Here is a 56,486-nt window from a genome sequence, read left to right on the forward strand (position 1 = left end):
CGTGCCCCGGGCCTCCCGTCTGTACGCTCGATCCCATGCCGTTCTCGGAGACCGCCGTCGCGCACCCGACCCCGTTCGTGGAGATCCCGCGTGACGAGTGGTCCCAGCTCGCCCCGAAGGAGCACCTGTCGCTCACCGAGACCGAGATCGTGCAGCTGCGCGGACTCGGCGACCGGCTGGACATGCAGGAGGTGCAGGAGGTCTACCTGCCCCTGTCCCGCCTGCTCACGCTCTACGCCGCCGGTGCGCGCAACCTGCACGCCGAGACGAGCCGGTTCCTCGGGGAGCGCGCCGGACGCACGCCCTTCGTCATCGGCGTCGCGGGCTCCGTCGCGGTCGGCAAGTCCACGGTCGCCCGTCTGCTGCGCGAGCTGACGAAGCGCTGGCCGGACACCCCTCGGGTCGAGCTCGTGACGACCGACGGCTTCCTGTACCCGAACGCCGAGCTGGAGCGACGCGGGATCATGGACCGGAAGGGCTTCCCGGAGTCGTACGACCGCCGCTCCCTGCTGCGCTTCGTGAGTCAGGTGAAGAGCGGGGCGACCGAGGTCCGCGCGCCGTACTACTCGCACCTGGTCTACGACATCGTGCCCGATGCCGAGATCGTCGTCCGGCAGCCCGACGTGCTCATCGTCGAGGGCCTCAACGTGCTGGCGCCCCCGGTGCACGGGCGGCTCGCGCTGTCCGACCTGTTCGACTTCACGATCTACGTGGACGCGAAGACGAAGGACATCGAGTCCTGGTACGTCGACCGGTTCCTCGCCCTGCAGGAAGAGGCGTTCTCGAGCCCCGACTCGTTCTTCCACCGGTTCGCCTCGCTCTCGCGTGAGGACGCGGTACGGACGGCGACCGAGGTCTGGCGGGCGATCAACGAGCCGAACCTGATCGAGAACGTGCTGCCCACGCGCTCCCGCGCCACCCTGGTGCTGAAGAAGGGCGCGAACCACAAGGTGAACTCGGTCCTGCTCCGCAAGATCTGAGCTGGGGGGGGAAACAGCAAAACACCGGTGTTCGCGAGCTGAACCGCGGTCTGCGCGTGTTCAACCGGCGAACACCGGTGTCTTGCGGAGGAAACCCCTACGCGGCGTCGAGCGCCAGGCGGTCCTGCACGACGGCGGCGAGCTCCTCGGCGATGCGCTGGGCATCGTCCTGCGAGGCAGCCTCGACCATGACGCGCACGACCGGCTCGGTGCCCGACGGACGGAGCAGCACACGGCCGCTGTCCCCGAGCGCCTCGCTGGCGGCGGCGATGGCGTCCTGCACGCCCTGGTCGGCGAGCCCGTGACGATCGACGCCCCGGACGTTGAGCAGCACCTGCGGGAACACGGTCATGCACGAGGCGAGCTCCTGCAGCGACTTCCCCGTCCGCGCCATCTCGGCCACCAGGTGCAGCCCGGTCAGGATGCCGTCGCCCGTGGTGGCGAACTCGTTGAAGATGATGTGGCCGGACTGCTCGCCACCGATGGAGTAGTCGCCCTCGGTCATCTTCTCGAGCACGTAGCGGTCGCCCACGCCGGCCTCGATCACGGTGATGCCCGCGTCGGCCATGGCGCGCTTCAGCCCGAGGTTCGACATGACCGTCGCGACGAGGGTGTCGTCCTTCAGGCGGCCGCGCTCCTGCAGGGACAGCGCGAGGATCGCCATGATCTGGTCACCGTCGATCGCGTTGCCCGCGGCGTCGACCGCCAGGCAACGGTCCGCGTCACCGTCGTGCGCGATGCCGACGTCGGCACCGTGCTCGAGCACCGCGCGGGCGAGGTTGTCGATGTGGGTCGAACCGACGCCGTCGTTGATGTTCCAGCCGTCGGGGTCGGCGCCGATGAGCGTCACGCGGGCCCCCGCGTTGACGAAGACCTCGGGCGAGACGCCGGCGGCGGCACCGTTGGCGCAGTCGAGCACCACGTGGATGCCGTCGAGCCGGTGCGGCAGCGTGCCGAGCAGGTGCACCACGTAGCGGTCCTCGGCGTCGGCGAACCGCGAGATGCGCCCGACGTCGATGCCGGTGGGGGTGGGTGCGGAGTGGTCGTGCATGGCCGCTTCGATGCGGTCCTCGACCTCGTCCGGCAGCTTGCGGCCACCCGTGGCGAAGAACTTGATCCCGTTGTCGGGAGCGGGGTTGTGCGATGCGGAGATCATCACGCCGAAGTCGGCGTCGATGTCCGCGACGAGGAACGCCGCGGCGGGGGTGGGGATGACCCCGGCGTCGAGCACGTCGACGCCGGCCGAGGCGAGCCCGGCCGCGACGGCGGCACCGAGGAACTCGCCGGAGACGCGCGGGTCACGCGCGAGGACCGCGCGCGGGCGCGGTCGACCCGACGCCCGGCGGGCGTCGGCATGGTGTCCGTGTGTGAGGACGGCCGCGCTCGCCTGGGCAAGACCCAGTGCGAGCGCGGCCGTCAGCTCGCCGTTGGCGAGACCACGAACCCCGTCGGTACCGAACAGACGCGGCATGGCGATCTTCAGCCGGTGACGACTAGCGCTTCGAGAACTGCGACGCCTTGCGGGCCTTCTTGAGACCGGCCTTCTTGCGCTCGATGACGCGGGCGTCACGGGTGAGGAAGCCGGCCTTCTTGAGGGTCGCGCGGTTGTTCTCGCGGTCGATCTCGTTCAGGGTGCGGGCGATGGCGAGGCGGAGCGCGCCGGCCTGACCCGAGGGGCCACCACCGGTGATGCGGGCGACGACGTCGTACGAGCCGAGGAGCTCGAGCACCTTGAAGGGGTCGTTGATGAGCTGCTGGTGCAGCTTGTTCGGGAAGTAGTCCTCGAGCGTGCGGCCGTTCACGACGAACGTGCCGGAGCCCGGGACGAGCCGGACGCGCGCGATGGCCTCCTTGCGGCGCCCGACGGCACCGCCGGAGACGTTGAGGATCTGACGGGGAGCAGCCTCGGCAGCGGCGGGTGCGCTCTCCGTGGTGAAGCTCTCCGGGGTCTGGTCGAGGGAATCAGCGATCTGAGCCATGAGTTTTCTGTGTCCTTGAAGTCGTCGTGGCCGGAACTACTGTGCGACCTGGTCGAAGATGTACGGCTTGGGCTGCTGCGCGGCGTGCGGGTGCTCCGCGCCGGCGTAGACCTTCAGCTTCTTGAGCTGCTCGCGGCCGAGGGTGTTCTTCGGCAGCATGCCGCGGATCGCCTTCTCGACGGCGCGGGTGGGGTGCTTCTCGAGCATCTCCGGGTAGGAGGTCGCCGTCAGGCCGCCCGGGTAGCCCGAGTGACGGTAGTAGACCTTCTTCGCGAGCTTCGAACCGGTCAGGGCGACCTTGTCGGCGTTCACGATGATGACGAAGTCACCCATGTCCATGTGCTGGGCGAAGGTGGCCTTGTGCTTGCCGCGCAGGAGCGCCGCGGCGTGGGTGGCGAGACGGCCGAGGACGACGTCGGTGGCGTCGATGACGATCCAGTCGTGCTGGACGTCTGCCGGCTTCGGTGAGAACGTGCGAGTCACAGGAGTGCTGCTTTCGTGTCGAGGTGAGGAGTCCGTGAATCCCACTCCGGTCGGGAGTTCCGCGAGCAGAAGCACGGGGAACACCTCGGTTGGAGGGCTCATCTGACTGTCCGCGCGCGGGGCGCACAGACCAAGGTGAGAGCCTAGCCGACGCGGGGTACGTCGGTCAAACGCGTCCCGCTACCGGCCTGGAGGCGCGGGGCGGCCCCGCACCGCGCCTCCCGTCCGTCGCACGGTCGCGCCCACCGCCCATCCTGCGCAGCAATGGTCGGGTCCCCACTGCGGACCCGACCATTCCTGCACACCATCCACCCCCGTGGGGCGCGGGGACTACTCCGCAGCCACCGTCCGACGTCGGCGACGCACGACCAGCACACCCGCACCCGCCGCGAGCAGCAGGAACGCCACCAACGCACCGGCACCGAGCCCTGCGGCACCCGTGAACGCGAGCTGCCCGTCCGTGGTGACCGTGATCGGGGTCCACCCGATCAGACTCCCGTCAGCAGCCGTCACCGCCAACCGGTGCACACCAGCCACCGTGTCAGATGGGATCGTCACCCGAACCGTCCCGTCAGCAGCCACCACCGCGGTCCCGATCAACGTCGGCTCCGAGAACAGCCACACGTTCACCGTGTCACCGGCCGACGCAGTGCCCACCGTCACCGTGATCGTCTCCCCCGCACGAGCCGACGCCGGAGCCGACACCCCACCACGGTTCGCCTCCGTCAACAGCGACCCCGACGGCGCCACCGGAGCAACCGGCGGGGTGATCCCGTCGACCGGCGGCACCGGGGTCGGGGTCGGGGTCGGCACCGGCGTCGGGGTCGGGGTCGGCACCGGCGTCGGGTCCGTGCCCGGGTCGGTGCCCGCGGCGTCGAGGTCGAAGCCGACCAGGATCGGGTCGTGGTCGCTCGCCCGGTACACGTCGTCGTCGTACAGGTTCGTGGCGTTGTAGTTGTAGCGGCTGTACTCCAGGCCCACCGACTCGACCGAGTTGATGTTCCAGATGTCCACGCCCGTGACCGTCTCGAGCGCGGCCTTCGACGCGAACACGTGGTCGAGCGAGCCGCTCAGGCCGGAGAACACGTACGAGTACTCGGTGCTGTCGAGCGCCGGGCCGAGGTCGGTGTAACCGGCCTCGTCGAGGACCACCACCGGGTCCTCCTTGCTGTAGGCGTTGAAGTCGCCGAGCATGAACACCTTGTCGGTGCCGTACTGCTCCTGCATGTCGGTGGAGAACGTCACCAGGGCCTTCGCCTGCTCGACGCGGTCGGCGTTCGACGCACCCTGCCCGTCGCCCTGGTCGGCGTTCTCGCCGGTGCCGGAGCCCTTGGACTTGAAGTGGTTCGCGATCACCAGGAAGTCGTCGTCCGCGGTGCCGCCGACCGGGCGGAACGCGTCCGCGACGGGCTGGCGGGCGTTCGTGAACGCGTCGTCGAGCAGGATCGTCGACTCGCCGACGGGCTCGACGCGGTCCTTCTTGTAGATCAGAGCGAGGCGGATGACGTCCTCGCTCGCGGGCACGACGGCCGGGGACTTCGCGTAGGCCCAGGTGTCCTGGCCGGTGGCGGCGTTGAGCGCGTCGACCAGGGTGGCCACGGCGGCGTCACGGTCCTGACCGAAGCGGACGGAGTTCTCGATCTCCTCGAGCGAGACGACGTCGGCGTCCAGGCCGTTGATCGCCTTGACGATCTTGACCTGCTGACGCAGGAAGTCCTCCTGCTCGGCGGCACCGCGGGCGTCGCAGCCCGAGTTGACCGTGACGGGGTCTCCGGCGCGGTCCGTGTAGTACTTGCAGCCGGTGAGCTCGTCGCCCGTGGTCGGGAAGTAGTTGAGGACGTTGAAGCCGGCGAGCTTCAGGTCACCACCGACGTCCTGCGGCGCCGGCTGGCGCACCTTCGAGAACGACGCCGGCAGTTCGGCGGCCGGGGTCGCACCCGTGATCGGCGCGGTCGGCTGGAACTTCCACCCGTTGTTGCGGTAGTCCAGGACGACCGGCTCGGTGAAGGTGGCGGCGGCCCCGACGGTGACCGGGCCCTGGGTGAGCCACGACACCGGGATGCCCTGGTTCGCCTGGGTCAGGAAGTTGGTGCTCGCACCGTCGTCGAGCGTGACCTTGCGCGCGGCGTTGTCGGCCTCGACGGCCTTCGCCGCGGCGCTGCCCGGGCGGCCGACCTCGGTCGGCTGGATCAGACGCTTCGTGCCGCTGGCGAGCACGACCTCGCCGTACTGGTTCGTCGTGTAGTTGTCGGCGACGGTGTACGCCCCCTGGGGAGCGACGAGCATGCTCTCGAGCGACTCGCGCTGGGCGTCGGACGACGGGAACGCGACCGCGGCCGGCTGCGGTGCCGCGACGTTGTCGTCCAGCTGCTGCAGCGACGAGGCCCCGGACACCGTGAGCTCGGTCAGGCCGAAGTACTCGGACACGGCGCCGGTGACCCGCACGTGGTCGCCCTCGTGCACCAGCCCGGCGGTGGCGGACGAGAAGACGAACACGGCGTCGGACGCGGTGTGGGCGCCTTGGTCGATCGCGCCGCCGGTGCCCGGGGTCTGGATCGTGTAGCCGTTGAAGCCGCCGGTGCCGTAGACCGCGGTGACGACGCCGTCGGTCGTGACGTTCTTGCCGGCGTACGGCGAGGTGTCCGTGGTGCCCTGCAGCTGGGCGATGGTCACCGTCTCGGCGGGGGTGCCGGGCGTGGGGGTCCCGCCGTCACCCGGGTCGGTCGGTTCCGTGGGCGCGGTCGGTGCCGTGGTCTCGCCCGCGGCGTTCCGCGGGGTGAGCGTCGTCGTCACCGTGAAGTCCACCCCGTTGACGTCGGTGTCCGTGGTGCCCTGGCGGACCAGGCCGTTCGGCACGGAGTTGTCCCCGGTCACGGTGCGCACGGCCGACTCGTACGTGTTCGAGGCGCCGTAGCCGAGCAGGTCGACCACGCCGTCGGTGCCGGTGGCGACGGGTCCGGCGGCGAGCGCCAGGGGTGCGGTGGCGTCGGACAGCACGAGCGTGCCGGTGGTGCCCGACGGGTTGAGCGTCGCGGTGTCGTCGGCTGCGGGCAGGTCCTCGCCAGCCGGGCTGGCCCCGCCGTTGCCCGCCATCGACACCAGGAAGGTGCCCTTCGCCGGCACGGTGCCCTGGAGCGCACTGGCCGAGAACGTGCCGGCGCCCGTCGCGGACCGGTACTGCAACGACCACCCGTCGAGCGACACGGCGGCGTCGGTCGGGTTGCCGATCTCGACGAACTTCTCGTTGTAGAACGCGCCCTTGCTCCCCGCCTTCAGGTAGGCCTCCTCGATGACGAGGCCGGTCCCCTCGGGGTTCGCGGTCGCTGCGGTGACGGTGACGAGTGGGGCCGCGAGGAGCGTCGCGGCCGCCGTGGCGCACAGCAGAGTGCGCCCGAGGGTGTTGGCCATGCCCGCACGCTACCGACCTGCGGGGACATTCAGGTTGCGTCGAGGTAAATGATTGCGTTCGGCAACATCAGCCGATCGCGCGGCATCAGCCGATCGGCATCCAGGTCCCGCCCACACGTCGGACGGCCGGTCCGTGTCCCGGCAGCACGAGGGCCGGGAACGGCAGCGCCCGTGCCGACTCGAGCGCGCGGTCCTGGTCGGCGGTGAAGAACGGTGTGATCATCCGCGGGCGCGGGGCCCACGACCCCGGCTGGGTGTCGTGTCGGCTGACGACCGCGTCGCCCGTGACGATCGCATCCGCCGCGGGCAGCAGGTACGCGGTCGAGCCGTCGGTGTGGCCGACGGCCGGGAACGGCGAGATCGCCCGACCTGCGAAGTCCGCACCGGTGAACGCGCGAGCGGACGGCACGGTGGTGGGTCGCAGGGCGTCGGATCGGATGGCCCGCGCCAGCCAGGCGAGCACGCGGGGGCTGGCGAGCCGGCCGCCGATCTCCGCCGGCGTGACCTGCTGCCGTTCCGGTCCGCGCACGTTGGCGAGCTCGTCGGCGTGGGCGAGCACCTCGACGTCGGGGTACCGCTCGAGGATCCCGGGGATGCCGCCGACGTGGTCGACGTGTCCGTGCGTCACGTAGACGCGACGCAGGTCTGCGGGGTCGTGTCCGGCGGCGCGCACGGTGTCGAGCACGAGTTCGGTGTCGGCCGGGTACCCGGCGTCGATCAGCGCGACGCCGTCCTCCTCCGCCAGCACCACCCAGTTGGACACCGGGCCCTCGACGAAGACGACTCCGGGGGCGACGGACACGACGGAACGGGGTTCGCGCGGGCTCATCCCTCGACGGTACCGTCCACCGACCGTCGGGCCCGGGTCTGCTCCGCCCGCTCCGCGAGCTCAGCGTCCGCCGGGTACCCCACCTCGGTCAGCGTCAGTCCCTTCGCCGGCGCCGTCTTGAAGGCGCTCGTGCGCTCCTCGGCGACGCGCAGTTCCTCGAGGCGGTCCGGGCCGAAACGGCCCTCGCCCACGGCGATGGTCGCGCCGACCATCGCCCGCACCATCGAGTGGCAGAAGGCGTCGGCCTGGAGGCGCGCCACCAGCACACCGTCCGGCTCGCGGTCCCAGCGGAACTGCTGCAACGTCCGGATGGTCGTCGCCCCCTCGCGCGGCTTGCAGAACGTCGCGAAGTCGTGCAGCCCGAGCAACGTCAGCGCACCGCGCTCCATCGCTGCCGGATCGAGCCGCGCCGCGTGCCAGACCGTGTGCCCACGACGACGTGGATCGCGCGGGGCGTCGGCGTCCGCGATCCGGTACTCGTACCGGCGCCAGAGCGGGGAGAACCGCGCGTCGAACCCGGCGGGCGCCACCGAGGCACCGGTGACGACGACGTCCCCCTCGGGTGCCGCGATGCCGTTGACCCGCTTGAGCAGCCCGTCGAGCGGTGAGCGGCCCGTCCCGCGCTTGGCGGTGAGCGCTGCCCACTGCTCCGCCGACAGGTCCAGGTGTGCGACCTGCCCCGTGGCGTGCACCCCGGCGTCGGTGCGTCCGGCGACGGTGAGCAGCGGCGGTTCGCCCCAGCGGGTGAAGACGGTGGCGAGTGCGGTCTCGAGCGCGCCCTGCACGGTCCGGAGCCCGGGCTGCCGGGCCCACCCGGAGAACGCCGCCCCGTCGTAGGCGATGTCCAACCGCAGCCGCACGTCGCCCGTGCTGTCGGGGTCCTGGAAGCCGACCGTCTCGTCCACGTGACCACCGTAGCGGGGGTGATCCGTGCCTCCCGGCCCGCGCTGGATCTGCCGGACGGCGACCGCCCGCGCCCGCTCAGCCCCGCGGACGACCGAACGCCGACGGACCCGTCCGGGTGTCGAGGTCGTCGGTGGCGCGTCGCTCGGACTCGACGATCCCGCGCAGGGCGACGAGCGCGGCCGAGGTGACCGCGACGTGGGAGGGGTTCTCACGCGAGGCGTCGAGCGCTGCCTCGAGTCGAGCGATGGCTTCTTCGGCCTGGTCCTCCGGGGAGTCCCCGCGGATCGTGCTGGCGATCTTCCGCAGGGCCTCGGCGATGGGGGTGGCGAACGCCGGGTCCGGACGCCCGACGCCCTCGGACACCGGGCCGGAGCGTGCCACGAGTTCGGTGAGGTCGGTCGTGTACCAGGCGACCCGCTCCAGGGCCCGGAAGCGTCCGCCGTCCTTCTGGAGCCGCGCTCGCGACCCGCGCAGTGCACCACGGGGGTTGAGCCGTCGGCTCTCGTGCGCGATCGCCACCCGCGACCGCACGTCCGCGATCGCGCGGTCCAGGCGGTCCTGCTGGTGGTCCCACACTTTCTCGTCGCGCTTGCCCTCCTCGAGCACGGCCGCCAGCCCGTCGAGGTGGTCCGCCAGCACACCGTTCACCGCGTCGATGCGGTGTTCGGCGTCCCAGAAGTGCAGCGGCGGGAACACCAGGAAGTTGACCAACAGTCCGATGACGACCCCCACGGCCATCTGCACGAGGTAGCCGAGCGAGTAACCCTCGGCGTTCGCGCCGCCGACGAGCAGCACGAAGAGCGCCGCGGTGGACACCCACGAGCTGCCCTCCCCCAGCACGCGGAACCCGCCGACCAGCACCCCGACACCGACCGCGAGCGCGATCGCGAGGAAGCCGGGGTCGCCGACCCACATCGTGAACGCGGCGATGAGGATGCCCAGGGCGATCCCGACCAGGGTCTGCACGCCACTCCGGATGCCCGCGAACACCGTGGTCTGCATCGCGACGACGGCGCCGAGCGGTGCGTAGTACGGGTACTCGGCCGCGACGCCCGGGATGTGCCGCGCCACGAACCACGCGATCACGGCGGCGGCGGCGGCCTTGCCGGCGTGCAGCAGGCGCGGCTGCGTGCCCGAGGTCCGGCTCCACCGCCAGACCCTCGTCCCCAGACCCGCAACGTGCTGGAACGCCATGACTTCCTTCCCTCGCACCCGGCCGGGGACGTTACGCCGAGCCGTCCGTGCCCGTGACCAGCCTCGGACGCGAGGAAGCCCCCGCGACCTGGGTCGCGGGGGCTTCCTCGTGGTGGTGCAGCGCCCCGGAGGGCACCGGACTACTTGGTGTCGGCGTCGTCCGACTTCTCGGCGGCGTCGGCCTCGACCTCGGCGGCAGCCTCGGTCTCGGACTCGGTCTCGACCGGAGCGGACTCCTCGGTGGTCTCGGTCTCCTCGACCGGGGCCTCCTCGGTGGTCTCGTCAGCGGCGGGCTCGTCGACCGGAGCGGCAGCAGCGGCCGGAGCCGAGTTGCGCTTGACCGGAGCGGGCGTGCTCGAGACGGGCTCGAGGACGAGCTCGATCGACGCCAGCGGGGCGTTGTCGCCCTTGCGGAAGCCGAGCTTCGTGATGCGGGTGTAACCGCCCTGGCGGTCCTCGACCTGGGGGGCGATCTCGGTGAACAGCGTGTGCACGACGGACTTGTCGCGCAGGATGCTGATCACACGACGACGCGCGTGCAGGTCGCCGCGCTTCGCGAACGTGATGAGACGCTCGGCGACCGGACGGAGGCGCTTGGCCTTCGTCTCGGTGGTCGTGATGCGACCGTGCGTGAAGAGGGCGTTGGCGAGGTTGCTCAGGAGCAGGCGCTCGTGGGCGGGACCGCCACCGAGGCGGGGGCCCTTGGTGGGCTTCGGCATGTCAGTTCTCCAGTGGTGAAAGTGGTGCGCGCGGTGTCAGCGCGCTTGCGCGTGAGCGCGAGGTCAGTTGTTGGACTCGTCCTCGTCGTACCCGCTGTAGAAGTGGGCGCCGTCGAATCCGGGGACGGTGTCCTTGAGGGACAGGCCGAGCTCGGTGAGCTTGTCCTTGACCTCGTCCACCGACTTCTGACCGAAGTTGCGGATGTTCATGAGCTGCGTCTCCGACAGGGCGACGAGCTCGGACACCGTGTTGATGCCCTCCCGCTTCAGGCAGTTGTAGCTGCGGACCGACAGGTCGAGGTCCTCGATCGGGGTCTGCAGTTCGTTCGAGAGCACGGCGTCGACCGGCGCGGGGCCGATCTCGATGCCCTCGGCCGCCGTGTTGAGCTCGCGAGCGAGCCCGAACAGCTCGACCAGCGTGCGACCGGCCGACGCGATGGCGTCGCGCGGCGTGATGGCCGGCTTCGCCTCGACGTCGACGACCAGGCGGTCGAAGTCCGTGCGCTCACCGGCACGCGTCGCCTCGACGCGGTAGGTGACCTTGAGGACCGGCGAGTAGATCGAGTCGATCGGGATCTGACCGGCTTCGCTGAACTCGGAACGGTTCTGCGTCGCCGAGACGTAGCCACGGCCACGCTCGATCGTGAGCTCGAGCTCGAAGCGCGCGGTGTCGTTCAGGGTCGCGATGACGAGTTCCGGGTTGTGGATCTCGACGCCGGCCGGAGCGGAGATGTCCGCTGCGGTGACCTGACCGGCACCCTGCTTGCGCAGGTACGCCGTGATGGGCTCGTCGTGCTCGCTGGAGACGACCAGGCTCTTGATGTTGAGGATGATCTCGGTGACGTCTTCCTTGACACCGGGAACGGTGCTGAACTCGTGGAGGACGCCGTCGATGCGGATGCTGGTGACAGCCGCGCCGGGGATCGAGGAGAGGAGCGTGCGGCGCAGCGAGTTGCCGAGGGTGTAACCGAAGCCCGGCTCGAGCGGCTCGATGACGAAGCGCGAGCGGTGCTCGGAGATCGGCTCCTCGGTCAGGGTGGGGCGCTGTGCAATGAGCACTGTGGGATTCCTTTCGGCGAAGTGTCCGCTATATGACACTTGGCGGTACGACGGGGCCGCATGGGCCCCGACGGGTCTGTTGAGTTGTGATCACGCGCACACACGTGCGCGATCGAACGACCAGGAATGGCCGCGGGCCCTGCCCGCCCTCGCCGGAACGGATCCGGTCAGGGGACGAGCAGGGCGCGGCCGGTTGCTCCTCGCGTCAGACGCGACGGCGCTTGGGCGGGCGGCACCCGTTGTGCGCCTGCGGCGTGACGTCGTTGATCGAGCCGACCTCGAGGCCAGCGGCCTGGAGGGAGCGGATCGCGGTCTCGCGACCCGAACCCGGGCCCTTCACGAAGACGTCGACCTTCTTGACGCCGTGCTCCTGCGCCTGACGCGCAGCGGACTCGGCGGCGAGCTGCGCCGCGAACGGCGTCGACTTGCGCGAACCCTTGAAGCCCACGGCACCCGAGGACGCCCAGCTGAGGACGGCACCCGACGGGTCGGTGATGCTGACGATCGTGTTGTTGAACGTGCTCTTGATGTGGGCCTGGCCCACAGCGACGTTCTTCTTCTCCTTGCGGCGCGGCTTGCGCGCGGCAGTCTTGGGGGTAGCCATCGGGGTCTCCTATCGAGCCTTCTTCTTGCCTGCCACGGTGCGCTTCGGGCCCTTGCGGGTACGAGCGTTGGTCTTGGTGCGCTGACCGCGCACCGGGAGACCACGACGGTGGCGGAGACCCTCGTAGCTGCCGATCTCGACCTTGCGGCGGATGTCGGCGGCGACCTCACGGCGGAGGTCACCCTCGACCTTGAAGTTGCCCTCGATGAAGTCACGGAGGGCGACGAGCTGGTCGTCGGTCAGGTCCTTGACGCGGATGTCACCGGAGATACCGGTCTCCGTCAGTGCCTGGACGGCGCGGGTACGGCCGACGCCGTAGATGTACGTGAGTGCGATCTCCACGCGCTTCTCGCGCGGGATGTCGACGCCTGCTAGACGTGCCATGTGATGGCTGCTCCTGTTGTCGATGGAGGTGTGGCGCAGTACCGGTGCTCGGGCCTCCGCCCCGAGGTGTCCCCCGGCCGTCGTGCGACCGGGTTCTGGTACTGCGTTGTCGATCTTCAGTTGTGGGTCGTGCTCGAGCAGCCTGGTGTCCGAGGGACACCGGTGCCGGTCACGCGCCCGGGACTAGCCCTGGCGCTGCTTGTGACGCGGGTTGCTCTTGCAGATCACCATGACGCGGCCCTTGCGGCGAATCACACGGCAGTGTTCGCAGATGGGCTTGACGCTGGGGTTGACCTTCATGGTTCTTTCCTCGTGCTCGCTGGCTTCGTGCTCGGCAGGATTGCCGTGCCGTTCCTTTCCAGCTCGCGGATCACTTGTAGCGGTAGACGATCCGGCCGCGGGTCAGGTCGTACGGGCTCAGCTCCACGATCACGCGGTCCTCGGGGAGGATGCGGATGTAGTGCTGGCGCATCTTCCCGGAGATGTGCGCGAGGACCTTGTGTCCGTTCGTCAGCTCAACGCGGAACATCGCGTTGGGCAGAGCTTCGAGCACCGAGCCTTCGATCTCGATGACGCCGTCTTTCTTGGCCATAGCCTCACTGTCGCTTGGTTGTGGAACAGGTGTGATCCCCGAACCGGTCTGCGGGTCGGTCGCCACACCCGAGAGGGCATGACACACCAAAGATCGATCTTATGTGGTAAACCCGCAATTGCCAAGTGGGGATGCGGAACACCCCACGTCTGGGGCTTCCGGAACCGTGGCTGAGCGTTCCACAGTGGTTTGACGGCGCGCTCAGGGCGCGCACCAGCGCGCGAACCGTAGTTTGGCTCCGCAGCCACGTCCGCCGCACCAGCAGTTCGCGCCGGACCACCGAACGGAGAACACGTGCCCGACGCCACCCGACGCCCCTTCGCCAGCCACGGCAAGCAGGCCCGTCGTCGGGGTTGGGGCACGCTCGTCACCGTCGTCGCGGCCACCGTCGCCGTCCTGCTCGTCAGCGGCACCAGCGTCGCCGCGATCGCCGGGGCGCAGCTCGCCACCGCCCCGCAGACCGTCGCACTGAGCACCGACGACCAGAACACCGCCAAGACCGCGGACATCTCGGCGATCAAGGGCGGGGCGAACATCCTGCTCATCGGCAGCGACACCAGGGTCGGCCAGTTCGACTCCGACGAGGACGTCGAGGGCGCCCGCAACGACGTCACGATGCTCATCCACATCTCGGCGGACCACCAACAGCTCACCGCGGTCAGCTTCCCCCGTGACCTGATGGTCCCGATCCCGGCCTGCACCAACCCCGCGACCGGCACGACCTACCCCGCGTCCACCTCGGCGATGTTCAACACCGCGCTCGGCAACGGCGGTGTCTCCTGCGTCGTGGACACGGTCGAGAACCTGACCGGCCTGAGCATCCCCTACGCAGGGCTCATCACCTTCGACGGCGTGATCGAGATGTCGAACGCCCTCGGCGGCGTGGACGTGTGCGTCGCCGAGCCGATCGACGACACGTTCACCGGCCTGCACCTCACGACGGGCTCGCACTCCCTCGAGGGCTCGGACGCCCTCGCCTTCCTGCGCACCCGCCACGGGGTCGGCGACGGCAGCGACCTCGCCCGCATCAGCTCGCAGCAGGTGTTCCTGTCGGCGCTCCTCCGCAAGGTCACCTCGGACGGCACGCTCTCGAACCCGATCACGCTCTACAAGCTGGCCGGTGCCGCCCTGTCCAACATGACGCTGTCCGACGGCCTGGCCCAGACCGGCACCCTGGTCAAGCTCGCCGCGGCGCTGCGGGGGATGAGCACGGCCAACATGCTCTTCGTGCAGTACCCGGTGGCCGACGACCCCGACGACAGCGCCCGGGTGATCGTCGACCAGGAGACGGCCCACACCCTGAACGTGGCGCTGCAGAACGACGTCCGGTCCTCGCTGAGCGACTCGAGCACCGGTCGCGCGTCCGAGGAGTCGCCGTCGGGCGGCGGGACCTCGACCGGCACCGGGTCGTCCGGCACCACGGGTTCGTCCGGGACCCCGTCGACCGCCGGCACGCCGTCAGCGACGCCGAGCGCGACCGCCACTCGGACGCCGACCGCGTCGGCGACGCCGCTGCCCTCGTCGATCACCGGGCAGAGCGCCTCCGAGGAGACCTGCTCCGTCGGCAACTGACCCGTCGCCACGGGGTCCGTCCGGCACTGGTCGGGTGGGTCCGCGCGAGGTGGGCGACGCGTCGGACGTCAGCCGGGCCTCCCGGCCGTCGCGTCGCGCAGATGCGCGCGTCGCGCAGGTACGCCGAGCGTGGGCACCGGATCCGGACCGGAGGCCCGTCCTACGGGATCGGGACGGGCGTCACACCCAGCGGGGCCAGCCCCCGAGCGCCGCCGTCGGCGGCCGTGAGCACCCAGACCCCAGCCGCGTGCACCGCGACGCTGTGCTCCCAGTGGGCGGCGTCGGAGCCGTCGAGCGTGCGGACGGTCCAGTCGTCGTCGTCCGTCGAGCTGTCGATCGTGCCGGCCGTGACCATGGGCTCGATGGCGACCACCAGCCCCGGCTTGACGGCAGGGCCGGCACCACGGACGCGGTAGTTGAAGACCGGCGGGTCCTCGTGCATCGACCGGCCGATGCCGTGACCGGTGTAGTCCTCGACGATGCCCCACGCGCCGGTCTCGTCGATCGCGTCTTCCACGGCGGAGCCGACCTCGTGCAGGTTCTTCGCGTGGGCGAGCGCGGCGATGCCGTGCCAGAGCGACCGCTCGGTCGTGTCGCAGAGCGTCTGCCGCGCTGCGGTGACCGTGGCGTCGCCACCGGGCACGACCGTCGTGAACGCGCTGTCGCCGTTCCAGCCGTCGACCTCGGCGCCGGCGTCCACCGACACGATGTCGCCGGGCGCGAGCACGCGCTCACCGGGGATCCCGTGCACGATCTCGTCGTTCACGGACACGCACAGCGTGTGGCGGTAGCCGGGCACGAGCTGGAAGTTCGGGATGCCGCCGCCGTCACGGATGGTGCGCTCGGCGATCGCGTCGAGTTCGCCGGTCGTGATGCCCGGGCGGATCGCTGCACGGACGGCGTCGAGCGCCTCGGCGGTCAGCAGGCCCGGCCGGACCATCGCCCGGAGCTCGTCCGGGGTCTTGTAGATCGAGGGCTTCTTGAACCGCACCACGCTGGTCAGACGGTCGCGGAGAGCCCGCGGCCCGCCAGTGCCGTCTGGATGCGGTCGCCGACCTCGTCGATCGCGCCGAGGCCGTCGACGTCGACCACCAGGCCACGCTCGCCGTACGCCGCCACGATGGGCGCCGTCTGCTCGGCGTACACCTGCTGACGGCGACGGATCGTCTCCTCGTTGTCGTCGCTGCGACCCTGGTCCTCGGCACGCTTGAGCAGGCGGCCGACGAGCTCGTCCTGGTCGGCGACGAGCTGCACGACGGCGTCGATCGCGGTGCCGTGCTCGGCGAGCAGCGCGTCGAGGTACTCGACCTGACCGACCGTGCGCGGGTACCCGTCCAGCAGGAACCCGTGCTCGGCGTCGGGCTCCTGCAGCCGGGACTTCACGAGCTCGTTCGTCAGGGAGTCCGGCACGTAGTCGCCGGCGTCCATGATCGCCTTCGCCTGCACGCCGAGTGGGGTGCCCTCTGCCACGTTCTTGCGGAAGATGTCCCCGGTCGAGATCGCGGGGATCCCGAGGGAGTCAGCGATGCGGCCGGCCTGGGTGCCCTTCCCGGCTCCGGGAGGTCCGACGATGATGAGACGTGCGCTCAACGGAGAAGCCCTTCGTAGTGACGCTGCTGCAGCTGCGAGTCGATCTGCTTCACGGTCTCGAGACCGACACCCACGATGATGAGGATGCTCGCGCCACCGAACGGGAAGTTCTGGTTCGCGCCGAACAGCGCCAGTGCTGCCAGCGGGATGAGCGCGATGAGACCGAGGTAGAGCGAGCCGGGCAGCGTCACCCGGGTGAGGACGTAGTCGAGGTACTCGGCGGTCGGACGACCGGCACGGATGCCGGGGATGAACCCGCCGTACTTCTTCATGTTGTCGGCGACCTCTTCGGGGTTGAAGGTGATCGCCACGTAGAAGTACGTGAACCCGACGATGAGCAGGAAGTACAGGACCATGTAGAACCAGTTGTCACCCGAGGTCAGGTTGTTCTGGATCCAGGTCACCCACGCGGCCGGCTCGGAGCCGTCCGAGGGCTGGTTGAACTGCGCGATCAGGGCCGGCAGGTACAGCAGCGACGAGGCGAAGATGACGGGCACGACGCCGGCCATGTTGACCTTGATGGGGATGTAGGTGTTGTTGCCGCCGTACGTCCGCCGCCCGACCATGCGCTTGGCGTACTGCACGGGGATCCGCCGCTGTGACTGCTCGACGAACACGACGGCCATCATGATCACGAGTCCGACCAGGATCACGAACAGGAAGAGCTCGAACGACTGCGACTGCTCGATCGCCCAGAGCGCCGACGGGAACTGCGCCGCGATCGACGTGAAGATCAGGAGGGACATGCCGTTGCCGATGCCGCGCTCGGTGACGAGCTCGCCCATCCACATGATGAGGCCGGTGCCGGCAGTCAGCGTGACGACCATCAGCATGATGGCGTACCAGCTGTCGTTCGAGATGATCGAGGTGCAGGACGCGGAGGCGTTGGTGCCGAACAGGGCGCCGGAGCGGGCGACCGTGATCAGCGTCGTGGACTGCAGGACACCGAGTGCGATCGTGAGGTAGCGCGTGTACTGCGTCAGCTTCGCCTGGCCCGACTGGCCCTCCTTGTAGAGGGTGTCGAAGTGCGGGATGACCACACGCAGGAGCTGCACGATGATCGACGACGTGATGTACGGCATGATGCCGAGCGCGAAGACCGAGAGCTTCAGCAGCGCGCCGCCGGAGAAGAGGTTGATGAGGTCGTAGAGACCGCCGGAGGACGACGCGCTGGCGAGACAGCTCTGCACGGCGGCGTAGTCGACGAACGGTGCCGGGATGTACGACCCGAGACGGAACAGCGCGATGATCGCGAGGGTGAAGCCGATCTTCTTGCGAAGATCAGGGGTGCGCATGATGCGCGCGACCGCTCTGAACACGATGACTCCGAACTTGTGGGACCGGGGCCGTCGATCGCGGCCGGACCGGTTTCGGTCGGCAGGGCCGACCTGGCCGACGGATGCCGGCCACTGTCAAGGAAACCGTAACGGCGGCCCGTGCGCAAACGCACGGGCCGCCGACGGGGGTTACTGGGAGACGGTGCCGCCAGCAGCCACGATCTTCTCGGCGGCGGACGCCGAGACCTTGTCGACCGTGACCGTGATCTTCACGGTGATGTCACCCTGACCGAGAACCTTGACCTTCTCGTTCTTGCGGACGGCGCCCTTGGCGACCAGGCCCGCAACGGTGACGTCGCCACCATCGGGGTAGAGCTCCGAGATCTTGTCCAGGTTCACGACCTGGTACTCGACCCGGAACGGGTTCTTGAACCCGCGGAGCTTCGGGGTGCGCATGTGCAGCGGCATCTGCCCACCCTCGAAGCCGACCCGGACCTGGTAACGGGCCTTCGTGCCCTTGGTACCACGCCCAGCGGTCTTGCCCTTCGAGCCCTCACCGCGACCCACGCGGGTGCGGTCCTTCTTGGCGCCCTCTGCGGGACGGAGGTGGTGCAGCTTCAGCACCTGCACGCGCTCGTTCTTCTCGTCGCTCATGCGTCGACCTCCTCGACCTTCACGAGGTGCGCCACCGTCGCGATGTACCCGCGGTTCTGGGAGTTGTCCTCACGCTCGACCGAACGGCCGATGCGCTTGAGGCCCAGGCTGCGCAGGGTGTCGCGCTGGTACTGCTTCTCGCTGATAACGGACTTGATCTGCGTGATCTTCAGCATCGCCATCACGCACCTGCCTTCTCGGTCGCGGCACGCAGGGCTGCGGCCTCGGCCTGGAGCAGACGGGCCGGGACGACCCGCTCGACGTCGAGGCCACGACGGCTCGCGACGGCGCGGGGCTCCTCGAGCTGCTTCAGAGCCTCGACGGTCGCGTGCACGATGTTGATGGTGTTCGACGAGCCGAGCGACTTGCTCAGGACGTCGTGGATGCCGGCGCACTCGAGCACGGCGCGGACCGGACCACCGGCGATGACACCGGTACCGGGGCCGGCCGGACGCAGGAGGACGACGCCAGCGGCGGCTTCACCCTGCACCGGGTGCGGGATCGTGTTGCCGACGCGGGGGACGCGGAAGAAGTTCTTCTTCGCCTCTTCGACACCCTTGGAGATCGCCGTGGGGACCTCCTTGGCCTTGCCGTAGCCGACGCCCACGAGGCCGTTGCCGTCACCGACGACGACGAGCGCCGTGAAGCTGAAGCGACGACCACCCTTGACGACCTTCGAGACGCGGTTGATGGTCACCACGCGCTCGAGGAACTGGCTGTCGCCACCGCGGTTGTTGCGGTCGCGGCCCTGCTGACGGTCACGACCGCCACCACGACGGCCACGGTTGTCAGCGGAGTCGCGGTTGTTGGACGCGGAGCCCGCGGCGGTCTCGACCGGACGCTCGGCGACGGCAGGTGCCTCCGCCTCCTTGCCGGTCTTGGCGCCCTCGGTGGTCGCCTCGGTGGCCGTGGCCTCCGTGCTCGCCTCGGTGGTCTCCGTGGTCTCGACTGCCTCGGTCTCCGTGGCCTCGACGGCCTCGGTCTTGGCGTCTTCGTTGGTGTTCGCGTTGTCGCTCACAGGTTCAGCCCTCCTTCACGGGCACCATCGGCGATCGCGGCGACGCGACCGGCGTACTTGCTGCCACCGCGGTCGAAGACCACGGCCTCGACGCCAGCCGACTTCGCGCGCTCGGCGAGGAGCTCACCGACGCGACGGGCCTTGGCGGTCTTGTCGCCGTCGAACGAGCGGAGGTCTGCCTCCATCGTCGAGGCGCTGGCGAGGGTGTGACCCTTCGAGTCGTCGATGACCTGCACGAACACGTGACGCGACGAGCGGGTGACGGCGAGACGGGGACGAGCCTCGGTGCCGGTGATCTTCTTGCGGAGACGGTTGTGACGACGCGCCTTGGCGGCCGCCTTGCTCTTGCCTCGTGTCTTGAGGAGTCCCATGATCACTTACCTGACTTTCCGGCCTTGCGGCGCACGTTCTCGCCGGCGTAACGGACACCCTTGCCCTTGTAGGGCTCGGGCTTCCGGAGCTTCCGGATGTTCGCGGCGACCTCGCCGACAGCCTGCTTGTCGATACCGGCGACGGTGACCTTGTTGTTGCCCTCCACCGCGAAGCTGATGCCCGCCGGCGGCTCGACCGTGATCGAGTGGGAGTACCCGAGCGCGAACTCGAGGTTCGAGCCCTTGGCCGCGACACGGTAACCGGTGCCGACGACCTCGAGGCCCTTGGTGTAGCCCTGGGTCACGCCGATGATGTTGTTGGCGATGAGGGTCCGGGTCAGTCCGTGGAGCGAACGCGACTCGCGCTCGTCGTCCGGACGGGTGACGAGGACCTGGTTCTCCTCGACCTTGGCCTGGATGGGCTCCGCGATGACGAGCGCGAGCTCGCCCTTCGGGCCCTTGACCGCCACGTTCTGACCGTCAACGGAGACGGTGACGCCGGCGGGGATGTCGATGGGGAGACGTCCGATTCGTGACATTGTCGATCACCACACGTAGGCGAGGACTTCCCCACCCACGCCCTTCTGCTCGGCTTCGCGGTCGGTCAAGAGGCCGGAGGAGGTCGAGAGGATCGCCACGCCGAGGCCACCGAGGACCTGGGGGATCTCCGTCGACTTCGCGTAGACCCGGAGGCCCGGCTTCGAGACGCGCTTGATGCCGGCGATCGAACGCTCGCGCTCGGGGCCGTACTTCAGGTCGATGGTGAGGGTCTGCCCGACTCGGGCGTCCTCCACCTTCCACTCGCTGATGTAGCCCTCACGCTTGAGGATGTCGGCGATGTTCTTCTTGAGCTTGGAGCTCGGGAGCGCGACTGCGTCGTGGTGCGCGGAGTTCGCGTTCCGCAATCTGGTCAGCATGTCTGCGACCGGATCGGTCATCGTCATGATGTTCGTCCATTTCTCGCCTGGTTTCGACACCCGTTCCACGAATGCCGACCTGAGCGATCGAGTGATCCCGGGGCGGTTCCCCGAGATCGGTGTGTTCGTGCGTGCGGGCCGGAGGACGTGAATCCTCCGGCCCGCACCGCCCGAAGTAGTTTAGACCGTCTGCTCGTTGGAGCGGAACGGGAAGCCGAGCTGGCGGAGCAGCGCGCGTCCCTCGTCGTCCGTCTTCGCGGTGGTCACGACAGTGATGTCGAAGCCGCGGACACGGTCGATGCGGTCCTGGTCGATCTCGTGGAACACGGACTGCTCCGTGAGACCGAACGTGTAGTTGCCGTTGCCGTCGAACTGCTTGTCGCTGAGACCGCGGAAGTCGCGGATGCGGGGCAGTGCGAGCGTCACCAGGCGGTCGAGGAACTCCCACGCGCGGTCACCGCGGAGGGTGACGTGCGCGCCGATGGCCTGACCCTCGCGCAGCTTGAACTGTGCGATGGACTTGCGGGCGATGTTGACCTGGGGCTTCTGACCCGTGATCGCCGTGAGGTCCTTGATGGCCCCCTCGATGATCTTCGAGTCACGAGCGGCCTCGCCGACACCGGTGTTCACGACGACCTTGACCAGGCCGGGGACCTGGTTGACGTTCGCGTAACCGAACTGCTCGGTGAGGGCCGTCTTGATCTCGGCCAGGTACTTCTGCTTGAGGCGCGGCTGGATCTTGCCAGCGGGCGCAGCAGTCGTGTCAGTCATCAGAGCTTCTCACCAGACTTCTTCGCGTAGCGGACACGGACGGTCTTCTTGACGCCGTCCTTCTCCACCTCTTCGGTGCGGAAACCGACACGCGTCGGCTTCTTCGTCTTCGGGTCGACGAGTGCGACGTTCGAGACGTGGATCGAGGCTTCGTGCTGCTCGATGCCACCGGTCTTCGAACCACGCTGCGTCTGACCGACGCGGACGTGCTTCGTGACGAAGTTCACGCCCTCGACGACGACGCGGTTCTTGTCCTTGAGGACCTCGATGACCTTGCCCTGCTTGCCACGGTCGCCGCCACGCTCCTGCGTCGCGCCCGTGATGACCTGGACGAGGTCACCCTTCTTGATGTTCGCCATGGCTTACAGCACCTCCGGCGCGAGCGAGATGATCTTCATGAACTTCTTGTCACGGAGCTCGCGACCGACCGGACCGAAGATGCGCGTACCGCGCGGGTCGCCGTCGGCCTTGAGGATCACTGCCGCGTTCTCGTCGAACTTGATGTAGGAGCCGTCCTGACGACGGGTCTCCTTCTTGGTGCGAACGATGACCGCCTTGACGACGTCACCCTTCTTCACGTTGCCGCCGGGGATGGCGTCCTTCACCGTGGCGACGATGACGTCACCGAGACCGGCGTAGCGACGACCCGAGCCACCGAGCACGCGGATGGTCAAGATCTCCTTGGCACCCGTGTTGTCGGCGACCTTCAGGCGGGATTCCTGCTGAATCACTGCTGTCTCCTATTCCGAAGCAGGCCGAGGCCTACTTGGCCTTCTCGAGGATCTCGACCAGGCGCCAGCGCTTGGACGCGCTGAGGGGACGGGTCTCGCTGATCACGACGAGGTCGCCGACACCAGCGGTGCCGAGCTCGTCGTGGGCCTTCACCTTGGACGTACGACGGATGATCTTGCCGTAGAGCGCGTGCTTCACGCGGTCCTCGACCTCGACCACGATGGTCTTGTCCATCTTGTCGCTCGTCACGTAGCCGCGACGCGTCTTGCGGTAGCCGCGAGTGAGGGCGGCGGAGTTCTTCTCTTCGTTCGCCATTACTTCTCCTCGGCGGTCTCGGCCTCGGTCGACTCGGCCGGCTTGTCAGCCTTCTTCGTCGTCTTCTTGGCCTTGGGGGCGGTCTCGACGGGCGCGGGAGTGGCACGGATGCCGAGCTCGCGCTCGCGGAGGACGGTGTAGATGCGGGCGATGTCGCGCTTGACGGCACGGAGACGACCGTGGCTCTCCAGCTGGCCGGTGGCCGACTGGAAGCGGAGGTTGAAGAGTTCCTCCTTGGCCTTCTTCAGCTCGTCAGCGAGACGCTCGTTCTCGAACGTGTCGAGCTCCGTCGGACGGAGCTCCTTGGAACCGATCGCCATTATGCGTCGCCCTCCTCGCGCTTGATGATGCGTGCCTTGAGGGGCAGCTTGTGGATTGCACGAGTCAACGCCTCACGGGCGATCTCCTCGCTGACGCCGGAGAGCTCGAAGAGCACCCGGCCCGGCTTCACGTTCGCGACCCACCACTCGGGCGAACCCTTACCGGAACCCATGCGGGTCTCGGCGGGCTTCTTGGTCAGCGGACGGTCCGGGTAGATGTTGATCCAGACCTTGCCACCACGCTTGATGTGACGCGTCATGGCGATACGAGCGGACTCGATCTGACGGTTGGTCACGTACGCCGGGGTGAGGGCCTGGATGCCGTAGTCGCCGAAGCTGACCTTGGTACCACCGGTGGCCTGACCCGAACGCTTCGGGTGGTGCTGCTTGCGGTGCTTGACTCGACGGGGAATAAGCATGGTTACGCCTCAACTCCTGCGCCGGCCGGCGCGTCCTGCGGGGCCTGCTGCGGGCGACGGTCACCGCGGTCGCCGCCACGACGGTCGCCGCCACGGTCGCCGCGCTCACCGCGCGGGCCGCCACGACGCTCGGGGCGCGACGAACGCTGGTTCGCCTGCTCGCGAGCGAGCTCCTTGTTCGTGATGTCGCCCTTGTAGATCCAGACCTTCACGCCGATGCGGCCGAACGTGGTCCGGGCCTCGTAGAAGCCGTAGTCGATGTTCGCGCGGAGGGTGTGCAGCGGCACACGGCCTTCGCGGTAGAACTCCGAACGGGACATCTCGGCGCCGCCGAGACGGCCCGACACCTGGATGCGGACACCCTTGGCGCCGGCGCGCTGTGCACCCTGCAGGCCCTTGCGCATGGCGCGACGGAACGCGACACGAGCGGAGAGCTGCTCGGCGATGCCCTGCGCGACGAGCTGGGCCTCGGTCTCGGGGTTCTTGACCTCGAGGATGTTCAGCTGGATCTGCTTCTTGGTGAGCTTCTCGAGCTCACCGCGAACGCGCTCCGCCTCGGCGCCGCGGCGGCCGATGACGATGCCCGGACGAGCCGTGTGGATGTCCACGCGGACACGGTCACGGGTGCGCTCGAGCTCGATGCGTGCAACACCGGCGCGGTCGAGGGTCTTCTTCAGATACTCGCGCACCTTGATGTCCTCGGCCACGTAGTCGGCGTAGCGCTGACCGGCCTTCTTGCTGTCGGTGAACCAGTGCGAGACGTGGTCCGTCGTGATCCCGAGACGGAAGCCGTACGGGTTGACCTTCTGGCCCATTACTTGCTCGCCTTCTTGCTCGTCGCGGCAACCTCGGCCTCGTCGGGCGTCGCGAGGACGACCGTGATGTGGCTGGTGCGCTTGTTGATGCGGAAGGCGCGGCCCTGGGCGCGCGGCTGGAACCGCTTCAGGGTCGTGCCCTCGTCGACGAAGACGCGGCTCACGTAGAGGTCGCGCTCGTCGAGGAAGCTGTTCGTCGAGTCCGCCTTGACCCGTGCGTTCGCGATCGCCGAGGCGACCAGCTTGTACACGGGCTCCGAAGCGCCCTGGGGGGCGAACTTCAGGATGGCGAGGGCCTCGTGGGCCTGCTTGCCGCGGATCAGCTCGATGACGCGACGGGCCTTCTGAGGCGTGACGCGGATGTGTCGCACGCGTGCGATCGACTCCACCATTTCGTTCCTCCTCTGCGTCGCCGCCTCAGCGGCGACGGCCCTTCTTGTCGTCCTTCACGTGACCACGGAAGGTGCGGGTCGGCGCGAACTCGCCGAGCTTGTGACCGACCATCGACTCGGTGACGAACACCGGGATGTGCTTGCGGCCGTCGTGGACGGCGATCGTGTGCCCGAGCATGTTCGGGACGATCATCGACCGACGCGACCACGTGCGGATCACGTTCTTGGTGTTGGCCTCGTTCTGCGTGACGACCTTGCGGAGCAGGTGCTCGTCGACGAAGGGGCCCTTCTTCAGACTGCGTGGCATCTTCTGAACTCCTACTTGCGCTTCTTGCCGGCGTTACGGCGACGGACGATGAGCTTGTCGCTCGGCTTGTTCGGCTTGCGCGTACGGCCCTCGGACTGACCCCAGGGGCTGACCGGGTGACGACCACCGGACGTCTTGCCCTCACCACCACCGTGCGGGTGGTCGACCGGGTTCATGGCGACACCACGGACGGTCGGGCGGACGCCCTTCCAGCGCATGCGGCCGGCCTTGCCCCAGTTGATGTTCGACTGCTCGGCGTTGCCGACCTCGCCGATGGTGGCGCGGCAGCGTGCGTCGACGTTGCGGACCTCACCCGACGGCAGACGGAGCTGCGCGTAGGGGCCGTCCTTGGCGACGAGGCGGACCGAGGCGCCGGCGGAGCGAGCCATCTTGGCGCCGCCACCGGGGCGGAGCTCGATGGCGTGCACGACGGTACCCACGGGGATGTTGCGCAGCGGCAGGTTGTTGCCGGGCTTGATGTCGGCGCCGGGGCCCTGCTCGATGACGTCGCCCTGCTTCAGCTTGTTCGGCGCGATGATGTACCGCTTCGTGCCGTCCACGTAGTGCAGGAGCGCGATGCGCGCAGTGCGGTTGGGGTCGTACTCGATGTGAGCGACCTTGGCGTCGACGCCGTCCTTGTCGGAGCGACGGAAGTCGATCACGCGGTACTGGCGCTTGTGGCCACCACCGATGTGACGCGTGGTGATACGGCCGGAGCTGTTGCGACCACCGGTCTTCGGCAGCGGACGAAGCAGGGACTTCTCCGGAGTCGAACGGGTGATCTCAGCGAAGTCTGCGACCGACGAGCCGCGACGACCGGGGGTCGTCGGCTTGTAGTTACGAATAGCCATGATTTATCCCTCTGGTCCTCAGCCGACAGCCGTGAAGATGTCGATCGAACCGGACTTGAGCGTCACGATGGCGCGCTTGGTGTCCTTGCGCTTGCCGAGACCGAACTTGGTGCGACGGGTCTTGCCCGGGCGGTTCAGCGTGTTGATGCTCGCGACCTTGACGTCGAAGATCTTCTCGATGGCGAGCTTGATCTCGGTCTTGTTCGAGCGGGGGTCCACGATGAACGTGTACTTGCCCTGGTCGATGAGCGCGTAGCTCTTCTCCGAGACGACCGGCGAGATGATGACGTCGCGCGGGTCCTTGTTGAAGCCGCTCATGCGGTGATCTCCTTCGCGGTCTTCGACGCGATGAAGGCGTCGAGGGCGCTCTTGCTGAAGACGACGGCGTCCGAACGCAGCACGTCGTAGGCGTTGAGCTGGCCGTACGAGAGCGCGTGGACGTTCGACAGGTTGCGGATCGACTTGAGCGTCAGCTCGTCGTCCGTCTCGAGCACGACGAGCACGTTCTTGACGGGCGCGACCTTCTCGAGGAGCGTGCGGGCGGTCTTGGTCGACGGCAGTTCAGCCGCGACGAAGCCCTCCACAGCGGAGATGCGGCCACCGCGGGCGCGGTCCGAGAGCGAGCCGAGCAGAGCAGCGGCGATCATCTTCTTCGGGGTGCGCTGCGAGTAGTCGCGCGGGGTCGGTCCGTGGACGACGCCACCGCCGGTGTGCTCCGGAGCACGGACGGAACCCTGACGGGCGCGGCCGGTGCCCTTCTGCTTGAACGGCTTGCGACCGGCACCGCGGACTTCGCCGCGGTTCTTGGTCTTGTGGGTGCCCTGACGCGCGGCTGCGAGCTGCGCGGTGACGACCTGGTGGATCAGCGGGACGTTGGTCTCGACGTCGAAGAGAGCTGCGGGCAGCTCGACGGTGCCGGACTTGGCACCCGATGCGTCGAGGACGTCGATCGTGGTTGCGGTCGTGGTGGCCATGATCACTTACCCTTCACGGCGGTGCGGACGAAGACGGAGCGGCCACGAGCACCGGGGACGGCGCCCTTGACGAGCAGCAGACCCTTCTCGGCGTCGACGGCGTGCACCGTGAGGTTGAGGACGGTCACGCGGTCGCCACCCATACGACCAGCCATGCGCATGCCCTTGAAGACGCGCGACGGGGTCGAGGAAGCACCGATCGAGCCGGGCTTGCGGTGGTTGCGGTGCGCACCGTGCGAGGCACCGACGCCGTGGAAGCCGTGGCGCTTCATGACACCGGCGAAGCCCTTGCCCTTGGAGGTACCGACGACGTCGACCTTCTGGCCCGCCGTGAACGTGCCGTCCACGGTGAGCTCCTGGCCGAGCGTGTACTCAGCGGAGTCGTTGGTACGGATCTCGGTGAGGGTGCGACGCGGGGTCACGCCAGCGGCCTCGAAGTGGCCAGCGGCCGGCTTGTTGACCTTGCGCGGGTCGATGGCGCCGGCGGCGATCTGGATCGCCTCGTAGCCGTCGCGCTCAGCGTTGCGGATCTGGGTGACCACGTTCGGGCCGACCTCGATCACGGTGACGGGGATGAACTTGTTGTTCTCGTCCCACACCTGCGTCATGCCGAGCTTCTTGCCGAGGAGGCCCTTGACGGTCTTGGTTGAGTTCGCCATTGGTCAGCCCCCTTACAGCTTGATCTCGATGTTGACGTCTGCCGGCAGGTCGAGTCGCATGAGCGAGTCCACGGCCTTCGGCGTCGGGTCGACGATGTCGATGACCCGCTTGTGCGTGCGCTTCTCGAAGTGCTCGCGCGAGTCCTTGTACTTGTGAGGGGAACGGATCACTGCGATCACGTTCTTCTCGGTGGGGAGCGGCACCGGGCCGACCACGGTTGCACCGGCACGGGTCACCGTGTCGACGATCTTCCGGGCCGACGTGTCGATGACCTCGTGGTCATACGACTTGAGCCGGATGCGGATCTTCTGTCCCGCCATGTGTCTCTTGTCCTCTCTGCGCCGCGCACCCTCTGGCCGCCTGACGCCGCTCGGTTCCGCATTCCTGCGGACCGTGCTGTTTTCCTGAACCAACCGGCCGCATCCACTGGGGATGACCGCTGTTCACCTGTCAACCTCGCGGGCGACCGTGGCCGTCCAGCGTGGGCAATCGACTGCCTCGTGCTCCGGGCGCAGCAGTGGTACACCGCGTCCGTCACATCTCGGGGAGTCGTGTTCTGCTGCCTGCGGCCCAACCCAGCCCTGCTGAACAAGGGGGTTGTGCACTGCCAGAGCAGTGATCCTGTGGGCGTACACCCACGGGGAATTCGGAACCGGACAAGTCTCGCATAGCCCCGCCCCACGTGCAACCCGGGCGTGTCGCGAATTGCCGGGCGTGTCCCGCCGGCTCGCTTCCGCGGATCCACGCGGATCGAACGGCCTGGAGGCCCGGCTCGGCCCCGCAACGCGACGCACCCTCCGGACGGGGTCCGGAGGGTGCGTCGACACGGGTCAGGAGACCGTCACTCGGCGGTCACCGGGGGCACGAACCACGGCGGGAAGACGGCCACTCGCGGAGCGTGTCCACCGTGGTCGGCGAGCACGGCGCGGACGGTCTGCCGGGCCTTGTCGTTCGGCACGCCGATGACCGCGACCGACGTGAACGGCACACTCGGACCGGCGAGCAGCTCGAGGCCGTGCATCTCCGGGTCGGTGAAGTCGGTGCGGCGGATCAGGTTCGTGCCGGCGTCCGGGCCGACGGCGAACCGGACGTCGTCGGCGTCGGCGTCCTGGTCGGCGACGATCACCGAGGCACCGAACGCCGAGACCGGCACGACGAGCACGACGTAGTCGATCGCCCGGGTACGGCGGGCCGCGTCCGACCAGCGCTCACCGTCGGCGCCCGTGCGGAGTTCGTCCCAGCGGGTGGCGTCGGGCGACAGCGTGAACGGCACGTGGCCGGCGATCGAGGAGCCGTCGGGGGCCTCGGCCTCGGCGCGGGCGGCACGGGTCTCGGCGGAACTGACGTCCACGACCGGCTCGGCCTGGTCGGACGCCAGGATCGCCCCGGCACCGACGATGCCGTCGAGGTTGTCGATGTGGGTCACGTGGTGGGCGCGGAGCGCTGCGAACTCACGTGCCTCGGGCAGGTCAGCTGACGACGAACGGAGCGACGTCGGCGACCGGAGCGACGTCCCGGGGCCGGAGGCCGGCGGGTCGACGCGCAGGTTGGTGGTGATGCGGGTCCGGCGGGGGGCCGGGGTGGCTGGGATCTCCGACGCCTCGCGCTGCCGGGGTGCGCAGATGTCGCAGAGCTCGGTGGGGAATCCGTGGATGCACTCGTCGGTCACGACTGTTGTGGGTCCTTCCGTGCCGTGTGGGGGTGGTCCGGCACGTCGACCAACGCTACGTCATCCGGACGGCCCCCGGGTCATTGTCGGTAGAGCAGTGCCCGGACCTCGGCCTCGGCGGACGCCAGGCGGTTCGGGTCGATGGTCTCCCCGTGGTCGTACGCGTCGAGCAACCGGGGGTCGATGTAGCTCTGTCGGCACACCGTCGGGGTGTTGCCGAGCTCGTCGCTGGCGGCCTTCACCGCGTGCGAGACGGCCTTCTTCCGCTTCGCCTGGGACGACTGCGGTCCGGTCTTGGCCAGGTCGACCGCGGCCGCGACCGTCCCGTGCAGGGTCCGGAAGTCCTTCGCGGTGAACTCGTCGCCCGCACGTTCCTTCACGTAGGCGTTGATGTCCTCGGCCGAGAGCGGTTCCCACTCCGCTCCGCGGCGCTCCCGGAACGAGAGCAACCGCGCGTTGGGCCCACGACGCTTCATGCCCGCGATCACCCGCGCCAGGTCGTGGTCGTGGATCGACGACGACCACTCCTGCCCGCTCTTGCCGGGGAAGTCGAGCTCGATGTCGTCGCCGGAGACGTGCGCGTGCGCGCAGAGCAGGGTGGACAGTCCCCGACTGCCGTGCTCGGTGGCGTACCGCTCGGACCCGACCCGGAGGGACCCCTGGTCGAGCATCCGGAACGCTGCGGCCAGCGCACGGCGGCGGTCCGGCTCGGGGCGACGGAGGTCCTGCGTGACGCCGCGGCGGGCGACCGGCAACGACTCGGCCAGTGCCAGCGCACGGTCGTACTTGATCCGGTCCATCCGTTCACGCCAGGACGGGTGGTACATGTACTGGCGGCGTCCCGCGCCGTCCGTGCCAGTCGCCAGGATGTGGCCGTTCTCGTACGGGGAGATCCAGACGTCGTCCCACGCCGGCGGGATCACGAACTCCTCGAGCCGACGGCGTTCGTCCGGGTCCGTCACGGTGTTGCCGTCGGGGTCGCGGAACGAGAAACCGCGTCCTGAACGGACGCGGTGGTAGCCGCGACCAGAGGTCGCGGATCTGCGGAGGCGTGTCACGACGTCGAGCCAACTCCGTGCCGCCTGTGACGGGTCACGGGGCGGACTGGAGGCCCGTGGCGGGCCCCGCCCCGATCCTCCTGTCCGGCGCCCTGTACGCGCGCCAGGGGCCGGACACGACGAAGCGGGGCCGGGCCCGAAGGCCCGACCCCGCTGTCGCAAGGAACCGGAGTTACTTGATGATCTTCTCGACCGTACCGGCACCGACCGTACGACCACCCTCACGGATGGCGAAACGGAGGCCCTCTTCCATGGCGATCGGCTGGATCAGCTCGACCGTCATGGCGACGGTGTCACCGGGCATGACCATCTCGGTGCCCTCGGGCAGCGTGATGACGCCGGTGACGTCCGTGGTGCGGAAGTAGAACTGCGGGCGGTAGTTCGCGTAGAACGGGTTGTGACGCCCACCCTCGTCCTTGGTCAGGATGTACGCGTTCGCCTGGAACTCGGTGTGCGGCGTGACCGAACCCGGCTTCACGACGACCTGGCCGCGCTCCACGTCCTCGCGCTTGAGGCCACGGATCAGCAGACCGGTGTTGTCACCGGCGACCGCCTGGTCGAGCAGCTTGCGGAACATCTCGATGCCCGTGACGGTGGTCTTCTGCGTCGCGCGGATGCCGACGATCTCGACCTCGGCGTTCAGGTTGAGCGTGCCACGCTCGACGCGACCGGTGACGACCGTGCCACGACCGGTGATCGTGAAGACGTCCTCGATCGGCATCAGGAACGGCTGGTCGGTGGCGCGCACCGGGTCCGGCACGTGCTCGTCGACCTGGGCCATGAGGTCCTGGACCGACTTGACCCACTTCTCGTCGCCCTCGAGCGCCTTGAGCGCCGAGACCTGCACGACGGGGGCGTCCTCGTCGAACTGCTGCGAGCCGAGGAGCTCGCGGACCTCGAGCTCGACGAGCTCCAGGATCTCCTCGTCGTCCACCATGTCGGACTTGTTCAGTGCGACGACGATGTAGGGGACGCCGACCTGGCGGGCGAGCAGCACGTGCTCACGCGTCTGGGGCATCGGGCCGTCGGTGGCGGCGACCACGAGGATCGCGCCGTCCATCTGTGCCGCACCCGTGATCATGTTCTTCACGTAGTCGGCGTGACCGGGGGCGTCGACGTGCGCGTAGTGACGCTTCTCGGTCTGGTACTCGACGTGCGAGATGTTGATCGTGATGCCGCGCTGGCGCTCCTCGGGAGCGTTGTCGATCTGCGCGAAGTCGCGGGCCTCGTTGAGGTCCGGGTACTGGTCGTGCAGAACCTTGGTGATCGCCGCCGTGAGCGTGGTCTTGCCGTGGTCGACGTGACCGATGGTTCCGATGTTGACGTGCGGCTTGGTGCGCTCGAACTTGGCCTTGGCCACTGTGGGTCCTCCTCAGGACTCGGAAGCGTCACCCCCGGCCGGCCCTGGATGGGCTCGGAACCGTTGGTGCGCGGTGTGTGTCTGTACTTTACTTGGTGGCGAGGGGCCCGTCGCCGGGCGCCCCCGCCTGTGGAGAAGCGCTGAGCGCTACTCCCCCGCGTTCTTCGCGATGATCTCCTCGGCGACCTTGGCCGGGACCTGGCTGTAGGTCTCGAAGGTCATCGAGTAGACCGCACGACCAGAGGTCTTCGACCGCAGGTCGCCGACGTAGCCGAACATCTCGGACAGCGGCACGCTCGCGCGGACCACCTTGACGCCCGAGGCGTCCTCCATCGAGGCGATCTGGCCACGACGGGAGTTCAGGTCACCGATGACGTCGCCCATGTACTCCTCAGGAGTACGGACCTCGACGGCCATGATCGGCTCGAGGATCGCCGGACCGGCCTTGCGAGCCGCTTCCTTGTAGGCGATCGAGCCGGCGATCTTGAACGCCATCTCGGACGAGTCGACGTCGTGCGCCGCGCCGTCCTTGAGGATGGCCTTCACGCCGACCGTCGGGTAACCCGCGAGGATGCCGACCTGCATGGCGTCCTGGATACCGGCGTCGACCGACGGGATGTACTCGCGCGGGACACGGCCACCGGAGGTCGCGTTGACGAACTCGTAGACCTTCTCGCTCGTGACCTCCATCGGCTCGAGCGCGATCTGCACCTTCGCGAACTGGCCGGAACCACCGGTCTGCTTCTTGTGGGTGTAGTCGTAGCGCTCGACGATCTTGGTGAGCGTCTCGCGGTAGGCCACCTGGGGCTTGCCGACGCTCGCCTCGACGTGGAACTCACGCTTCATGCGGTCGACGAGGATGTCGAGGTGGAGCTCGCCCATGCCCTTGATCGTCGTCTGACCGGTCTCGGCGTTGAGCTCGACGCGGAACGTCGGGTCCTCTTCGGCGAGCTTCTGGATGGCCGTGGAGAGCTTCTCCTGGTCAGCCTTCGTGTTCGGCTCGATGGCGACCTCGATGACCGGCTCCGGGAACGTCATCGACTCGAGGACGACCTGGTTGGTCGGGTCGCACAGGGTGTCACCGGTGGTGGTGTCCTTGAGGCCGATGACCGCGTAGATGTGGCCAGCGGTCACGTTGGCGACCGGGTTCTCCTTGTTGGAGTGCATCTGGAAGATCTTGCCGATGCGCTCCTTCTTGCCCTTGGTCGAGTTGATGACCTGGGCACCGGACTCGATCGAGCCGGAGTAGACGCGCACGTAGGTCAGACGACCGAAGAAGGGGTGCACCGCGACCTTGAACGCGAGGGCCGAGAACGGCTCGGACGCGTCGGGCTTGCGGATGATCTCCTTCTCCTCGTCCTTGACGTCGTGGCCGATCATCGGCGGCACGTCGAGCGGGGACGGGAGGTAGTCGATGACGGCGTCGAGCATCGGCTGGACACCACGGTTCTTGAACGCGGAACCGCAGAGGACCGGGTAGAGCGTGCTGCTCACCGTGAGGGCACGGATGGCTGCCTTGATCTCGGCGACCGAGAAGTCGGTGTCGCCCTCGAGGTAGCGCTCCATGAGGACGTCGTCCGCCTCGGCCACGCGCTCGATGAGCTTCTCGCGGTACTCGGCGGCACGGTCCTGCAGGTCGGCCGGGATCTCTTCGATCTCGTACTTCGCGCCCATCGCGACGTCACCCTTGGCGTCGCCGCGCCAGGTGAGTGCACGCATCTGGACGAGGTCGACGACGCCTTCGAACGAGCTCTCGGAACCGATCGGCAGCTGGAGCACGAGGGGCTCCGCGCCGAGGCGGTTCACGATGGTGTCGACGGTGTAGTAGAAGTCGGCGCCCAGCTTGTCCATCTTGTTGACGAAGCAGATGCGCGGGACGTCGTACTTGTCGGCCTGACGCCAGACGGTCTCGGACTGGGGCTCGACGCCCTCCTTGCCGTCGAAGACGGCGACCGCACCGTCGAGGACGCGGAGCGAGCGCTCCACCTCGACCGTGAAGTCCACGTGACCGGGGGTGTCGATGATGTTGATCTGGTTGTTGTCCCAGAAGCAGGTCGTCGCGGCCGACGTGATCGTGATGCCGCGCTCCTGCTCCTGCGCCATCCAGTCCATCGTGGCAGCGCCGTCGTGGACCTCACCGATCTTGTGCGTGATGCCCGTGTAGAACAGGATGCGCTCGGTCGTCGTGGTCTTGCCGGCATCGATGTGCGCCATGATGCCGATGTTGCGGACCTTGTTCAGGTCGGTGAGCACGTCCTGTGCCACAGGGTTCCTCCGGAAGAGTTGTAGGAGAGGTTGGCGGCCGTCCGGGCGCCGGGGTTCTTGACCACCGGCGCCCGGACGGTGCCGGGACTACCAGCGGTAGTGGGCGAAGGCCTTGTTCGACTCGGCCATCTTGTGCGTGTCCTCGCGGCGCTTGACCGCGGCACCGAGACCGTTCGACGCGTCGAGGATCTCGTTCATGAGACGCTCGGTCATCGTCTTCTCGCGACGGGCCTTGGCGTACGAGGTGAGCCAACGGAGCGCGAGGGTGTTCGCGCGGTGCGGCTTGACCTCGACCGGGACCTGGTAGGTCGAGCCACCGACGCGGCGGCTGCGGACCTCGAGGGTCGGACGGACGTTGTCGAGCGCCTTCTTCAGCGTCACGACGGCGTCCTGCTGGTTCTTGGCGGAAACGCCCTCGAGTGCACCGTAGACGATGCGCTCGGCGAGGCCCTTCTTGCCGTCGAGCAGGATCTTGTTGACGAGCTGGCTGACGATCGGCGCACCGTAGACCGGGTCGGCGACGACGGGACGCTTGGGGGCGGGACCCTTACGAGGCATCTAACTCAACCCTTCTTCGCGCCGTAGCGGCTACGAGCCTGCTTACGGTTCTTGACTGCCTGGGTGTCCAGGGCGCCACGGATGATCTTGTACCGCACACCCGGGAGGTCCTTCACACGACCGCCACGGACGAGCACCATCGAGTGCTCCTGGAGGTTGTGGCCCTCACCGGGGATGTAGGCCGTGACCTCGGTGCCGTTCGAGAGCTTGACACGAGCGACCTTGCGCAGTGCCGAGTTCGGCTTCTTGGGGGTGGTGGTGTAGACGCGGGTGCACACACCACGCTGCTGGGGGTTCGCCTTCAGGGCGGGCGCCTTGGTCTTGGTGACCTTCGGCGTACGACCCTTGCGAACCAGCTGCTGAATAGTAGGCAACTGTTCTCCTGGTTCTTCGCTCGTGCTCTCTGGCCGGCGCGTTCCGCCGGCTTCCTCGTCCCACGCTGAGCACCGCCGGACGGCGGGTGTTCGAGTGGGGGACGGAGTGGTCCGGCTGGGCGATCCCGCTCGCCGGACTTTTCGGGCGCGCCCGAAGGCGCACACCCGGTAGAGACTACCCGCGTAACGGGACGAAATCAATCCGGGTCACCCCGGGAACCGACACCGTCATGAGCCGGTGTCGGAGGACCCGTTGCCCACCGCCGAGCGGAACGTGGCACCGTCGCTCGAGAAGCCGGTGACGTACCCGCTCGCGTTCACGTTGAGCGGCCCCGCGGACGCCGTTCCGGTGCCGGCGGCACCCGAGATGTCGGCCGTGTACTTCGCCCGTCCGAACGTCGTCGTCGTGATCAACCAGCCGTTCGTCGTCCAGCTGCCGACCCGGACGGTGGGCCGCGTCTCGAGTGTCCACTTCTGGTTCGAGTACGTGTACGCGGGGTTCTGCCCGTACGCGTAGAAGCTGCACCCGGCAGGGGCGGCGTCGGTGGAGGCGATGCAGCCGTCCACCCAGGCGTCCACCGCTCGCTTGGCGGCCTGCTGCCCGGCGGTGGTCAGGGTCGTGGTCATCTGCACCGGGGTCGAGGTCGACCGCCCGAACCCGCTGACGCTCGCCGATCCCCCGCTGGCCGTGGTCCACTTGTCGCCGTCGAAGGCGACGTCGTAGGTCCCGGGCAGCGCGCGGAGGCTCACCGTGCCGTCCTTCGCGGTCTTCGCGTCCCGGCCCGCGACCGTGACCCCAGCACCGGACGGACCCCGCACGGCGACGTCGACCGATCCGAGCTCCGGGGCCTGCAGCTCCCAGACCGGGAACACACCCCAGTCCGTCCCGGTCTTGTCCAGCGTGAAGGTCGCGGCGACGTCCTGCCCGCCCTGGCGCAGGTAGGCGCGGACCGTCGCGGTGTCGCCCTCTGTCCGCGTCGCGGCGACGCGGTAGCCGGTGACCTTGTCCGATGCCTTCGCGTAGGCGGCTTCACCGAGGAGCACGTCGGTCTTCTCGCGCTCGATGCCCGCGTCGTCGAGGGCGTCGGCCACGCGTCCGGCCGTGAGATCGTCGAGGAACGCCCGCACCGGACGGTCAGCAGAGTGCGAGGAGGAACCGATCGAGTACCCGACGACCCCGGCGACGAGCAGCAGGACGACCGCCGTGCCGCCCGAGACGATGCCGATGAGCTGACCGCGGCGGAGCTTCCGGCGAGGACGCTGCGGCACCGGCCCGGACATCCCGGGGAACCCGGGGGCTCCTGCGGCGGGCGTTCCGTCGGTGCCACGGATCGAGTCCACCGGCGGGACGGCGCCCCAGCCGCCCTGCTGGTCCGGATCCTGCGCGTGCTGGTCGCTCATCGTTCCCCCGTTGCGTGTGCGTCGTGCCCTGCGAACACTACCGTCCGGCGGGTTCCTCGCCCGCGTTCGTCCGGTCGTGCCCGGAGCGCCCGTCAGGCCCGTCCGGACGCGTCGCGGCAGCGCCCGAGCCGCCAGCGGTCCGCGCCTGGTGTCGGGCCATCGTGATCCCGCCGAGCACCGACAGGACCGCCACCACGACGGACCCGACCACGAACGGCCCGAGGGCGTACCCCGCGGGGAAGACGAGGAGCTCCGTCGCGTCCGAGCGGACGAGCGCGTAGCCCACGGCCCCGATGCCGAGCATGACCAGGTAGACCGTCGCAGCGGCCACCAGGGCCGTCACGCCGGGGTTGCCGTCACGCGCACCCGCCACGGTCGCGAGGAAGACCACCACCGCGGCGCCGACCACCATCGCGGGCCCGAGGTACGGGGTGGCGTCGGGCTGGGAGATGACCTCGACGTCTGCGAGCAGGGCTTCGAAGCCCGTGACGGCGATCACGAGCGCGATGAAGAGGACGGACGTCATCGTCGCGATCAACCACCGGGACATGCGCCGATCGTATCGCCGACCGGCTGGTCAGCGAGCGGGTTCGGCGTGGCCCGTGTCGTCCGCGTGCTCGCGACGGTCCGCCCGGTCGGACTGCTCCTGCGCGGCGGCGACCAGGGCGAGCGCGATCGTCGCCGTGATGATCGGGACGGTCTCCGTCATGGGGGCGGGCGCAGCATCCGGCGTCTTCTCGTCCGTCGCGTCCGTCGTGTCCGTCGCGTCGTCGGACTGGAGGCCCGTGGCCGCGTCCGCCTCGGCGGTGTCCTCCGGCTCGTGGTCACGCAGCGCCGGGCCGATGACCGGCAGGACCCCGGTGGTCGCGGCCGGTTCAGCGTGCAGGACCGGCGGCTCGGTGGACACGGATCCGTCGCGCTTCGCCGCGCGACGCGCTCGGCCCATCTTCACCAGGACGACGACGGCGACGATCGCCCAGATCCCGTTGACGATCGTCGAGGGTACGGCGTGGTGCGCGGCGACGTTGATCGCCACCGCGAGGCCACCGACCAGGTTGAACAGCTGGTAGAGCGGGCCGTTCGGGATCTTGCCAGTCGAGAACAAGATGTAACCGGCCAGAACGGTTACGGCACCGAACCAACCGAGGAATTCCACGATTCCGACCAACACGCGCGACTCCGGGCACGACGAGGAACGGCCGGTTCGAGCCGACCGTTCGAGCGGGGATGAACAGCCGCGATCACGGCGTCTGGTGCATCGTAATCACAACGACGGGTGTCGCGGAAGTGGGGTCGGCGTGGCGTGGCCGACCCCGGTCCGTGGGGGTGGGGTCAGCCCTTCGCGGCGGTGTCCGGCCCGGCGGTCAGGACGTACACGTAGCCACCGAACGTCCACGTCGTCGCGGCCGCCGCGGCGGGGTCGGTGGAGTCCTGCGAGACGGAGGAGGACACCGTGGTGACGAGGAAGAGCCGAGCGCCGTCCTGCATGCCCCCGACGAAGGACAGAGCCTGGTCGAACGACCCGTCGACCGACACCGAGACGGGGATGGCCGAGAAGTTGGCGGCCGAGATCGCGGGATCCGTCAGCGGTGCCGTCGCTCCGTCGGCCGCACCGGTGGTCGGTTCGGCGGTCGCCCCATCGGTGGCTTCGGCCGCCGCGTCGGTGGCGGCGGCAGGCGCGGTGTAGGCAACGGCGTCCGAGGTCGTGATCGCCGACACCTTCACGCCCGCCTTCGCGGCCACGCTGTCGACCGCGCCGTAGAAGGACGACATGCTCGCGCTCGAGGGCACCGAGGCGGTGAGTGCGGCGAGCTCCGCCTTGAGCTTCGGGAGGGACTCTGCCCGTTCCTTGAGCCGTGCGAGCTCCGCCGCCGTCGTCCGGTTCGTCGCGTCCACCGTCACCTGGTCGGTGCGGTCGCTCGCGGCCTGTGCGAGATGTGGCTGCACACCGAGGAAGAACCCCGCGAGCGCCACCACGACCATCGCCACGACGGCGAGGAGCATGTTGAGTCGGTTGCGGGTCATGTCACTCGCCCTTGTCCTGGTACTTGCCGTCGAAGGCGGCCTGGTCGACGTGGATCGTCATGTTCACGGTGTAGGTACCGGTCGTCGGGTCGAGCGTGACCGAGTTCGCGGTCGCGTCGACGAAGCCCTTGAGCCCCTTGACGGCATCGAGCCACGACGGAACGGACGGCAGCGTCGGACTCTGCGCGTCGATGGTCAGGGTCGCGACACGCTGCCCCTGGAGCGGGGTGTCGGCCTGCGCGTAGGTCTCCAGCGGCGTGGCGGAGTCGATCGCGACGCCGGTGATCTCGACGCCCGCGGGGAGCGACGCCTTCAGCGAAGCGAGGTACGGCTGCCAGGCGATCTCCGTGGCCCCACCGACCGACTGCGCGGCTTCACGCAGCGCGGTACCTGCCTCCGTGTCCCGGACCTCGCGGTAGTTCGCCTGCTGCTGCAGGAGCGACAGGGTCTCCTCCTGCGCGTGGGTCAGGTCGTCGTGGGCCTGGCTGGACAGGAGGCTGGCGCCGGCGGTCGCGATCCCGACCACGATCGCCACGAGGACGACGCCGGCCCACATCCGACGGACGACACGGCGACTGCGTCGGTCGGCGAGGACCTCGGTGGGCAGGAGGTCGACGCTGGGGCGGCCCCCGATGACGATCTCGTTGGGGGCGGTGCGACGCTGGCGCTTGACGCGCTCGGCAGTCTCGGCGGCGACACGCAGGGCGGGGTCGGGCGCCGCTCCTCGGCGGCGACTCCGTCCAGCACGCGAGGGCTTCGACCTGGTCGTCTGGCTCATGCTGCCTTCCCTCCCGCGGCGAGTCCCCATGCGACCGCGATCGATGCCCCGTGTGCGTGCAGGTCTTCGACCCGGATGGACTTCGCGAGCGCGACGTTGGCGAACGGTGCCCCGAACCGGACGGGCGTCCGGGTGAACTCCGAGAGCGCTGCGGCGAAGCCGGGCAACGCAGCTGCACCACCGCAGAGCAGGATCTCGCCGACGGGTTCGGTGGGGTGTGTGTTGACGAAGTAGTTGACGGTGTTGCGGAGGCTGGAGAGCAGTTCGCCCATCGTCTCGCGGACCGCCGCCACCGCGAGTGCGTCGTCGCCCGTCCGCGCCCGCTCCGGATCCATGCCGAGGTGGCGCTTGACGGCTTCGGCCGCTCCCTCGTCGATCGTCAGCCGACCGGCGAGGAGCCGCGTGATGTCGTCACCACCGGTCGGCACGATGCGGACGAACTTCGGGACGCCGTCGGTGACGATGACGACGGTCGTCGTGTTGCCGCCGCACTCGACGATGGCGACCGTGCCCGACCGGTTCGCCGGCGCCAGCACGCGTGCCAGGGCGAACGGGATGAGGTCGACGCCGACCGGCTTGAGGCCCGCGTTCTGCACCGCGCGGATGTTGGCGAGCACGGCGTCCTTCACCGCGGCGACGAGGAGACCGCTCACGGTGGGGCCGTTCTCGCCCGTCTCCTCGCTCGTCGGGTAGAAGTCGAGGATGGCGTCGCCCACGGGCACCGGGAGCATGTCCTGCACCTGGAAGGGCAACGATTCGCGGATCTGCGCGATGGGGGCCTTCGGGACCGTCAGGTCGCGCGACAGCACTCGCTGGTTGCCCATGCCGAGCACGACGTCCTTCGAACGGAAGCGCCCCAGCGACCAGAGCTGTCGGAGCGCGCCCGCGACGGTGTTCGGCTCGAGCACCTCCCCCTGCTTCGTCGCGCCCGGGGGCACGGGGACCTCGGCGAACCGCAGGATCGTCGGCCTCGGCTTGTCGGCGTCCTGGACCTCGACAGCACGGATCGCGGCGGCGCCGATGTCGACGCCCACGATGCTCTTCGACATGGGTGGTCCTTCCGTGACCGTCTTCGGGTCGGTCTGGTGGGTCAGCGCGCGACGAGGCGTCAGGCGAGTCCGAGGAGGCGCAGGTAGCCGTCCCAGGCGGGGGCACCGACGGCGATGCCGAGCCAGGCACCCGCGAGCATCCAGGGGCCGAACGGGATCCCGCTGCGACGGCCCGCCCGGCGCACGACCAGGAGGACGACTGCGAAGGTACCTCCGAGCAGGAACGCCGCGAAAGAACCCACTGCGAGGGGTCCCCATCCGAGGTACGCGAGCACGAGGCCGAGCACGCCGGCGAGCTTGACGTCCCCGAGCCCCATCCCGCCGGGCACGGCCAGCGCGAGGGCGAGGTAGGTGCCACCGAGGACGACCAGGCCGATGAACCCCCGGAGCGCGGCACCCCAGTCGCCGGACACCGCCGACGCCGCAAGCAGGAGCACGGGCAGCACGATGTAGGCCGGCAGCACGATCCGGTTCGGCAACGTGTGGGTGTCGAGGTCGATGAGCGTCAACGAGATGCTGATCGCCATCAGGTACAGGAGTGCGACGAGCAGGATCGCAGCGCGGATCGTTCCGGGGACGCCGTCCGGTGCCGCCAACGTCGACCACGATGCGAGTACCGAGAGCAGGGTCACCGCGACGAAGAGGAGGCCCGTGGCGGCTTCGACGAGCGGGTACCGGGCCGAGATGGGCGCGCCACAGTCGCGACACCGTGCACGCAGGACGAGCCAGGAGACCACGGGCACGTTGTCGCGGCGACGGATCTCGTGGCCGCACCCGGGGCAGGAGCTGGCCGGCACGACGACGGACGTGCCCGCGGGCACCCGGTGGACGACGACGTTCAGGAACGACCCGATCGCGAGGCCGAGCACACCGACCAGCACGGCGACGAGGGGCGCCACAGCGGCGAGGGAAGACACGGTCACTTCCCCGTCGGGGAGCCGTCGGCGCGGAACGCCGTGGCCGACTCGGTCTCGGTCGTCACGCCGTACGTCGTCGACACGGGCTGCAGGAACTTCGGCGGGGCCGAGGTCTTCAGCCTGGTGTCGTACGCGTACGCCTTCGCGTAGCCGGTGAGGTACGAACCGTACGAGGTCCGCACCGACCCTCGGAACTGCTGCGCGATCGAACCGTAGATCGTCAGGACCCCGAGGTTCGACCCGAACGCGCTGTTCTGCACGTTGAAGGTACCGAGGTTGCTCGCGATGGCGGCATCGATCTCGATGTTCCGGGTCGGGGCGAGGTTGGTGGACGAACCCGACGAAGTGGAACACGTGCTGCTCGTCCCGGAGGAGCACGAGATGGGGTTGTAGACGGACACTGCTCGCTGCCCCACGAGGCCGAGCATGTCGTCCGAGCCACGCCCGTTCTGGTAGACGATGCTCCCGGTCACGTAGACGAAGTTCTCGGCGGCCAGGGTCATCTGCCCTCCGAACGAACCCGACACGAAGACGTCGCCGTTCCGGCATCCGTAGTACCCGGAGTCACCGAGGCTGCCGGTGAACTCGTTGCTCTTCGGGTAGCCGAGTCCGTTCCCGTAGTCAGAGGTGGTCTTGCCGCTGGCGTCCTTCACGTTCTGCTGGCAGTAGACCGGCGAACCGGCGGTCACGGTCCCGTTCACGGTTCCGCCCGGGGGCGGTGTCGTGTTGGGCGCCCAGTAGTTGGGGTCTCCGCTGGCGCTGGGGACCGTCTGCACGAAGACCAGGTTCGACGGCAGGGTCGGGATGACCGCTCCCGCACCGGTCAGCGCCGAGACCGATCCACAGAGTGCGTCGTTCGTGCTGCCGCTGGTGATCGTGCCGTTCGCGGCGCCGGAGAGCTGGGTCTTCTTCGTCCACGGTGAGACGACGCGCATCTTGCCACCGGACAGGAAGGTGATCGACGTCGGCCCGGTGTAGATACAGCCGGGCTTTGCGACCTTGTCGGGGATGTCCGTCCGTGCCTCCTGCTTCATGTTCGCGTTCGTGCTCGGCATCGGGAGGGTGCCCCTGTTCTGGATCAGACCGCCGTTGAACTTCGTCGAGGTCCGGCACGACGAGTCGATCTTCGTCTCCTTGCTCGTGTAGAAGAAGTCGGCTGCTCCGGTGTCGTACACGGCCCGGTTGAACGTCGCACCGCAGGCGGTGATGACGTCGTTCGTCCGGACGGGGCCGTCGAGCGTGTCGCCAGCTCCGAACTGCACCGCGTCGCAGCTGGTGTAGTAGTTCCAGTTGCTGTCGTTGCGGTGTGCGGAAGTACACCGCGTCGTCGTCGGAGCGCCACTCGTCGTCGTGGTGGTCTCACCGGTGAGGCCGGGGTCCTGCGACTCGTAGTTCGTGAACCAGAGGTAGTTCACGAAGCCGTCACCGCGCAGGTCGACGACGAGCGTCCGGGTCGCGTCGTCCGCCTTGCCGGTGACACGGAGACGGACCTTGCCGGTGTTCGCGTAGGCGGAGTTGTCGACCTCGTACCGGTAGAACTGGTCGGTGCTCCCCACGACCGGCGCCCAGGTCCCGCCCACGGTCGTTCCGAAGGCCTTGTTCGCGGTGTCGGTGGAGTACGTGCTCTCACCCGAGAACGGGGTCCGCACCCCGTACTTCACGTACGCGTTGTCCGCCGCGAGACGTCCCTGGTAGTCCGACAGGCCGGCGTACGCCGCGGCCATCGCCTTGTTGTAGTCGTCGTCGTTCGACGCCTTCGTCGCGCCGCTCGTCGCGGTCGCGACCACCAGCGAGAGCACGATCATGAGCACCGCGCCGAGGCCGATGACCGCCGCGAGTGCCACGCCACGTTCGTCGTCACGGCTGCGGAGGGCACGGACAAGTCGGATGAGCATCATGACTCCGTCGCTGCGCCGTAATCGAGGTTGCGCAGGTTGATGTTCGCTTGGAAGGTGGTGTCGTTCGCGGTCGTCCCCGTCACGGATCCGACCGTGAGGGCCACGTCGACCGATCGGATCGAGTCGAGGGTTGCGGCCGTCGGGGTGACGACGCCACCGGCGGCGTTCCGGTAGCTGAACAGCGGGCTGGTGCCGGCGCTCGTCCGGATGACGTCGGCGAGCACGATGGTCTTCGTCGTGCCGGTGAACGTGCAGTACCCGTTCGCCGGGCAGTCGCCGCGCTGGAGCTGCATGCGGAGCTTCGTGCCCTGCGCGTCGATCGTGACCTTGGTGAGCCCGGCCCGGGACGTGGAGAGGTCGACGCCGGAGTAGAACCGCATGCTCGTCGCCGTCGCACTCTCGAACGCCGCCAGGTTCGTCGTCTTCGTCAGCTGCACGCGGGACGCTTCACGCAGGTACCGGCTCACCTGCGTCATGGAGGTCGTGCCCTGCCGCGTGCTGTCGTTGACCGACGAGACCGTCCGCTGGGCCTTGATCATCGAGACGAAGAAGCTCCCGACCAACGTGAGCAGCAGTGACGTGACGAGCATCGCCACGAGGAGTTCGACGAGCGTGATGCCCCGTTGCTCCGAGTGGAGACGACGGATGATCGCCCGCATCAGCTGACCGGCCTGGGATCGACCATCACGGCACCACTCCGGACGGCGCCGTTCGTGACCATCGCGGCGTTCTCGTTCGTCAGGGCGAGGGCGTTCGTGGTGGATCCGGCCGTGTCCCCGGAGTAGATCTTCCAAGTCCCCCACGGCAACGCGATCGACGCAGTGCCCGCTGCGAGCTTCGGGAACTGCAGGGTCATCCCTGCGGCGCAGCCCGGGTCGCCGTTCACGGGCGTCGTCGTCTTCGCGGTCAGGAACTTGCCCGCCGTCAGACCCGAGAGCTTGACCGCCCCCATCTGCACGGTGATCGTCGCCTTGTTGTTCAGGGGCTCCGAGGGTGTCCCGACCTTCGACTTCGCATTCGGGGTCGTCCAGGACCCCGGCTCAGGGCTGAGACAGGTCGACGACGAGGTACCCGACGCGTCGACGACGTACGACCCGGCGACCACCCGGTAGCTCCCGTACGGGAACAGCGACGCCGAGCTGGCGGTGTTCGGCAGTTGGGTGGTGCCGGAGGTCGGGTTGATGAGCGTCGTCGGCATGTTGGTGGGGAGCATCGCGCCCACGTCCGGCGTGGACGTGTACGTGAACGTGTACTTCGCTGCCACGTCGAAGCTGAAGGCGGCAGCCCCGGAGGCGCCCGCAGCGACGGTGATCGTCTGCGATGACGGGCTGACCTGCTGGTTCGAGTCGACGTAGCCGCTCCGAGCGATCTTCACCGAGTAGGTGCCGGGAGCGACTCCGGAGACGTAGGTGCACCCCTCGGCGTCGGTTGCGGGCATGGTGACCCCGTCCGGGCCGGTGACGGTCGGGATGATCCCGGACACCCCGACGCCGTTCGCGTTCGTGACCCCGATCAGGATCGAACCCGTGCTGTCCGAGTTGATGTTCGTCAGCGGAGCGATGGCGCTCGACATGGTGACCTGCTGCGAGCCGGACGACGATGCACTCGTCTTCCAGCTGACCGTGACGGTGACGGCTTTGTAGGACAGCACGCCTTCGCCGGTGCCGCAGGCCGTCGCGCTTCCCGAGGACCGGGTCCACGACACCTTGCGCGTGAGGGCGAACGTCTGGTTACCGACCTTCGGCGAATCGGTACCGCTCTTGATGTCAAAGATGCTCGGGAGGTCGCGGAGGCCGTCGATGTCCTCCATCGCGATCGTCGAGGCGACCTCTCGAGCACGGGTGTCCTTCGAGAGCACGAGAGAAGCGGTGATGCCCGCGGCGATACCGGCTGCGATCAGGCCGAAGATCGTCATCGCGATCATCACCTCGATGATCGTGAAGCCGTCCTCGTTCTCACGGGAGGAACGCAGTCGCTCGGCGATGCGCGACATCATGTCGTTCCCTTTCACTAGCGAATCCGTGAGGGCAAGCTGTGTGGGCACCACTACGGTTGCCCACACAGCGCCCACTCAGGCGGCGCAGGCTCCGGAAGCGACACCAGTCGAGTCGGTGGCGTTGAAGATCTTGGTGTCAGAAGTCGTGCTGACCGCCTGAACACAGAATCCGTTCGCCGTCTTCGTGTAGCTGAGCGACTTCGTGCTGGCACCCTTGGTCGAACCGGCGCTGGCGTACTCTCCAGCGGTCAGCTGAGCCTGGGTGAGAGTTGCGGGGAACGATCCGTCGCTTTGGGAAGCGACGCTGACGATCGCCGTCTTGACGTTGGCGAGGTCCGACTTGACGGCCGAGTCCTTGGCGTTGTTCTGCACGCCGATGTACACCGGGATGGCGATGGCGGCGAGGATGCCGATGATGATGACGACGACAAGGAGCTCGATGAGCGTGAAGCCCTTCTCGCCGTCCTTCAGGAGACCCTTGCGGCGAGCGTCGAGCTTGCCCATGAGAGCGAAGTACATGGTTTTTCCATTCTGCGGGGAATGTCGGGGAAATGGTTTCGGGGCTTGCTCGGCCGCCGCAGATAAGCGTATTGGGGGCGCATCCAGCGGCCAATCCCGAGAACGGGGGCCATGCTGGGCGCAAAACACCCCCAGTGCGGGGGAGGGTCGATATCGACAATGCCCCCGCATGGGGGTGGAATGACTACGAAGCGTTCTGCACGACGTTGGTGATCTGGAAGATCGGCATGTAGAGCGCGATGATCATCCCGCCCACCACCACCCCCAGGAACGCGATGAGCAGCGGCTCGATCAGCGAGGTCAGGGCGTCGGTGGTCGCCTCGACTTCGGCGTCGTAGAACACCGCGATCTTCTCGAGCATGATCTCGAGGGAACCGGCGTCTTCACCGACCGCGACCATTTGCGTCACCATCGGCGGGAAAACAGATTGTGCGGCGAGCGGCACCGCGATCGATTCGCCTTTCCGCACGGCCTCGGCGACATTGTCGAGCGCACGCTTCACGACGAAGTTGTTCGACACTTCCCCGACGATCCGCAATGCCTGAAGAATGGGAACACCCGCGCCGATCATGTTCGAGAAGTTGCGCGCGAACCGAGCAATGACGATCTTCTTCTGCAGCGGGCCGAAGACCGGGAGTTTCAAGGTGATCGGATCGATGAACGCCCGGACGCGTTCGGTGTTCTTGTTCGCCCGCCACCAGAGCCACGCCAGCACGACGACGATCGCGAGCGGGATCGCGACGTACCGCATGGCGTGCGAGAGGGAGACGAGGATCTGCGTCGGCAGCGGGAGCGTTCCGCCGAGCGACGAGAACATGTCCTGGAAGATCGGGACGATGAAGATGAGCATGATGGCGACCGCCACCAGTGACATCACGAGCACGACCACCGGATAGGTCATAGCCGACTTGATCGTCGAGCGGAGCTTGTGCTCCTTCTCGAAGTTCGTCGCGATGGAGTCCATCGCCTGGTCGAGGAAGCCGCCGGTCTCCCCTGCACGGATCATGTTGATCATGATCGGCGGGAAGTGGACCGGGTACTTCGCGACGGCGTCGGAGAACGAGACGCCGCGCTCGACGTCGTCACGGACCTTGCCGAGGATGTCCTTGAGCTTCTTGTTCTCGGTCTGGTCGGACAGGATCGTCAGGGTCCGCAGCAGCGAGAGCCCTGAGGTGAGCATCGTCGAGGCCTGCCGCGACATGATCGCGAGGTCCTTGAGCCCGACGCCCTTCTCGAACCCGGGGATCTTGATCTCGGTCTGCAGCCCGGTGCCGGCCTTCGCCTCGGTGATGGCGATCGGCGAGACGCCCATCCCGCGGAGGCGCTGGACGACGGCCCCTTCGGACGCGGCGTCGAGGCGGCCCTTCACGAGCTTGCCGGCGCCGTCGCGCCCGCGGTAGTCGAACGCGAGTGACATCAGTAGCCTCCGGAGAACTTGTCGCCGAAGTCGATGCCGCTGGCGGCGATCGCGGCGGCCGAGGAGTCGGACGGGGACTCGACGCGCTGGACGAGCCGGTCGAAGCCCTCTTCGTCGTGGACCTTCTCCATCGCGGCCTTGCGCGAGATGGTGCCGACGTTGACCAGTTCGGCGAGGTCCTGGTCCATGGTGTGCATGCCGAGGTCACGGCCGGCCTGCATGGCGGAGGTGATCTGGTACGTCTTGCCTTCGCGGATGAGGTTGCCGATGGCCGGGGTGATCGTCATGATCTCGGTCGCGACGACCCGACCGACGCCGTTGGCCTTCGGGACGAGGGTCTGGCAGACGACGCCCTGCAGGGTGGCCGCGAGCTGGGTGCGGATCTGCCCCTGCTGGTGCGGCGGAAAGACGTCGATGACGCGGTCGATCGTGCCGGGTGCGCTCTGCGTGTGCAGGGTGGCGAACACCAGGTGACCGGTCTCGGCGGCGGTGAGCGCGACGGAGATGGTCTCGAGGTCGCGGAGCTCACCGATCAGGATGACGTCGGGGTCCTGCCGCAGCACGTGCTTGAGCGCCGAGGCGAAGGAGTGGGTGTCGGCGCCGACCTCGCGCTGGTTGATGATCGACCGCTTGTGGTCGTGCATGAACTCGATCGGGTCCTCGACCGTCACGATGTGGTCGGCACGGCTCTCGTTGACCAGGTCGATGAGCGCGGCGAGGGTGGTCGACTTGCCCGAGCCGGTCGGGCCGGTGACGAGGACCAGGCCACGGGGCAGGCCGGCGAAGTCGCCGACGTGCGCGGGGATGCCGAGCTGCTTGAGCGTCTTGATCCTGGTGGGGATGATGCGGAACGCCGCACCCCAGTTGCCGCGCTGCTGGTAGTAGTTCACGCGGAAGCGGTACTCCGGCGACAGCGAGTACGCGAAGTCGAGTTCCTGGTCGTGGTCGAACTGCCCGGCCTGTTCGGCGGACAGCAGCGTCTTGAGTGCCGCGATGACCTTGCCACGCGACCACGCGCCTCCCGGTACGGCCGGTCGGAGCGAGCCGTCGACGCGGACGGTGGGCGGGGCGTCGGCCGTGACGTGCAGGTCGGAGGCCCCCTGGTAGACGACCTGCGCCAGCGCGGTGATGAGGTCGGGGTCGGCGACCTCACGCGCGTGCCGGGCGAAGTCGATGTCACCGGCCGATGCCGCGGTGGGGGCGGGAACCGGAGCGGGTGCCGCCGGTGCGGCGTGGTGGGCGCCGCTGTAGGTGATGGCCGGCAGCTGCTGGGTCGCCGGCTCGGCGTACCCGTAGGTGGCGGTCGAGGACGGCACCGCGGCGGGCGGCGTCGCCGGGGCGGAGGCGGACTGTGCCACGGGCGCAGCGACCGGACCACCCACGGGCCCGGCGAGCGGGCTGGCCACGGGCGTGCCGGTGGGCGCGGGCCACACCGCCGAGTCGTCCGTCAGGTCGTAGACCTGCTCGGGCGGGGCGGCAGCAGCCGCGGCCAGACGCGCGGCACGGCGGGAGCCGACCTCGGCGCCGGGGGTGCCGGGGTGCCATCCGGCGACGGGCTCGTCGCCGGGCATGGTGATGTCGTACACGGAGTCGGTCATCTGCTCGTCCTGTTCCCCGGTCACGCGACGACGCGCAGGATCTCGTCGACGCTCGTCATGCCGAGCTTGACCTTCTCGAAGCCGTCCTGGCGGAGCGTGAGCATGCCCTGCTGCTGGGCGACGCGACTGATCTCCGCGCTCGAGGCGCGACCGACGGCGAGCCGCTCGATCTCCTCGGTGACGGTCATGACCTCGTGCAGGGCGATGCGGCCGCGGTAGCCGGTGTTCGAGCACACCGCGCAGCCGACCGGGGCGAAGAACGCGGGCATCTCGTCGCCGGGAGCCAGGAACCCGAGTGCCCGGAGCTGCTCGATCTCGTACACGGCCGGCGCCTTGCACCGGTCGCACAGCCGGCGGGCGAGCCGCTGGGCGACGACGGAGTCGAGGGCGGATCCGACCAGGAACGGCTCGATGTCCATCTCGGTCAGGCGGGTCACGGCCGACGGCGCGTCGTTGGTGTGCAGCGTCGAGAGCACGAGGTGCCCGGTGAGCGACGCCTCGATCGCGATCTGCGCGGTCTCGTGGTCGCGGATCTCACCGAGCAGCACGACGTCGGGGTCGGACCGGAGGATCGAGCGGAGCGCGGACGCGAACGTCAGGCCGGCCTTCGGGTTGACCTGCACCTGGTTGATGCCGGCCATCCGGTACTCGACCGGGTCCTCGACCGTGATGACGTTGATCTCGGGCTTCGCCACGGCGTTGAGGGTCGTGTACAGCGTCGTCGACTTGCCCGAACCGGTGGGACCGGTGACCAGGATCATGCCGTACGGCTTCGAGTAGGACCGCTGGTACGCCTGGAAGTTCTGCTCGAGGAGGTTGAGGTCCTTGAGGGTCAACGAGGTGTTCGTGTTGTCGAGGATCCGCATGACGACCTTCTCGCCCCAGACGGTGGGCAGCGTCGCGACGCGGAGGTCGATCTGCCGGCCGCCGTGCCGCACGGACATGCGGCCGTCCTGCGGCTTGCGACGCTCGGCGATGTCGATGTCGCTCATGATCTTCAGGCGGCTGATCACGCCGTTCTGGATGTTCTTCGGCGCCGGCGCCATCTCGTGCAGCACGCCGTCGATGCGGTACCGGATCCGGACCTCGTGCTCGCCGGGCTCGATGTGGATGTCGGACGCGTGGTCCTGGATGGCCTGCGACACGAGCAGGTTCACGAAGCGGACGATCGGCACGTCGTCGAGGGCACCGTCGGCGATGTCGACCTGCGCCTTCGAGGTCGTCGACGCTTCTTCTTCGAGCGACGACGTCAGGTCGTTCAGCTCGTCGTCGGCGCGCAGGTACCGGTCGAGGGCAGCGACGAGGTCGCGCTCCTCGACCTGCAGCGGCTTGATCGCCCGGCCGGACGCCGTCCGGGCGTCGTCGATGGCGAGCACGTTCGTGGGGTTCACCATCGCGAGGATGAGCAGGTCGCCCTCGAACCCGACCCCGAGTACACCGTGGCGACGGCACAGGGCGGCCGGCAGGATCGACACCGCGGTGCCGTCGACGGGGTAGTCGCTCAGCGGGACGGTGCGGGAGTTGTTCGACGCGGCCCGGGCGGTGATGAACTGGGCCTCGCTCACGACGCCCTGGTCGACCAGGCCGCGGATGGCGCGCTCGTCGAGGTCCTCGTCACCCGTCATCGCATCGAGGTGCTCGATCGGCAGGGCGCCGTTCAGGATGAGGATCTCGGACAGGGTCGCCATGAGTCCCGTGCCTCCTTGGACTCGCGCACGGCGAGACGTCGTCGGGTGATGCGCCACCAGGGATGTGGCGCCCGACCACGCTACTTCTGGGGCCCTCGCCGACCGCAGTCCCAGAAAGAGGGGGCGGAGGGGGTCCGGCTGCACCCAGAACTGGGGTCCACGACCGGTTCGGCCCCGGTCCGGGGGACGCCTCGGCCGGTTCGCGGTGGTCGTCGGAGGGTGCATGTCCGCCAGCCTCCCGGACCCCGCACCGTTCCCGGAGTCCTGGCAAGCAGTCCGTGGAGAACGTGGGCGTCACACCGGGGGTGTGGAGGAACAAGGTCACCGTCTGCCGCGGGCCGGACAGCGCGGCACCGCGGAATCCCTCTCGACGCGCGCCCCCACCCGGGCACATGATGAGTCATGGACATCACGAGCGTGACCGTGGGGTTGCCCGTCAGCGACATCGAGGCGTCCTGCCTCTGGTACGGCGCGGTCTTCGAGCGCACCGAGCCGGACCTCGAGCCCGAGGACGGCGTCGCCGAGTACGAGGTCGGCGGCATCTGGATCCAGCTCTACGTCGACGAACAGGCCGAGGAGAACCCGGTCAGCGTCCGCTTCGGCGTCGACGACGTCGCCGCGCAGCACGCACGCATCGGCGCGCTGGGCATCGACATCGGCCCCGTCGAGTGCGTCGACGGGGCGGTCGACTGGTTCGACGTCCGCGACCCCGACGGCAACGTGCTGAGCCTGTTCTCGCTGGTCGACGAGACCGGTCGCGGTTCCGGCCGCGACAACGGCGCGGGCCGCGCGCTCTAGCCGCGACCCCACGGCGGACGGGAGGCCCGTGGCGGCCCCGCACCGCGCCTCCAGGCCGTCACGTGGTGACGACACGACGAAGGCCCCGCCTCCTTGCGGAGACGGGGCCTTCGTGGGATCACATCAGGCTCAGTTGTACGTGCCCGGCGTGAAGTCGTCCGACGAGAAGCTGTCGAAGTCGACGAAGCTCAGGTCGGCGTCCGAGAACGACGAGTCGTCAGCGAAGATGCGGTTGGGGTACCGCTCCGCCTTCGCCTCTTCGGTCGCGTTCACGTCCACGTCACGGTACCGGCTGAGGCCCGTCCCGGCGGGGATGAGCTTACCGATGATGACGTTCTCCTTGAGGCCGACGAGGTGGTCCTGCTTGCCCTCCATGGCCGCCTGCGTGAGCACGCGGGTGGTCTCCTGGAAGGAAGCGGCGGACAGCCACGACTCGGTCGCGAGGGACGCCTTCGTGATGCCCATGACCTCCTGGCGAGCCGAGGCGGTCTTGCGACCCTCCTGCAGCGCCGCACGGTTCAGCGCGTTGTAGCGCGACCGGTCGACGAGCTCACCCGGCAGCAGGTCGGTGTCGCCGTGGTCGACGACGGTGACCTTGCGGAGCATCTGGCGGACGATGACCTCGATGTGCTTGTCGTGGATCGGCACACCCTGCGAGCCGTAGACGTCCTGCACACCGTTGACCAGGTGCTTCTGGACCTCTCGGACACCCTTGACCCGGAGGACTTCCTTCGGGTCGACGGTGCCGGCGATGAACTGCTCGCCGAGCTCGACGTGCTGGTTGTCCTCGATGAGGAGCGTCGCACGCTTGAGCACCGGGTAGATGAACGGCTCGTCGCCGTTGTCCGGCGTGAGGATGATCCGACGACCCTTGTCCGTGTCCTCGACCACGACGCGGCCGGGGGCCTCGGCGATCGGGGACGCGCCCTTGGGGGTACGCGCCTCGAAGAGCTCCGTGACACGCGGCAGACCCTGGGTGATGTCGTCGGCCGAGGCCGAACCACCCGTGTGGAAGGTACGCATCGTCAGCTGGGTACCGGGCTCACCGATGGACTGGGCGGCGATGATGCCGACCGCCTCGCCGATGTCCACGAGGTTGCCCGTGGCGAGCGAACGGCCGTAGCACTTCGCGCAGACACCGACGGCGGACTCGCAGGTCAGGACCGAGCGCACCTTGATGCTCTCGACACCGGCTGCCAGCAGCTTCTCGAGGAGCACGTCACCGACGTCCTCACCGGCCTCTGCCACGACCGTGCCCTGTGCGTCCACGGCCTCGGTGGCCAGGGTGCGGGAGTACACGGTGTTCTCGACGCGCGGGTCACGGACGAGCTTGCCGTCGGCGTCCACGGTCGCGATCGGCAGCTCGAGGCCACGCGTCGTGCCGCAGTCGTCCTCGCGGATGATGACGTCCTGCGAGACGTCCACGAGACGACGGGTGAGGTACCCGGAGTCCGCGGTACGGAGCGCGGTGTCGGCAAGACCCTTACGAGCACCGTGGGTGGCGATGAAGTACTCCGCCACGGTCAGGCCCTCGCGGTACGAGTTGATGATCGGGCGGGCGATGATCTCGCCCTTCGGGTTGTTCACCAGACCGCGCATACCGGCGATGTTGCGGACCTGGAGCCAGTTACCACGAGCACCGGACGAGACCATGCGGTTGATGGTGTTGTCGACCGGGAAGTTGTCGCGCATCTCCTGCGCGATCTCGTTCGTGGCCTCGGTCCAGATCTTGATCAGGTCGGCGCGACGCTCGGAGTCGGTGATCAGACCCTTGTCGAACTCGCCCTGCACCTTGGCGGCCTGGATCTCGTAGCCCGCGATGATCTCCTTCTTGCGAGGAGGCGTCACGACGTCCGACAGGGCGACGGTCACACCGGAGCGGGTGCCCCAGTAGAAGCCGGCGTCCTTGATCCGGTCCAGCGCAGCGGCCGTCTCGGTCTTGGAGTACCGCTCGGCGAGGTCGTTGACGATCGCGGAGAGCACGCCCTTGTCCGTGACCTTCTGGACGAACGGGTAGTTCGCCGGCAGGGTCTCGTTGAAGAGCGCACGGCCCAGGGTCGTCTCGAGCAGCACGGTGTCGCCCTGCTCGTAGCCCTCGGGTGCTTCACCCTCGGCGAAGTGGACACCCGTCATGCGGATCTTCACCATCGCGTTGAGGTGCAGCGTGTGCTGGTCGTTCGCCAGGATCGCCTCGGCCACCGACGAGAACGCACGGCCCTCGCCCACGGCGCCCTCGCGGACGGTCGTGAGGTGGTGCAGACCGATGATCATGTCCTGTGCGGGCAGGGTCACCGGGCGGCCGTCGGACGGCTTCAGGATGTTGTTCGAGGCGAGCATCAGGATGCGGGCCTCGGCCTGGGCCTCGACCGACAGCGGCAGGTGCACGGCCATCTGGTCGCCGTCGAAGTCCGCGTTGAACGCAGCACAGACGAGCGGGTGGAGCTGGATGGCCTTGCCCTCGACGAGCTGCGGCTCGAACGCCTGGATGCCCAGACGGTGCAGCGTCGGCGCACGGTTCAGCAGGACGGGGCGCTCGCGGATGATCTCCTCGAGCACGTCCCACACCTGCGGACGCGAACGCTCGACCATGCGCTTGGCCGACTTGATGTTCTGCGCGTGCGACAGGTCGATGAGGCGCTTGATCACGAACGGCTTGAAGAGCTCGAGCGCCATCTGCTTGGGCAGACCGCACTGGTGCAGCTTCAGCTGCGGGCCGACGATGATGACCGAACGGCCCGAGTAGTCGACGCGCTTGCCGAGCAGGTTCTGGCGGAAACGACCCTGCTTGCCCTTGAGCATGTCGCTCAGGGACTTCAGGGCGCGGTTGCCGGTACCCGTGACCGGACGTCCACGACGACCGTTGTCGAACAGCGCGTCGACCGCTTCCTGCAGCATGCGCTTCTCGTTGTTCACGATGATCTCGGGGGCACCGAGGTCGAGCAGGCGGCGGAGACGGTTGTTGCGGTTGATCACACGACGGTAGAGGTCGTTGAGGTCCGACGTGGCGAAACGGCCACCGTCGAGCTGCACCATCGGGCGCAGCTCCGGCGGGATGACCGGCACGACGCCGAGCACCATCGCGGCCGGCGAGTTGCCGGTGGCGAGGAAGGAGCTGACGACGCGCAGACGCTTGATCGCGCGGATCTTCTTCTGGCCCTTGCCCTCGGCGATCTGCAGACGCAGTGCCTCGGCCTCGGCGGCCAGGTCGAACGCCTCGAGCCGGAGCTTGATCGCCTCGGCGCCCATGTAGGCGTCGAAGTAGATCCCGAACCGGTCCTGGAGCTCGTGGAAGACGGCGTCCTCGGGCTTGAGGTCGCCCACCTTGAGGTTGCGGAAGTCCTCCCACACACGCTCGAGACGGGTGATGTCCTCGTCGAACGACTTGCGGACCTGGGACATCTCCTTCTCGGCGGTGTCCTTGGTGCGGCGCTTGACGTCGGCCTTCGCACCCTCTTCCTCAAGGGCTGCGAGGTCGTCCTCGAGCTTCTTGAGGCGGTCGGCGATGATCGAGTCGCGCTGGCCCTCGAGGGTCTTGATCTCGAGACGCATCTCGTTCTCGAGACCCGGCATGTCCGCGTGACGGCCCTCTTCATCGATGTCGATGATCATGTACGCCGCGAAGTAGATGACCTTCTCGAGGTCCTTCGGCGCCATGTCGAGGAGGTACCCGAGACGCGACGGGACGCCCTTGAAGTACCAGATGTGCGTGACGGGGGCAGCGAGCTCGATGTGGCCCATGCGCTCACGACGGACCGAGGACTTGGTGACCTCGACGCCGCAGCGCTCGCAGACGATGCCCTTGAACCGGACACGCTTGTACTTGCCGCAGGCGCACTCCCAGTCGCGGGAAGGACCGAAGATCTGCTCGCCGAACAGACCGTCCTTCTCGGGCTTCAGGGTGCGGTAGTTGATGGTCTCCGGCTTCTTGACCTCGCCGTACGACCACTGACGGATGTCCTCGGCGGTTGCGAGGCCGATCCGAATGGCGTCAAAGGAAGTTGCTTCGAGCAATGTTCTTCTCTCTTGCTGATTCAGGCTTCGATGTACGAGCGGGATCAGATGTCGTCGACAGAGGACGACTCGAACCGCGAGGAGATGTTGATGCCCAGCTCCTCCGCAGCGCGGAAGACCTCGTCATCGTTGTCGCGCAGGCTGACCGCCTGGCCGTCGGCCGAGAGCACCTCGACGTTCAGGCAGAGCGACTGCATCTCCTTCATGAGGACCTTGAAGGACTCGGGGATGCCGGGTTCCTGGATGTTCTCGCCCTTGACGATCGCCTCGTAGACCTTCACGCGGCCGAGGATGTCGTCGGACTTGATCGTCAGGAGCTCCTGGAGGGCGTAGGCGGCGCCGTACGCTTCGAGCGCCCACACCTCCATCTCACCGAATCGCTGTCCACCGAACTGCGCCTTACCACCCAGCGGCTGCTGCGTGATCATCGAGTACGGACCGGTCGAACGCGCGTGGATCTTGTCGTCGACCAGGTGGTGCAGCTTGAGGATGTACATGTAGCCGACCGAGACGGGCTCCGGGAACGGCTCGCCGGAGCGGCCGTCGAAGAGCTGCGCCTTGCCGGACGAGCCGATCAGGCGCTCGCCGTCGCGGTTCGGGAGGGTCGAGTCGAGGAGGCCCTCGATCTCGCGCTCGTACGCACCGTCGAACACCGGGGTGGCGACCTTGGTGCCGGGCTCGGCGCTGTGCGCTGCCTCCGGCAGGTTCTCGGCCCAGTCCTGGATGCCCTCGACGTTCCAGCCCTGCTTGGCGAGCCACCCGAGGTGGATCTCGAGCACCTGGCCGAAGTTCATGCGGCCGGGGACACCGAGCGGGTTGAGGACGATGTCGACGGGGGTGCCGTCGGCGAGGAACGGCATGTCCTCGACCGGGAGGATGGTCGAGATGACGCCCTTGTTGCCGTGACGACCGGCGAGCTTGTCACCCGCGGTGATCTTGCGCTTCTGGGCGATGTAGACGACCACGCGCTGGTTGACGCCCGAGCCGAGCTCGTCGTCGCCGTCCTGCGAGTCGAACACCTTGACGCCGATGATCGTGCCCTCTTCACCGTGGGGCACCTTGAGCGAGGTGTCGCGGACTTCGCGCGACTTCTCGTTGAAGATGGCACGGAGCAGACGCTCCTCGGCGCTCAGCTCGGTCTCGCCCTTCGGCGTGACCTTGCCGACGAGGATGTCGCCGGGGCGGACCTCGGCACCGATGCGGATGATGCCGCGCTCGTCGAGGTCGGCCAGCAGATCAGGGCTGACGTTGGGGAGGTCACGGGTGATCTCCTCCTTGCCGAGCTTGGTGTCGCGGGCGTCGACCTCGTACTCCTCGATGTGGATCGAGGAGAGCGTGTCGTCCTTGATGAGGTTCTGCGACAGGATCATCGCGTCCTCGTAGTTGTAGCCCTCCCACGGCATGAACGCGACGAGGAGGTTCTTGCCGAGCGCGAGCTCGCCGTTCTCCGTCGCGGGACCGTCGGCGATGACCTCGCCCTGCTCCACGCGCTCGCCTGCGGAGACGATGACGCGGTGGTTGTAGCTCGTGCCCTGGTTGGAGCGGTCGAACTTGCGCAGGTAGTAGGTCTGCGTGCCGCCCTCGTCGAGCTGCAGGGTGACGGCGTCGGCCGAGACCTCGGAGACGACACCGGCCTTGTCGGCGGTGACGACGTCGCCGGCGTCGATGGCCGTGTAGCCCTCCATGCCGGTGCCGACGAGCGGCGACTCGGAACGGAGCAGCGGGACGGCCTGACGCTGCATGTTCGCACCCATGAGGGCGCGGTTCGCGTCGTCGTGCTCGAGGAACGGGATGAGCGACGTCGCGACCGACACCATCTGGCGCGGGGAGACGTCCATGTAGTCGACCTCGTCCTTGGCGACGAGTTCGACCTCGCCACCCTTCTTGCGGACGAGCACCTTGTCGTCGGCGAAGTGGAAGTCGTTCGTCAGCGGGGCGTTGGCCTGCGCGACGACGAAGTCGTCCTCTTCCGAAGCGGTGAGGTAGTCGATGGTCTTCGTGACCTCGCCGTCGAC

Annotated in this window: 61 protein-coding genes (1 of these 61 only partly in view); 3 read left to right on the forward strand and 58 right to left on the reverse strand. The window is 68.4% G+C overall.

Annotated features, from left to right (window positions below; all coding sequences use genetic code 11):
- Positions 1–35: 35 nt before the first annotated feature.
- Entirely contained in the window at positions 36–980 is a 945-nt protein-coding gene (gene coaA / locus BIU89_RS07145) for a type I pantothenate kinase (protein ID WP_027466714.1), read from the forward strand.
- Between the two features lie 97 nt (positions 981–1,077).
- Here coaA and glmM read toward each other — a convergent pair whose 3' ends face one another.
- The 13 genes from glmM to infA all read right to left on the reverse strand — a co-directional run bounded on the left by glmM (position 1,078) and on the right by infA (position 13,137).
- Positions 1,078–2,451 (reverse strand): phosphoglucosamine mutase, encoded by a 1,374-nt coding sequence (gene glmM / locus BIU89_RS07150; RefSeq protein ID WP_071245465.1) that lies wholly within the window; start codon positions 2,449–2,451, stop codon positions 1,078–1,080.
- A gap of 22 nt (positions 2,452–2,473) precedes the next feature.
- Entirely contained in the window at positions 2,474–2,959 is a 486-nt protein-coding gene (rpsI, locus tag BIU89_RS07155; RefSeq protein WP_027466716.1) for a 30S ribosomal protein S9, read from the reverse strand.
- 36 nt (positions 2,960–2,995) lie between these two features.
- A complete protein-coding gene (rplM, locus tag BIU89_RS07160; protein ID WP_027466717.1) occupies positions 2,996–3,442 on the reverse strand; it encodes a 50S ribosomal protein L13 in 447 nt (148 codons plus the stop codon).
- A gap of 330 nt (positions 3,443–3,772) precedes the next feature.
- Positions 3,773–6,850, reverse strand: a complete 3,078-nt coding sequence (locus BIU89_RS07165; RefSeq protein ID WP_071245466.1) for an ExeM/NucH family extracellular endonuclease — start codon at positions 6,848–6,850, stop codon at positions 3,773–3,775.
- A gap of 85 nt (positions 6,851–6,935) precedes the next feature.
- Positions 6,936–7,679 carry an MBL fold metallo-hydrolase gene (locus BIU89_RS07170; RefSeq protein WP_071245467.1) on the reverse strand — a complete coding sequence of 248 codons (744 nt, stop codon included), beginning with the start codon at positions 7,677–7,679 and terminating at the stop codon, positions 6,936–6,938.
- A complete protein-coding gene (truA, locus tag BIU89_RS07175; RefSeq protein ID WP_081827412.1) occupies positions 7,676–8,584 on the reverse strand; it encodes a tRNA pseudouridine(38-40) synthase TruA in 909 nt (302 codons plus the stop codon). Before truA ends, BIU89_RS07170 begins: the two co-directional genes overlap by 4 nt.
- Before the next feature lie 76 nt (positions 8,585–8,660).
- Entirely contained in the window at positions 8,661–9,779 is a 1,119-nt protein-coding gene (locus BIU89_RS07180) for an FUSC family protein (protein ID WP_071245470.1), read from the reverse strand.
- A gap of 140 nt (positions 9,780–9,919) precedes the next feature.
- Entirely contained in the window at positions 9,920–10,498 is a 579-nt protein-coding gene (gene rplQ, locus BIU89_RS07185; RefSeq protein ID WP_071245471.1) for a 50S ribosomal protein L17, read from the reverse strand.
- Between the two features lie 63 nt (positions 10,499–10,561).
- On the reverse strand, positions 10,562–11,557 hold the full coding sequence (locus tag BIU89_RS07190; RefSeq protein ID WP_017885506.1) for a DNA-directed RNA polymerase subunit alpha: 996 nt from the start codon (positions 11,555–11,557) through the stop codon (positions 10,562–10,564).
- Between the two features lie 205 nt (positions 11,558–11,762).
- Positions 11,763–12,161, reverse strand: a complete 399-nt coding sequence (gene rpsK, locus BIU89_RS07195) for a 30S ribosomal protein S11 (protein WP_017885507.1) — start codon at positions 12,159–12,161, stop codon at positions 11,763–11,765.
- A 9-nt stretch (positions 12,162–12,170) separates the two neighbouring features.
- Positions 12,171–12,545: a 30S ribosomal protein S13 gene (rpsM, locus tag BIU89_RS07200; RefSeq protein ID WP_017885508.1), complete on the reverse strand. Its 375-nt coding sequence runs from the start codon at positions 12,543–12,545 to the stop codon at positions 12,171–12,173.
- A 183-nt stretch (positions 12,546–12,728) separates the two neighbouring features.
- The gene (gene rpmJ, locus BIU89_RS17710) at positions 12,729–12,845 is read right to left on the reverse strand and encodes a 50S ribosomal protein L36 (protein WP_022903266.1); all 117 of its coding nucleotides are present in this window, start codon (positions 12,843–12,845) and stop codon (positions 12,729–12,731) included.
- A 70-nt stretch (positions 12,846–12,915) separates the two neighbouring features.
- Positions 12,916–13,137: a translation initiation factor IF-1 gene (infA, locus tag BIU89_RS07205; protein WP_017885509.1), complete on the reverse strand. Its 222-nt coding sequence runs from the start codon at positions 13,135–13,137 to the stop codon at positions 12,916–12,918.
- A gap of 294 nt (positions 13,138–13,431) precedes the next feature.
- Here infA and BIU89_RS07210 point away from each other — a divergent pair, with 294 nt between their 5' ends.
- On the forward strand, positions 13,432–14,709 hold the full coding sequence (locus tag BIU89_RS07210) for an LCP family protein (RefSeq protein ID WP_083404231.1): 1,278 nt from the start codon (positions 13,432–13,434) through the stop codon (positions 14,707–14,709).
- 160 nt (positions 14,710–14,869) lie between these two features.
- Here BIU89_RS07210 and map read toward each other — a convergent pair whose 3' ends face one another.
- The 43 genes from map to BIU89_RS07425 form a co-directional block, all read right to left on the reverse strand.
- A complete protein-coding gene (map, locus tag BIU89_RS07215; RefSeq protein WP_071245678.1) occupies positions 14,870–15,649 on the reverse strand; it encodes a type I methionyl aminopeptidase in 780 nt (259 codons plus the stop codon).
- Between the two features lie 59 nt (positions 15,650–15,708).
- Positions 15,709–16,299, reverse strand: coding sequence for an adenylate kinase (locus tag BIU89_RS07220; RefSeq protein WP_071245472.1), 591 nt, complete (start codon positions 16,297–16,299; stop codon positions 15,709–15,711).
- On the reverse strand, positions 16,296–17,618 hold the full coding sequence (secY, locus tag BIU89_RS07225) for a preprotein translocase subunit SecY (protein WP_027466722.1): 1,323 nt from the start codon (positions 17,616–17,618) through the stop codon (positions 16,296–16,298). Before secY ends, BIU89_RS07220 begins: the two co-directional genes overlap by 4 nt.
- A gap of 147 nt (positions 17,619–17,765) precedes the next feature.
- Positions 17,766–18,230, reverse strand: a complete 465-nt coding sequence (rplO, locus tag BIU89_RS07230; protein WP_027466723.1) for a 50S ribosomal protein L15 — start codon at positions 18,228–18,230, stop codon at positions 17,766–17,768.
- Positions 18,227–18,412: a 50S ribosomal protein L30 gene (rpmD, locus tag BIU89_RS07235; protein WP_017885515.1), complete on the reverse strand. Its 186-nt coding sequence runs from the start codon at positions 18,410–18,412 to the stop codon at positions 18,227–18,229. The genes rplO and rpmD overlap by 4 nt, the downstream gene beginning before the upstream one ends.
- Positions 18,412–19,248, reverse strand: a complete 837-nt coding sequence (gene rpsE, locus BIU89_RS07240) for a 30S ribosomal protein S5 (protein ID WP_071245475.1) — start codon at positions 19,246–19,248, stop codon at positions 18,412–18,414. The genes rpmD and rpsE overlap by 1 nt, the downstream gene beginning before the upstream one ends.
- Positions 19,245–19,619, reverse strand: a complete 375-nt coding sequence (rplR, locus tag BIU89_RS07245) for a 50S ribosomal protein L18 (protein WP_027466725.1) — start codon at positions 19,617–19,619, stop codon at positions 19,245–19,247. Before rplR ends, rpsE begins: the two co-directional genes overlap by 4 nt.
- Before the next feature lie 2 nt (positions 19,620–19,621).
- Positions 19,622–20,158, reverse strand: a complete 537-nt coding sequence (gene rplF, locus BIU89_RS07250; protein WP_017885518.1) for a 50S ribosomal protein L6 — start codon at positions 20,156–20,158, stop codon at positions 19,622–19,624.
- Between the two features lie 6 nt (positions 20,159–20,164).
- Positions 20,165–20,563 carry a 30S ribosomal protein S8 gene (gene rpsH, locus BIU89_RS07255; protein ID WP_017885519.1) on the reverse strand — a complete coding sequence of 133 codons (399 nt, stop codon included), beginning with the start codon at positions 20,561–20,563 and terminating at the stop codon, positions 20,165–20,167.
- Between the two features lie 153 nt (positions 20,564–20,716).
- Positions 20,717–21,307, reverse strand: coding sequence for a 50S ribosomal protein L5 (gene rplE / locus BIU89_RS07260; protein ID WP_042537502.1), 591 nt, complete (start codon positions 21,305–21,307; stop codon positions 20,717–20,719).
- Positions 21,307–21,666 (reverse strand): 50S ribosomal protein L24, encoded by a 360-nt coding sequence (rplX, locus tag BIU89_RS07265; RefSeq protein WP_017885522.1) that lies wholly within the window; start codon positions 21,664–21,666, stop codon positions 21,307–21,309. Before rplX ends, rplE begins: the two co-directional genes overlap by 1 nt.
- A gap of 3 nt (positions 21,667–21,669) precedes the next feature.
- Complete coding sequence (gene rplN, locus BIU89_RS07270; protein ID WP_017885523.1) at positions 21,670–22,038, reverse strand: 50S ribosomal protein L14; 369 nt, start codon at positions 22,036–22,038, stop codon at positions 21,670–21,672.
- Between the two features lie 31 nt (positions 22,039–22,069).
- Positions 22,070–22,354, reverse strand: coding sequence for a 30S ribosomal protein S17 (gene rpsQ, locus BIU89_RS07275; protein ID WP_017885524.1), 285 nt, complete (start codon positions 22,352–22,354; stop codon positions 22,070–22,072).
- Positions 22,354–22,674: a 50S ribosomal protein L29 gene (rpmC, locus tag BIU89_RS19025; protein WP_017885525.1), complete on the reverse strand. Its 321-nt coding sequence runs from the start codon at positions 22,672–22,674 to the stop codon at positions 22,354–22,356. Before rpmC ends, rpsQ begins: the two co-directional genes overlap by 1 nt.
- The gene (gene rplP, locus BIU89_RS07285) at positions 22,674–23,093 is read right to left on the reverse strand and encodes a 50S ribosomal protein L16 (protein ID WP_017885526.1); all 420 of its coding nucleotides are present in this window, start codon (positions 23,091–23,093) and stop codon (positions 22,674–22,676) included. Before rplP ends, rpmC begins: the two co-directional genes overlap by 1 nt.
- A gap of 2 nt (positions 23,094–23,095) precedes the next feature.
- Positions 23,096–23,908: a 30S ribosomal protein S3 gene (gene rpsC / locus BIU89_RS07290; protein ID WP_017885527.1), complete on the reverse strand. Its 813-nt coding sequence runs from the start codon at positions 23,906–23,908 to the stop codon at positions 23,096–23,098.
- A complete protein-coding gene (gene rplV / locus BIU89_RS07295) occupies positions 23,908–24,300 on the reverse strand; it encodes a 50S ribosomal protein L22 (protein ID WP_035809257.1) in 393 nt (130 codons plus the stop codon). The genes rpsC and rplV overlap by 1 nt, the downstream gene beginning before the upstream one ends.
- A gap of 25 nt (positions 24,301–24,325) precedes the next feature.
- Complete coding sequence (rpsS, locus tag BIU89_RS07300) at positions 24,326–24,607, reverse strand: 30S ribosomal protein S19 (protein ID WP_017885529.1); 282 nt, start codon at positions 24,605–24,607, stop codon at positions 24,326–24,328.
- Positions 24,608–24,618: 11 nt separating this feature from the next.
- Positions 24,619–25,458 carry a 50S ribosomal protein L2 gene (gene rplB, locus BIU89_RS07305; RefSeq protein ID WP_027466728.1) on the reverse strand — a complete coding sequence of 280 codons (840 nt, stop codon included), beginning with the start codon at positions 25,456–25,458 and terminating at the stop codon, positions 24,619–24,621.
- Between the two features lie 18 nt (positions 25,459–25,476).
- Positions 25,477–25,776 carry a 50S ribosomal protein L23 gene (gene rplW, locus BIU89_RS07310; RefSeq protein WP_027466729.1) on the reverse strand — a complete coding sequence of 100 codons (300 nt, stop codon included), beginning with the start codon at positions 25,774–25,776 and terminating at the stop codon, positions 25,477–25,479.
- Positions 25,773–26,432 carry a 50S ribosomal protein L4 gene (gene rplD / locus BIU89_RS07315; RefSeq protein ID WP_027466730.1) on the reverse strand — a complete coding sequence of 220 codons (660 nt, stop codon included), beginning with the start codon at positions 26,430–26,432 and terminating at the stop codon, positions 25,773–25,775. The genes rplW and rplD overlap by 4 nt, the downstream gene beginning before the upstream one ends.
- A 2-nt stretch (positions 26,433–26,434) precedes the next feature.
- The gene (gene rplC / locus BIU89_RS07320) at positions 26,435–27,091 is read right to left on the reverse strand and encodes a 50S ribosomal protein L3 (protein WP_027466731.1); all 657 of its coding nucleotides are present in this window, start codon (positions 27,089–27,091) and stop codon (positions 26,435–26,437) included.
- 12 nt (positions 27,092–27,103) lie between these two features.
- On the reverse strand, positions 27,104–27,412 hold the full coding sequence (rpsJ, locus tag BIU89_RS07325) for a 30S ribosomal protein S10 (RefSeq protein WP_017885534.1): 309 nt from the start codon (positions 27,410–27,412) through the stop codon (positions 27,104–27,106).
- Between the two features lie 521 nt (positions 27,413–27,933).
- A complete protein-coding gene (locus tag BIU89_RS07330; RefSeq protein ID WP_051596996.1) occupies positions 27,934–28,761 on the reverse strand; it encodes a DarT ssDNA thymidine ADP-ribosyltransferase family protein in 828 nt (275 codons plus the stop codon).
- An 80-nt stretch (positions 28,762–28,841) separates the two neighbouring features.
- Complete coding sequence (locus tag BIU89_RS07335; RefSeq protein ID WP_027466733.1) at positions 28,842–29,819, reverse strand: DNA topoisomerase IB; 978 nt, start codon at positions 29,817–29,819, stop codon at positions 28,842–28,844.
- Between the two features lie 172 nt (positions 29,820–29,991).
- Positions 29,992–31,179, reverse strand: coding sequence for an elongation factor Tu (gene tuf, locus BIU89_RS07340; protein ID WP_027466734.1), 1,188 nt, complete (start codon positions 31,177–31,179; stop codon positions 29,992–29,994).
- 147 nt (positions 31,180–31,326) lie between these two features.
- Entirely contained in the window at positions 31,327–33,444 is a 2,118-nt protein-coding gene (fusA, locus tag BIU89_RS07345) for an elongation factor G (RefSeq protein WP_027466735.1), read from the reverse strand.
- A gap of 87 nt (positions 33,445–33,531) precedes the next feature.
- Positions 33,532–34,002 (reverse strand): 30S ribosomal protein S7, encoded by a 471-nt coding sequence (gene rpsG, locus BIU89_RS07350; RefSeq protein WP_017885539.1) that lies wholly within the window; start codon positions 34,000–34,002, stop codon positions 33,532–33,534.
- A gap of 5 nt (positions 34,003–34,007) precedes the next feature.
- Positions 34,008–34,376 (reverse strand): 30S ribosomal protein S12, encoded by a 369-nt coding sequence (rpsL, locus tag BIU89_RS07355; protein ID WP_017885540.1) that lies wholly within the window; start codon positions 34,374–34,376, stop codon positions 34,008–34,010.
- 228 nt (positions 34,377–34,604) lie between these two features.
- Positions 34,605–35,777, reverse strand: a complete 1,173-nt coding sequence (locus BIU89_RS07360; protein WP_071245477.1) for a hypothetical protein — start codon at positions 35,775–35,777, stop codon at positions 34,605–34,607.
- 37 nt (positions 35,778–35,814) lie between these two features.
- Positions 35,815–36,327, reverse strand: coding sequence for a DUF6121 family protein (locus BIU89_RS07365; RefSeq protein ID WP_071245479.1), 513 nt, complete (start codon positions 36,325–36,327; stop codon positions 35,815–35,817).
- 27 nt (positions 36,328–36,354) lie between these two features.
- Positions 36,355–36,948 (reverse strand): CBU_0592 family membrane protein, encoded by a 594-nt coding sequence (locus BIU89_RS07370; protein ID WP_441294450.1) that lies wholly within the window; start codon positions 36,946–36,948, stop codon positions 36,355–36,357.
- Positions 36,949–37,109: 161 nt separating this feature from the next.
- On the reverse strand, positions 37,110–37,802 hold the full coding sequence (locus BIU89_RS07375) for a hypothetical protein (protein ID WP_071245483.1): 693 nt from the start codon (positions 37,800–37,802) through the stop codon (positions 37,110–37,112).
- A 1-nt stretch (position 37,803) separates the two neighbouring features.
- Complete coding sequence (locus BIU89_RS07380) at positions 37,804–38,580, reverse strand: hypothetical protein (protein WP_083404232.1); 777 nt, start codon at positions 38,578–38,580, stop codon at positions 37,804–37,806.
- Positions 38,577–39,629 carry a type IV pilus assembly protein PilM gene (gene pilM, locus BIU89_RS07385; protein WP_071245486.1) on the reverse strand — a complete coding sequence of 351 codons (1,053 nt, stop codon included), beginning with the start codon at positions 39,627–39,629 and terminating at the stop codon, positions 38,577–38,579. Before pilM ends, BIU89_RS07380 begins: the two co-directional genes overlap by 4 nt.
- Before the next feature lie 59 nt (positions 39,630–39,688).
- Positions 39,689–40,552, reverse strand: coding sequence for a prepilin peptidase (locus BIU89_RS07390; RefSeq protein ID WP_071245490.1), 864 nt, complete (start codon positions 40,550–40,552; stop codon positions 39,689–39,691).
- On the reverse strand, positions 40,549–42,390 hold the full coding sequence (locus tag BIU89_RS07395; protein ID WP_139178862.1) for a hypothetical protein: 1,842 nt from the start codon (positions 42,388–42,390) through the stop codon (positions 40,549–40,551). Before BIU89_RS07395 ends, BIU89_RS07390 begins: the two co-directional genes overlap by 4 nt.
- A gap of 50 nt (positions 42,391–42,440) precedes the next feature.
- Positions 42,441–43,103, reverse strand: a complete 663-nt coding sequence (locus BIU89_RS07400; protein ID WP_071245496.1) for a prepilin-type N-terminal cleavage/methylation domain-containing protein — start codon at positions 43,101–43,103, stop codon at positions 42,441–42,443.
- Positions 43,103–44,440: a type IV pilus modification PilV family protein gene (locus tag BIU89_RS07405; RefSeq protein ID WP_083404234.1), complete on the reverse strand. Its 1,338-nt coding sequence runs from the start codon at positions 44,438–44,440 to the stop codon at positions 43,103–43,105. Before BIU89_RS07405 ends, BIU89_RS07400 begins: the two co-directional genes overlap by 1 nt.
- Before the next feature lie 75 nt (positions 44,441–44,515).
- The gene (locus BIU89_RS19030; RefSeq protein WP_071245502.1) at positions 44,516–44,959 is read right to left on the reverse strand and encodes a type II secretion system protein; all 444 of its coding nucleotides are present in this window, start codon (positions 44,957–44,959) and stop codon (positions 44,516–44,518) included.
- 184 nt (positions 44,960–45,143) lie between these two features.
- Positions 45,144–46,376, reverse strand: a complete 1,233-nt coding sequence (locus BIU89_RS07415) for a type II secretion system F family protein (protein WP_083404235.1) — start codon at positions 46,374–46,376, stop codon at positions 45,144–45,146.
- Positions 46,376–47,974, reverse strand: a complete 1,599-nt coding sequence (locus BIU89_RS17715; RefSeq protein WP_302847408.1) for a type IV pilus twitching motility protein PilT — start codon at positions 47,972–47,974, stop codon at positions 46,376–46,378. Before BIU89_RS17715 ends, BIU89_RS07415 begins: the two co-directional genes overlap by 1 nt.
- Positions 47,975–47,994: 20 nt before the next feature.
- On the reverse strand, positions 47,995–49,662 hold the full coding sequence (locus tag BIU89_RS07425) for a GspE/PulE family protein (protein ID WP_027466747.1): 1,668 nt from the start codon (positions 49,660–49,662) through the stop codon (positions 47,995–47,997).
- A 402-nt stretch (positions 49,663–50,064) separates the two neighbouring features.
- On the opposite strand from BIU89_RS07425, the gene BIU89_RS07430 reads away from it, so the two are divergent.
- Positions 50,065–50,460: a VOC family protein gene (locus tag BIU89_RS07430; protein WP_071245506.1), complete on the forward strand. Its 396-nt coding sequence runs from the start codon at positions 50,065–50,067 to the stop codon at positions 50,458–50,460.
- Between the two features lie 129 nt (positions 50,461–50,589).
- Here BIU89_RS07430 and rpoC read toward each other — a convergent pair whose 3' ends face one another.
- Together rpoC and rpoB are read right to left on the reverse strand one after the other, a co-directional pair.
- Positions 50,590–54,471: a DNA-directed RNA polymerase subunit beta' gene (rpoC, locus tag BIU89_RS07435; protein WP_027466748.1), complete on the reverse strand. Its 3,882-nt coding sequence runs from the start codon at positions 54,469–54,471 to the stop codon at positions 50,590–50,592.
- A gap of 44 nt (positions 54,472–54,515) precedes the next feature.
- A protein-coding gene (rpoB, locus tag BIU89_RS07440) for a DNA-directed RNA polymerase subunit beta (protein WP_027466749.1) crosses the window boundary here: on the reverse strand, positions 54,516–56,486 show its 3' portion. The gene runs 1,518 nt beyond the window's last position; 1,971 of the gene's 3,489 nt are visible here — the last part of the coding sequence; the start codon falls outside the window, past its right edge; its stop codon occupies positions 54,516–54,518.

The organism is Curtobacterium sp. MCBA15_005, assembly GCF_001864855.1.
GTDB classification, from domain to species: Bacteria; Actinomycetota; Actinomycetes; order Actinomycetales; family Microbacteriaceae; genus Curtobacterium; species Curtobacterium flaccumfaciens.

Coding starts and splice junctions, on each gene's coding strand:
- BIU89_RS07170 (WP_071245467.1), bottom strand. CDS start 7,679: ATGAGCCCGCGCGAACCCCGTTCCGTCGTGTCCGTCGCCCCCGGAGTC.
- map (WP_071245678.1), bottom strand. CDS start 15,649: ATGGTCCGGCCGGGCCTGCTGACCGCCGAGGCGCTCGACGCCGTCCGT.
- BIU89_RS07165 (WP_071245466.1), bottom strand. CDS start 6,850: ATGGCCAACACCCTCGGGCGCACTCTGCTGTGCGCCACGGCGGCCGCG.
- rpsI (WP_027466716.1), bottom strand. CDS start 2,959: ATGGCTCAGATCGCTGATTCCCTCGACCAGACCCCGGAGAGCTTCACC.
- glmM (WP_071245465.1), bottom strand. CDS start 2,451: ATGCCGCGTCTGTTCGGTACCGACGGGGTTCGTGGTCTCGCCAACGGC.
- rplC (WP_027466731.1), bottom strand. CDS start 27,091: ATGGCGAACTCAACCAAGACCGTCAAGGGCCTCCTCGGCAAGAAGCTC.
- rpsG (WP_017885539.1), bottom strand. CDS start 34,002: ATGCCTCGTAAGGGTCCCGCCCCCAAGCGTCCCGTCGTCGCCGACCCG.
- infA (WP_017885509.1), bottom strand. CDS start 13,137: ATGGCCAAGAAAGACGGCGTCATCGAGATCGAAGGCTCGGTGCTCGAA.
- rplW (WP_027466729.1), bottom strand. CDS start 25,776: ATGAGCGGCTTCAACAAGGACCCGCGCGACGTCATCATCTCGCCGGTC.
- rpsJ (WP_017885534.1), bottom strand. CDS start 27,412: ATGGCGGGACAGAAGATCCGCATCCGGCTCAAGTCGTATGACCACGAG.
- rpmC (WP_017885525.1), bottom strand. CDS start 22,674: ATGGCGATCGGTTCCAAGGAGCTCCGTCCGACGGAGCTCGACACGTTC.
- coaA (WP_027466714.1), top strand. CDS start 36: ATGCCGTTCTCGGAGACCGCCGTCGCGCACCCGACCCCGTTCGTGGAG.
- BIU89_RS17715 (WP_302847408.1), bottom strand. CDS start 47,974: ATGACCGACTCCGTGTACGACATCACCATGCCCGGCGACGAGCCCGTC.
- rpsS (WP_017885529.1), bottom strand. CDS start 24,607: ATGCCACGCAGTCTGAAGAAGGGCCCCTTCGTCGACGAGCACCTGCTC.
- BIU89_RS07425 (WP_027466747.1), bottom strand. CDS start 49,662: ATGGCGACCCTGTCCGAGATCCTCATCCTGAACGGCGCCCTGCCGATC.
- rpmD (WP_017885515.1), bottom strand. CDS start 18,412: ATGGCGATGCTGAAGATCACGCAGATCAAGTCCGTTATCAGCGAGAAG.
- BIU89_RS07360 (WP_071245477.1), bottom strand. CDS start 35,777: ATGAGCGACCAGCACGCGCAGGATCCGGACCAGCAGGGCGGCTGGGGC.
- rplV (WP_035809257.1), bottom strand. CDS start 24,300: ATGGTGGAGTCGATCGCACGCGTGCGACACATCCGCGTCACGCCTCAG.
- rplD (WP_027466730.1), bottom strand. CDS start 26,432: ATGGCCACCACGACCGCAACCACGATCGACGTCCTCGACGCATCGGGT.
- rpsC (WP_017885527.1), bottom strand. CDS start 23,908: ATGGGCCAGAAGGTCAACCCGTACGGCTTCCGTCTCGGGATCACGACG.
- rplB (WP_027466728.1), bottom strand. CDS start 25,458: ATGGCTATTCGTAACTACAAGCCGACGACCCCCGGTCGTCGCGGCTCG.
- BIU89_RS07180 (WP_071245470.1), bottom strand. CDS start 9,779: ATGGCGTTCCAGCACGTTGCGGGTCTGGGGACGAGGGTCTGGCGGTGG.
- BIU89_RS07415 (WP_083404235.1), bottom strand. CDS start 46,376: ATGTCACTCGCGTTCGACTACCGCGGGCGCGACGGCGCCGGCAAGCTC.
- BIU89_RS07405 (WP_083404234.1), bottom strand. CDS start 44,440: ATGATGTCGCGCATCGCCGAGCGACTGCGTTCCTCCCGTGAGAACGAG.
- rpsM (WP_017885508.1), bottom strand. CDS start 12,545: ATGGCACGTCTAGCAGGCGTCGACATCCCGCGCGAGAAGCGCGTGGAG.
- BIU89_RS19030 (WP_071245502.1), bottom strand. CDS start 44,959: ATGTACTTCGCTCTCATGGGCAAGCTCGACGCTCGCCGCAAGGGTCTC.
- rpsK (WP_017885507.1), bottom strand. CDS start 12,161: ATGGCTACCCCCAAGACTGCCGCGCGCAAGCCGCGCCGCAAGGAGAAG.
- BIU89_RS07380 (WP_083404232.1), bottom strand. CDS start 38,580: ATGAGCCAGACGACCAGGTCGAAGCCCTCGCGTGCTGGACGGAGTCGC.
- rplX (WP_017885522.1), bottom strand. CDS start 21,666: ATGGCGAACATCAAGAAGGGTGACCTCGTCCAGGTCATCACGGGCGCG.
- rplQ (WP_071245471.1), bottom strand. CDS start 10,498: ATGCCGAAGCCCACCAAGGGCCCCCGCCTCGGTGGCGGTCCCGCCCAC.
- rplO (WP_027466723.1), bottom strand. CDS start 18,230: ATGAGCGACGAGAAGAACGAGCGCGTGCAGGTGCTGAAGCTGCACCAC.
- BIU89_RS07400 (WP_071245496.1), bottom strand. CDS start 43,103: ATGCGGGCGATCATCCGTCGTCTCCACTCGGAGCAACGGGGCATCACG.
- rplE (WP_042537502.1), bottom strand. CDS start 21,307: ATGACTGACACGACTGCTGCGCCCGCTGGCAAGATCCAGCCGCGCCTC.
- rpsQ (WP_017885524.1), bottom strand. CDS start 22,354: ATGGCGAACGAAGAGAAGAACTCCGCCGCCCTCACTCGCGGCTACCGC.
- BIU89_RS07365 (WP_071245479.1), bottom strand. CDS start 36,327: ATGTCCCGGTGGTTGATCGCGACGATGACGTCCGTCCTCTTCATCGCG.
- rpsH (WP_017885519.1), bottom strand. CDS start 20,563: ATGACGATGACCGATCCGGTCGCAGACATGCTGACCAGATTGCGGAAC.
- BIU89_RS07375 (WP_071245483.1), bottom strand. CDS start 37,802: ATGACCCGCAACCGACTCAACATGCTCCTCGCCGTCGTGGCGATGGTC.
- rplF (WP_017885518.1), bottom strand. CDS start 20,158: ATGTCACGAATCGGACGTCTCCCCATCGACATCCCCGCCGGCGTCACC.
- pilM (WP_071245486.1), bottom strand. CDS start 39,629: ATGTCGAAGAGCATCGTGGGCGTCGACATCGGCGCCGCCGCGATCCGT.
- BIU89_RS07430 (WP_071245506.1), top strand. CDS start 50,065: ATGGACATCACGAGCGTGACCGTGGGGTTGCCCGTCAGCGACATCGAG.
- rplR (WP_027466725.1), bottom strand. CDS start 19,619: ATGGGACTCCTCAAGACACGAGGCAAGAGCAAGGCGGCCGCCAAGGCG.
- rplP (WP_017885526.1), bottom strand. CDS start 23,093: ATGCTTATTCCCCGTCGAGTCAAGCACCGCAAGCAGCACCACCCGAAG.
- rpmJ (WP_022903266.1), bottom strand. CDS start 12,845: ATGAAGGTCAACCCCAGCGTCAAGCCCATCTGCGAACACTGCCGTGTG.